General features: G+C 70.4%; 52 protein-coding genes (1 of these 52 only partly in view). 20 read left to right on the top strand and 32 right to left on the bottom strand.

The features are described 5' to 3' along the window. Positions 1 to 152: 152 nt before the first annotated feature. The 11 genes from UA74_RS17015 to UA74_RS16965 all read right to left on the bottom strand — a co-directional run bounded on the left by UA74_RS17015 (position 153) and on the right by UA74_RS16965 (position 16,749). Positions 153 to 503: a phosphopantetheine-binding protein gene (locus UA74_RS17015; protein ID WP_075764874.1), complete on the bottom strand. Its 351-nt coding sequence runs from the start codon at positions 501 to 503 to the stop codon at positions 153 to 155. Then, positions 500 to 2,848: an AMP-binding protein gene (locus UA74_RS17010; protein WP_075764872.1), complete on the bottom strand. Its 2,349-nt coding sequence runs from the start codon at positions 2,846 to 2,848 to the stop codon at positions 500 to 502. Before UA74_RS17010 ends, UA74_RS17015 begins: the two co-directional genes overlap by 4 nt. Continuing rightward, a complete protein-coding gene (locus UA74_RS17005; RefSeq protein ID WP_075764870.1) occupies positions 2,841 to 6,083 on the bottom strand; it encodes a non-ribosomal peptide synthetase in 3,243 nt (1,080 codons plus the stop codon). Before UA74_RS17005 ends, UA74_RS17010 begins: the two co-directional genes overlap by 8 nt. 1,201 nt (positions 6,084 to 7,284) lie before the next feature. Beyond that, positions 7,285 to 8,274: a twin-arginine translocation signal domain-containing protein gene (locus UA74_RS17000; protein WP_075764868.1), complete on the bottom strand. Its 990-nt coding sequence runs from the start codon at positions 8,272 to 8,274 to the stop codon at positions 7,285 to 7,287. A 30-nt stretch (positions 8,275 to 8,304) separates the two neighbouring features. Further along, positions 8,305 to 9,606: a TRAP transporter large permease subunit gene (locus tag UA74_RS16995; RefSeq protein ID WP_075741150.1), complete on the bottom strand. Its 1,302-nt coding sequence runs from the start codon at positions 9,604 to 9,606 to the stop codon at positions 8,305 to 8,307. A 9-nt stretch (positions 9,607 to 9,615) separates the two neighbouring features. Then, a complete protein-coding gene (locus UA74_RS16990) occupies positions 9,616 to 10,314 on the bottom strand; it encodes a hypothetical protein (RefSeq protein ID WP_232237296.1) in 699 nt (232 codons plus the stop codon). After that, complete coding sequence (locus UA74_RS16985) at positions 10,311 to 12,440, bottom strand: hydantoinase/oxoprolinase family protein (protein ID WP_075741149.1); 2,130 nt, start codon at positions 12,438 to 12,440, stop codon at positions 10,311 to 10,313. The genes UA74_RS16990 and UA74_RS16985 overlap by 4 nt, the downstream gene beginning before the upstream one ends. A gap of 83 nt (positions 12,441 to 12,523) precedes the next feature. Then, positions 12,524 to 14,152 (bottom strand): FAD-dependent oxidoreductase, encoded by a 1,629-nt coding sequence (locus tag UA74_RS16980; protein ID WP_075741148.1) that lies wholly within the window; start codon positions 14,150 to 14,152, stop codon positions 12,524 to 12,526. A 41-nt stretch (positions 14,153 to 14,193) separates the two neighbouring features. Beyond that, positions 14,194 to 15,261 (bottom strand): LacI family DNA-binding transcriptional regulator, encoded by a 1,068-nt coding sequence (locus tag UA74_RS16975; protein WP_075741147.1) that lies wholly within the window; start codon positions 15,259 to 15,261, stop codon positions 14,194 to 14,196. Positions 15,262 to 15,500: 239 nt separating this feature from the next. Then, complete coding sequence (locus UA74_RS16970) at positions 15,501 to 16,064, bottom strand: putative immunity protein (RefSeq protein WP_075741146.1); 564 nt, start codon at positions 16,062 to 16,064, stop codon at positions 15,501 to 15,503. A 451-nt stretch (positions 16,065 to 16,515) separates the two neighbouring features. After that, on the bottom strand, positions 16,516 to 16,749 hold the full coding sequence (locus UA74_RS16965) for a hypothetical protein (protein ID WP_075741145.1): 234 nt from the start codon (positions 16,747 to 16,749) through the stop codon (positions 16,516 to 16,518). Positions 16,750 to 16,814: 65 nt separating this feature from the next. Here UA74_RS16965 and UA74_RS16960 point away from each other — a divergent pair, with 65 nt between their 5' ends. The 3 genes from UA74_RS16960 to UA74_RS16950 all read left to right on the top strand — a co-directional run bounded on the left by UA74_RS16960 (position 16,815) and on the right by UA74_RS16950 (position 19,884). Beyond that, on the top strand, positions 16,815 to 17,231 hold the full coding sequence (locus tag UA74_RS16960) for an ArsR/SmtB family transcription factor (protein ID WP_075741144.1): 417 nt from the start codon (positions 16,815 to 16,817) through the stop codon (positions 17,229 to 17,231). After that, entirely contained in the window at positions 17,224 to 19,236 is a 2,013-nt protein-coding gene (locus UA74_RS16955) for a heavy metal translocating P-type ATPase (protein WP_083684075.1), read from the top strand. The genes UA74_RS16960 and UA74_RS16955 overlap by 8 nt, the downstream gene beginning before the upstream one ends. A 78-nt stretch (positions 19,237 to 19,314) precedes the next feature. After that, on the top strand, positions 19,315 to 19,884 hold the full coding sequence (locus UA74_RS16950) for a methyltransferase (RefSeq protein WP_198042750.1): 570 nt from the start codon (positions 19,315 to 19,317) through the stop codon (positions 19,882 to 19,884). 150 nt (positions 19,885 to 20,034) lie between these two features. On the opposite strand, the gene UA74_RS34295 is transcribed toward UA74_RS16950, so the two are convergent. The 6 genes from UA74_RS34295 to UA74_RS16920 form a co-directional block, all read right to left on the bottom strand. Beyond that, positions 20,035 to 20,265, bottom strand: a complete 231-nt coding sequence (locus UA74_RS34295; protein WP_157434261.1) for a hypothetical protein — start codon at positions 20,263 to 20,265, stop codon at positions 20,035 to 20,037. A 9-nt stretch (positions 20,266 to 20,274) separates the two neighbouring features. Beyond that, positions 20,275 to 20,838, bottom strand: coding sequence for a GbsR/MarR family transcriptional regulator (locus UA74_RS16940; protein ID WP_083683278.1), 564 nt, complete (start codon positions 20,836 to 20,838; stop codon positions 20,275 to 20,277). Then, complete coding sequence (locus UA74_RS16935; protein WP_075741142.1) at positions 20,835 to 22,451, bottom strand: hypothetical protein; 1,617 nt, start codon at positions 22,449 to 22,451, stop codon at positions 20,835 to 20,837. Before UA74_RS16935 ends, UA74_RS16940 begins: the two co-directional genes overlap by 4 nt. Then, the gene (locus UA74_RS16930; RefSeq protein WP_198042749.1) at positions 22,448 to 23,374 is read right to left on the bottom strand and encodes an ABC transporter ATP-binding protein; all 927 of its coding nucleotides are present in this window, start codon (positions 23,372 to 23,374) and stop codon (positions 22,448 to 22,450) included. The genes UA74_RS16935 and UA74_RS16930 overlap by 4 nt, the downstream gene beginning before the upstream one ends. 440 nt (positions 23,375 to 23,814) lie before the next feature. Then, on the bottom strand, positions 23,815 to 24,195 hold the full coding sequence (locus UA74_RS16925) for a YchJ family protein (protein WP_075743911.1): 381 nt from the start codon (positions 24,193 to 24,195) through the stop codon (positions 23,815 to 23,817). Positions 24,196 to 24,735: 540 nt separating this feature from the next. Continuing rightward, on the bottom strand, positions 24,736 to 25,623 hold the full coding sequence (locus tag UA74_RS16920) for a helix-turn-helix domain-containing protein (protein ID WP_075764866.1): 888 nt from the start codon (positions 25,621 to 25,623) through the stop codon (positions 24,736 to 24,738). Positions 25,624 to 25,827: 204 nt separating this feature from the next. Between UA74_RS16920 and UA74_RS16915 the strand changes: the two genes are divergently transcribed. After that, positions 25,828 to 27,279, top strand: coding sequence for an MFS transporter (locus UA74_RS16915; protein WP_083683277.1), 1,452 nt, complete (start codon positions 25,828 to 25,830; stop codon positions 27,277 to 27,279). Between the two features lie 333 nt (positions 27,280 to 27,612). Here the strand turns inward: UA74_RS16915 and UA74_RS16910 are convergent, their stop codons facing one another. Further along, positions 27,613 to 29,082 carry an amidase gene (locus tag UA74_RS16910; RefSeq protein WP_198042748.1) on the bottom strand — a complete coding sequence of 490 codons (1,470 nt, stop codon included), beginning with the start codon at positions 29,080 to 29,082 and terminating at the stop codon, positions 27,613 to 27,615. A 118-nt stretch (positions 29,083 to 29,200) separates the two neighbouring features. On the opposite strand from UA74_RS16910, the gene UA74_RS16905 reads away from it, so the two are divergent. The 5 genes from UA74_RS16905 to UA74_RS16885 all read left to right on the top strand — a co-directional run bounded on the left by UA74_RS16905 (position 29,201) and on the right by UA74_RS16885 (position 34,706). Next, positions 29,201 to 29,827 carry a TetR/AcrR family transcriptional regulator gene (locus UA74_RS16905; RefSeq protein ID WP_075764860.1) on the top strand — a complete coding sequence of 209 codons (627 nt, stop codon included), beginning with the start codon at positions 29,201 to 29,203 and terminating at the stop codon, positions 29,825 to 29,827. A gap of 1,131 nt (positions 29,828 to 30,958) precedes the next feature. Continuing rightward, on the top strand, positions 30,959 to 32,527 hold the full coding sequence (locus UA74_RS16895; protein WP_075764856.1) for a tryptophan halogenase family protein: 1,569 nt from the start codon (positions 30,959 to 30,961) through the stop codon (positions 32,525 to 32,527). Then, positions 32,524 to 32,769, top strand: a complete 246-nt coding sequence (locus UA74_RS32000) for a flavin reductase family protein (RefSeq protein ID WP_157442264.1) — start codon at positions 32,524 to 32,526, stop codon at positions 32,767 to 32,769. The genes UA74_RS16895 and UA74_RS32000 overlap by 4 nt, the downstream gene beginning before the upstream one ends. Before the next feature lie 90 nt (positions 32,770 to 32,859). Beyond that, complete coding sequence (locus UA74_RS16890; protein WP_075741136.1) at positions 32,860 to 33,615, top strand: DUF6875 domain-containing protein; 756 nt, start codon at positions 32,860 to 32,862, stop codon at positions 33,613 to 33,615. Beyond that, complete coding sequence (locus UA74_RS16885) at positions 33,615 to 34,706, top strand: methyltransferase (RefSeq protein WP_083683276.1); 1,092 nt, start codon at positions 33,615 to 33,617, stop codon at positions 34,704 to 34,706. The genes UA74_RS16890 and UA74_RS16885 overlap by 1 nt, the downstream gene beginning before the upstream one ends. Before the next feature lie 415 nt (positions 34,707 to 35,121). Here UA74_RS16885 and UA74_RS16880 read toward each other — a convergent pair whose 3' ends face one another. After that, complete coding sequence (locus UA74_RS16880; protein ID WP_075741135.1) at positions 35,122 to 35,565, bottom strand: MarR family winged helix-turn-helix transcriptional regulator; 444 nt, start codon at positions 35,563 to 35,565, stop codon at positions 35,122 to 35,124. Positions 35,566 to 35,646: 81 nt separating this feature from the next. On the opposite strand from UA74_RS16880, the gene UA74_RS16875 reads away from it, so the two are divergent. Next, positions 35,647 to 36,462 (top strand): SDR family NAD(P)-dependent oxidoreductase, encoded by an 816-nt coding sequence (locus UA74_RS16875; protein WP_075741134.1) that lies wholly within the window; start codon positions 35,647 to 35,649, stop codon positions 36,460 to 36,462. Positions 36,463 to 36,809: 347 nt separating this feature from the next. On the opposite strand, the gene UA74_RS16870 is transcribed toward UA74_RS16875, so the two are convergent. Together UA74_RS16870 and UA74_RS16865 are read right to left on the bottom strand one after the other, a co-directional pair. Beyond that, on the bottom strand, positions 36,810 to 38,303 hold the full coding sequence (locus UA74_RS16870; protein WP_075741133.1) for a carboxylesterase/lipase family protein: 1,494 nt from the start codon (positions 38,301 to 38,303) through the stop codon (positions 36,810 to 36,812). Next, the gene (locus tag UA74_RS16865) at positions 38,300 to 39,208 is read right to left on the bottom strand and encodes an oxidoreductase (RefSeq protein ID WP_075741132.1); all 909 of its coding nucleotides are present in this window, start codon (positions 39,206 to 39,208) and stop codon (positions 38,300 to 38,302) included. The genes UA74_RS16870 and UA74_RS16865 overlap by 4 nt, the downstream gene beginning before the upstream one ends. A 64-nt stretch (positions 39,209 to 39,272) precedes the next feature. Here UA74_RS16865 and UA74_RS16860 point away from each other — a divergent pair, with 64 nt between their 5' ends. The 4 genes from UA74_RS16860 (at position 39,273) to UA74_RS16845 (ending at position 42,536) form a co-directional block, all read left to right on the top strand. Continuing rightward, positions 39,273 to 39,878 carry a TetR/AcrR family transcriptional regulator gene (locus UA74_RS16860; protein WP_075741131.1) on the top strand — a complete coding sequence of 202 codons (606 nt, stop codon included), beginning with the start codon at positions 39,273 to 39,275 and terminating at the stop codon, positions 39,876 to 39,878. Positions 39,879 to 40,170: 292 nt separating this feature from the next. Further along, entirely contained in the window at positions 40,171 to 40,896 is a 726-nt protein-coding gene (locus tag UA74_RS16855) for a TetR/AcrR family transcriptional regulator (protein ID WP_083683275.1), read from the top strand. 7 nt (positions 40,897 to 40,903) lie between these two features. Next, positions 40,904 to 41,860, top strand: coding sequence for an alpha/beta hydrolase family protein (locus UA74_RS16850; protein WP_198042747.1), 957 nt, complete (start codon positions 40,904 to 40,906; stop codon positions 41,858 to 41,860). 250 nt (positions 41,861 to 42,110) lie between these two features. Next, complete coding sequence (locus tag UA74_RS16845) at positions 42,111 to 42,536, top strand: SgcJ/EcaC family oxidoreductase (RefSeq protein WP_232237295.1); 426 nt, start codon at positions 42,111 to 42,113, stop codon at positions 42,534 to 42,536. Between the two features lie 239 nt (positions 42,537 to 42,775). Here UA74_RS16845 and UA74_RS16840 read toward each other — a convergent pair whose 3' ends face one another. The 4 genes from UA74_RS16840 to UA74_RS16825 form a co-directional block, all read right to left on the bottom strand. Continuing rightward, positions 42,776 to 43,144 carry a nuclear transport factor 2 family protein gene (locus tag UA74_RS16840; protein ID WP_075741128.1) on the bottom strand — a complete coding sequence of 123 codons (369 nt, stop codon included), beginning with the start codon at positions 43,142 to 43,144 and terminating at the stop codon, positions 42,776 to 42,778. A 52-nt stretch (positions 43,145 to 43,196) separates the two neighbouring features. After that, a complete protein-coding gene (locus UA74_RS16835) occupies positions 43,197 to 44,039 on the bottom strand; it encodes a DUF1684 domain-containing protein (protein ID WP_075741127.1) in 843 nt (280 codons plus the stop codon). 221 nt (positions 44,040 to 44,260) lie between these two features. Continuing rightward, the gene (locus tag UA74_RS16830) at positions 44,261 to 45,133 is read right to left on the bottom strand and encodes a class I SAM-dependent methyltransferase (protein ID WP_075741126.1); all 873 of its coding nucleotides are present in this window, start codon (positions 45,131 to 45,133) and stop codon (positions 44,261 to 44,263) included. A 119-nt stretch (positions 45,134 to 45,252) separates the two neighbouring features. After that, the gene (locus UA74_RS16825; RefSeq protein ID WP_198042746.1) at positions 45,253 to 45,840 is read right to left on the bottom strand and encodes a helix-turn-helix domain-containing protein; all 588 of its coding nucleotides are present in this window, start codon (positions 45,838 to 45,840) and stop codon (positions 45,253 to 45,255) included. A gap of 100 nt (positions 45,841 to 45,940) precedes the next feature. On the opposite strand from UA74_RS16825, the gene UA74_RS16820 reads away from it, so the two are divergent. Continuing rightward, the gene (locus tag UA74_RS16820; protein ID WP_075764854.1) at positions 45,941 to 46,945 is read left to right on the top strand and encodes an NAD(P)/FAD-dependent oxidoreductase; all 1,005 of its coding nucleotides are present in this window, start codon (positions 45,941 to 45,943) and stop codon (positions 46,943 to 46,945) included. A 166-nt stretch (positions 46,946 to 47,111) separates the two neighbouring features. Further along, the gene (locus tag UA74_RS16815; protein WP_232237294.1) at positions 47,112 to 48,656 is read left to right on the top strand and encodes a DHA2 family efflux MFS transporter permease subunit; all 1,545 of its coding nucleotides are present in this window, start codon (positions 47,112 to 47,114) and stop codon (positions 48,654 to 48,656) included. 137 nt (positions 48,657 to 48,793) lie between these two features. On the opposite strand, the gene UA74_RS16810 is transcribed toward UA74_RS16815, so the two are convergent. Genes UA74_RS16810 through UA74_RS16790 form a run of 5 tightly spaced genes read right to left on the bottom strand, consistent with a single transcriptional unit; the run spans position 48,794 to position 51,364 of the window. After that, a complete protein-coding gene (locus UA74_RS16810) occupies positions 48,794 to 49,099 on the bottom strand; it encodes a hypothetical protein (RefSeq protein WP_075741123.1) in 306 nt (101 codons plus the stop codon). A gap of 26 nt (positions 49,100 to 49,125) precedes the next feature. Next, the gene (locus tag UA74_RS16805) at positions 49,126 to 49,884 is read right to left on the bottom strand and encodes an EndoU domain-containing protein (RefSeq protein WP_075741122.1); all 759 of its coding nucleotides are present in this window, start codon (positions 49,882 to 49,884) and stop codon (positions 49,126 to 49,128) included. Positions 49,885 to 49,890: 6 nt separating this feature from the next. Further along, positions 49,891 to 50,592: a WXG100-like domain-containing protein gene (locus UA74_RS16800; protein ID WP_075741121.1), complete on the bottom strand. Its 702-nt coding sequence runs from the start codon at positions 50,590 to 50,592 to the stop codon at positions 49,891 to 49,893. Next, entirely contained in the window at positions 50,589 to 50,909 is a 321-nt protein-coding gene (locus tag UA74_RS16795) for a type VII secretion target (RefSeq protein ID WP_075741120.1), read from the bottom strand. The genes UA74_RS16800 and UA74_RS16795 overlap by 4 nt, the downstream gene beginning before the upstream one ends. Positions 50,910 to 50,911: 2 nt before the next feature. Beyond that, complete coding sequence (locus UA74_RS16790) at positions 50,912 to 51,364, bottom strand: YbaB/EbfC family nucleoid-associated protein (RefSeq protein ID WP_075741119.1); 453 nt, start codon at positions 51,362 to 51,364, stop codon at positions 50,912 to 50,914. 524 nt (positions 51,365 to 51,888) lie between these two features. Here UA74_RS16790 and UA74_RS16785 point away from each other — a divergent pair. Continuing rightward, entirely contained in the window at positions 51,889 to 52,239 is a 351-nt protein-coding gene (locus UA74_RS16785; RefSeq protein WP_075741118.1) for a hypothetical protein, read from the top strand. 444 nt (positions 52,240 to 52,683) lie between these two features. On the opposite strand, the gene UA74_RS16780 is transcribed toward UA74_RS16785, so the two are convergent. After that, positions 52,684 to 53,748 carry an AraC family transcriptional regulator gene (locus UA74_RS16780; RefSeq protein ID WP_075741117.1) on the bottom strand — a complete coding sequence of 355 codons (1,065 nt, stop codon included), beginning with the start codon at positions 53,746 to 53,748 and terminating at the stop codon, positions 52,684 to 52,686. A 110-nt stretch (positions 53,749 to 53,858) separates the two neighbouring features. Here UA74_RS16780 and UA74_RS16775 point away from each other — a divergent pair, with 110 nt between their 5' ends. The 3 genes from UA74_RS16775 to UA74_RS16765 all read left to right on the top strand — a co-directional run bounded on the left by UA74_RS16775 (position 53,859) and on the right by UA74_RS16765 (position 56,672). Continuing rightward, entirely contained in the window at positions 53,859 to 55,205 is a 1,347-nt protein-coding gene (locus UA74_RS16775; protein WP_198042745.1) for a flavin-containing monooxygenase, read from the top strand. Beyond that, positions 55,202 to 55,990, top strand: coding sequence for an SDR family NAD(P)-dependent oxidoreductase (locus UA74_RS16770; RefSeq protein WP_075764852.1), 789 nt, complete (start codon positions 55,202 to 55,204; stop codon positions 55,988 to 55,990). The genes UA74_RS16775 and UA74_RS16770 overlap by 4 nt, the downstream gene beginning before the upstream one ends. Positions 55,991 to 56,246: 256 nt before the next feature. Next, positions 56,247 to 56,672, top strand: a complete 426-nt coding sequence (locus UA74_RS16765) for a DUF5980 family protein (RefSeq protein ID WP_075741115.1) — start codon at positions 56,247 to 56,249, stop codon at positions 56,670 to 56,672. A gap of 238 nt (positions 56,673 to 56,910) precedes the next feature. Here UA74_RS16765 and UA74_RS16760 read toward each other — a convergent pair whose 3' ends face one another. Further along, positions 56,911 to 57,057: the final stretch of a hypothetical protein gene (locus UA74_RS16760; protein WP_318533255.1), read on the bottom strand. The gene runs 192 nt beyond the window's last position; only the last 147 of its 339 coding nucleotides appear in the window; the start codon falls outside the window, past its right edge; its stop codon occupies positions 56,911 to 56,913.

The following is a 57,057-nucleotide window of genomic DNA, read 5'->3' as shown; positions in this document are numbered from 1 at the left end:
GCGTTGCGGTGCCGAACGGACGGTCATGGTTCGGCTGATGCGGTGGGCGCTCGGGTGCCGACAGTCGAGTGACCCCGCAGACCAGGATGCCCACTGGTTTCTGCCTGCCGTCGCCGTGCTTCCGAGGACGAGCAGAGCCGGGCAGAGCCAGCTCAGCTCAGCTCGAGCGAGCCGGTCCGACTCCGGACGTAGTCGGCCAACACCGTCAGATCGTCCACCAGACGGGGGGAGAGGTCCGCGTCCTCGATCTCGATGTCGAACTCCTCTTCCACGCTGAGCAGGAGACTCAGACAGGCACCGGAGTCGAGGCCGAGCGTGTCCAACAGTCCGGTACTGGGGATGTCGGCCGGCTCGATGCGCGGCTGCCGCGCATCCGCGATCACCTGGCGCAGCCTCGTCTCGATCAGGTCCATGGCGCTCTTCTCTCCTCGACTGATCATGGTCGTCTCCCGGCGGCGGTGTCCCGGCGTGGTCCGGTCGGGGCCGACCACCGGTTCGGTCATCCCGGTGCCACGGCGATCACGAAGGCCCCCGCCGAGGCCCCCGTCGAGGGATGACGGACGCTGACCTCGGCCCCCTCCGCGCGCAGCGCGGCCAGCAGCGGGGCGAGCTGCGGCCAGGAGAATCCGCGTCGTACCAGCCAGTCCAGGCCCTCGCCGCGTGCGGGCCCGCCCGATTCGGGCAGGAACCGATCGTCGACGAGGAGCACACCGCCGGGCCGCAGGCGCTGGAACAGCCGGAGCGGCTCGTCGCCGGGTCGGGGACCGTGCACGGCGTCGCTGATGACGCACAGGTCCAGGTCGGGTTCGTCCGGGGCGGGCGCGGCGTAGGTCACCCGTCCGGCGGCCTCGGTGCGCAGCGAGACGGCCGGCTCGGCGGTGGTACCGACCTGCACCAGGTGACCCCGCGCGGCGGTGTCTCGCCGCAGCAGGGCGGCCAGATAGCGGCCGTCCCGCGTGGTCACCTCCAGCACTCGGGCGCCTGACGGCGGATCGAGCAGCCGCAGCCCCTCGACGGTCCTCGTGGCGAGTGCGGGCGGTGTCGGGTCGCGTGGTGGGTCGGCGGCGGTGTCCGGCGAACCGGCGGCCGGTGTCGAGCTGCCCGCTCCGGCTCGCACGACGTCCACGACGGCGTCCCGTGCCAGCCGGGACGTTCGTGCCTCGGCGTCGATGAGCTGTAGATCCAGGGCGACGCCGTCGGCGACGAGACGCCCTGAGCCGCCGGGGACGAGCAGCCCGAGGCCCGCCGCCGTGTCCAGGAGGAACTCCAACTCGACGGGAGCCACCCCGGCGCGCCGGGCGATCTCCTCGGTGTTGAGCGATCCGGTCAGCAGCTCCGTCAGACCCAGATCCCGTAGGGCGAAGAGCGTCGCCGAGACTCGATGGGCCCTCGCGGCCTCGCTGAGCACGGCCGATTCCGCCCACCGATACCGAGGCTTCGCCACCACCTTCCCCGACGCGCCGCGCGCGAGCCGGTGGACCACGCGGACCTCATTGGGGAGCTTGTAGGCGGCCAGCCGCTCGCGCGCGAAAGACATCAGGTCAGCGGGTCCGGGCGGTGCCGCCGCGTCGCCTTCGCCTGCGCTCCCCGCCTCGATCTCGACCAGGAGCCCGTCCTCGCCTGCCGTCGCCGACCGGATCGCCGTCACCCGGGCCTCCCGGACTCCGGGATGCTCCCGGAACACCGACTCCACCTCCGAGGGGGCGATCCAGCGATCACCTCGGCGCACCGCGTTCGCCTGCCTGCCCAGCACCGTGAGCCGGCCCTGCTCGTCCTGGAACACCAGGTCTCCGGTCGCCTGCCAGGACTCGCCGGTGCCGGTTCGCACCTCCAGGAGGCCCTCGCCGCCCGCACCGATCGGGCGGCCTGCCTCGTCCAGGACGCGATGGTCGACTCCCGGCAGCGGTCTGCCGACGCAGAGCGCGGGCACGTCGGGCCCCGCCGCGCAGACGGCTCCCGTCTCGGTCGACCCGTAGACACGGGACAACCCGATCCCATAGGCCTGCCGGAACTCGGTCGCCAACGGCTCGTCGACGGCTCCGGCACCCACGACCACCGTCCGCAACGGTGCGGGGCCGCCTGCATCGGCTCGCCGCCGACGGCGGTGCAGCAGCAGCCGCGTCAGCGAGGGCACGAGCGCCGCCACCGTCGCCTCGGTTCGGAGGCCGTTCTCCAGTTCGCCCAGGGCACCCGGGGCGGGCAGTCGGGTGTCGGTTCCGGCAAGCAGTGCGCAGGACAGCCAGCTCAGCGCGTAGGCGTGCGGCAGCGGCAGCGGAATCCACAACACGTCGTCCCGACCGACCCGGAAGTGCCGCCGGTAGTGTGCCGCCTCGACCAGCAGCGACCGCTGGCTGCGGACGACGGCCTTGGGCACACCGGTGGAACCCGAGGTCATGATGACGACCGACGGCTCACTGGGAACGACCCGCTCGACGCCCGAGGCAGGCGGCGTCGCGTCGGCCGACACCTGGCGAAGCCGCCCCTGCGCGGGATCGATGCCGGTCGCCAGCAGATCACCGCCTGCCACGGTGAGCAGTCGGTGCCATTCCGGCTCGGGAGAGTCCGCCGCAAGGAGCAGGGGATGGGCGCCCGCCTCGAGCAGACCGAGCAGGGCCGCCACCCACTCGACTCCGTTCGCCATGCGCAGCCCCACGAGGCGGCCGGCGACGTCACACGCGGCGAATCGGCGGGCCGCGAGGTCTGCCAGGTCGCGCACCTGCGCGGCGGTTCTGCCGTCGAACAGGGGCACGTCCGAGGGATGCGCGTCCAGGCAGCTCCGCAGCGTCCTGGGCTGCTCGGTCGTCGACGACCGAGCCTGCCTGCTTCGGTCGGGGTGCAGATCAGTCATCGAGCGCCACCCGCCCGGTCTCGCTCTCGATCCGCCGGGCCAGTGACGCGACAGTCGGGGCATCGAACAGCGCCCGGAGGGAACAGCGGACGTCGAGGCTCTGGTTGATGCGGAAGACGAGGCGGGTCGCGCCGAGCGAATGCCCGCCCAACGCGAAGAACTCGTCGTCGACCCCGGCGGGAGCGACGCCGAGCACCTCCGTGAACAGCTCGTACAGCGTCTTCTCCAGTTCCGACGTCGGTGGACGTGCCCGTGTCGGGCCCACGCCGGGGTCGGTGATCTCGGTGCTCTCGGGAAGCGCCTGCCGATCGAGCTTTCCCCGCGAGGTGATCGGCAGGGCGTCGAGCTCGGCGAACAGGGACGGCACCAGTTGCGCAGGCAGGGTCTGCGTGAGCCTGCTGCGGAGCCCGGCCACGCCTGCGGCATCCCCGTTCCGGACGACGAAGGCGACCAGCACCGGATCACCGTGGACATCCGTCCTGGTCACGACGCCGACCTCGCGGACGTCGGGATCGCGGAGCACGGCGTGTTCGACCGCGCCCAGCTCCACTCGGACGCCGCGAATCTTCACCTGGTCGTCGAGCCTGCGCAGGAATCGCAGTCTGCCGGACACGGTCCAGGAGACGAGATCGCCGGTGCGGAACATGCGTGATCCCGGCGAGCCGAAGGGGTCGGGCAGGAACCGGCTCGCGGTCAACCTGCCGTCCCCCTGATAGCCGCGCGCGACGCCGGGGCCCGCCAGGTACAGCTCGCCGATCGAGCCGGGGCCGAGCCGTCGTTGCCGTGCGTCGAGCACATAGGCGCGGACATCGATTCCCGGTCGCCCGAGAGTGACCGCCTCGTCGTCCGTCGATCTCGCGGTGAGCGGGTCCACCGTGCACTCGGTGGGTCCGTAGAAGTTGAAACCGGTCACCCCGGTGGTGCTCCGCAGCAGCGCCCAGAGCTCCTCGTCGAGCGGTTCGCCGCCGAGGGCGACGAGACTCGGCCGGGGGAGATGCTCGTCGAGAACCCCCGCTGAGAGGAGTCTGCGGAAGTAGGACGGTGTCGTCTCGAGGAGATCACAGCGTTCGCGACGCAGGGCCTCGACGAGCGCCGCCGGGTCGCGTCGCGTCTTCTCGTCCACCAGGAACAGCTCCTGACCGGTGAACATCAGCAGCAGCGGGTCCCAGGCGGCATCGAAGACGAAGGGCGCCACGTGGGCAGCCCGTAACCGACGGCCGGACGCGCGTGCCCAGGGGTCGACGATCTCGGTGCGGTGCCGCTCGGCGAGCCGGACGAGGCCCGCATGGGCGAGCACCACCGATCTCGGCGTTCCGGTCGAGCCCGAGGTGGTGATCACATACGCGGCGTGCGCGCCCGACAGCGCCATTCCCCGGTCCTCGTCCGTCGGCTCGGCGGTCGAGCACGCCGACACCCGGTCGGTCGTCTTCGGACAGTCCAGGTCCACCACCGGTATCGAGAACTCGTCGACGTCCACCAGCGCGCGTCTGCTGATCATCAGCGTGCCGCCCGCCGCCGCCAGTGCCGAGGCGAGATGGGACGTCGGGTCCTGCGGGTCCAGCGGCAGGAGGGCACAGCCCGCTTTGAGTACCGCCAGTACGGCCACGACGTACTCGACCGAGCGGGACAACGCGATGCCGACGACCTCCTCGCGGCCGTGGCCGCTGCCGAGCAGCTGGTGTGCCAACCGGTTCGACCGGATGGACAGCTCGGCATAGGTCAGCGTGGTCTCGGCGTCGCGCACCGCGGGCAGGTTCGGCAGTCGGGCCACGCTGTCGGCCAGCAGACTCAGCACCGTCGCCGGTGTCCCGGCCGCCGAGACCGGCCCGATCAGCGCGGCGAGATCCGCCTCGGTGGCGGCGTGGATCTCGCCGAGAGGCCGATCCGGCTCGGCGACGGCGGCGGTCAGCAGTCCCAGGAGTCGGTCGCGGTGGGCGTCGGCGTCCTCGGCGTCATGGCAGGTCGGGTCGAGATCGACCGCCAGTCGCAGGCCATGGGCATCGGAGTGGATGGAGACGGCCAGGTCGTCGACCGGCCCGTTGGCCAGCGGATCGAGTTCGGCGCGGTGCGGCCCGAACTCGACGGTGTCGGCGAACGGCAGGAAGTTGACCAGGGCCCCGCTGGACCGGCCTCCCGGACGATCGGAGCCGATGTCGAGGTCTCGGCGCAGCTCCTCGATGCCGTAACGCTGATGTCGCAGCGCTCGGAGGAGTTCGGCTGCGGTCCGCTCGACGAGGACGGCGAAGCACTCGTCGCCGGTGACGGTGAGCCGGAGGGAGACCACGGTCGCCGCCATTCCGGGCACCAGCCGGGTCCTCGCGTCGGTCCGGCCGGTCATCGGCAGCCGCAGGACGACGTCGTCGGTGCCGGTCGCCCGGCCGATATAGACGGCCACGGCTGCGGTCAGCACGGCGGAGCGGTTGGCGGCCACTCGTCGGCGCAGGGCGCGCTCCGCCGCCTCGTACTCCGAGGGCGGGCGCCCGATGCTGCGGTGGGGCCGGCCGCCCGTCGTGGGGGACGTGGTCGACGGCGCTGCGGGCGCCGGGGTCGCCATGGCGCCCGCCCCCGCCGAGATCGGGGTGGGCCCGGGATGGTCTGCCAGCAGGGTCGTCCAGTACCGCCGATCTCGGTCGTGGTCCCGCGAGGCGTGGTAGTCGACCTCGGCCTCCCGCAGCACGCGTTCGCTGGGGAACTCCTCGGCGGCGGGCACCTCACCCGCGCGCAGGGCGGCATACACCGTACCGAGCCGCGCCCGAAGGATCTCGTAGCCGGTGGCGTCCAAGGCGATGTGGTGCACGCGCTGGTACCAGACGGTCAGGTCGGGGGACAGCGTCAGCAGCAGTTGCGCGAACAGCGGGCCGTGTTCCAGGTCGACCACCGTGTCGAGGTCTGCGCGCATCAGCCGTTCCGCCGCCGCGCGCGGCGCGACGTCCCCGCTCACGTCGACGCGACGCAGCTCCCACCTGCCGGGAGCGCGCCGGATTCGCCTCGGCCCGTCCTGCCGTGGGACGAAGCGGGCATGCAGCGCGTCGGCGTCGTCGACCACGATCCGCAGCGCGGCCTCGAAGGCGACGTGATCCAGTTCTCCGTGAATGTACAGTGCGGTGGCGACATTCCAGGACGGACTGTTCGGCTCGAGTTGCTGGCGGTGCCAGACTCCTTGTTGGACTTTCGTCAGGAATTCTTCCGAATCCTGCACCTCGACTGCGGCCAGGGTGACCTCTCCCGAACTCATTGCGTCAGTCCGTCGATCACGAAGAATCTCATCTCGGCTACCTCGGCATACTCGGTCGACAGCGTGGAACGAGCTAGATCGTACCCAGCCAATGGTCGGATGACGGCCTGCAATCTGCGGCGAATACTGTGTTCTCGACGCCCGATTCGTCCGGTCGATGCCGTCCCGCTCGCGAGACGCTGTCGGGCACGGTGTGCGAGCACGGATCGGGCCGCCTGCTGGTTCGACGTGACGAGCACGGCGGGGTCGACGCAGGTCGTGCCGGGTTGAAAACCGGGGCTGCGGAGTGCGGCTCTCGGCAGGCCTGCCTCTCGCCCGGCCGGTTCGACCCGGCGGCGCGCCGCCGTTCTCGGCCGACGGCAGGCGCGCTGTCCGGCCGCGCCCGCTCGATGACGTCGAGACACCGCTCGTCGTTTCCGTGCACTGCGATGTCCTGCCGACCAGCGGGCGGCGCGCGCACAGCCGACCAGCGGGAATACCGTTACTCGGCATTGACGGCGACCTGGTGGCCTGGCAGTGGGAACTCGGCCGTCAGACCCGCTGCGCGCCTCCGTCGATCGGAGATCCGATGCCGATGGCGCCGATGATTCCTCGGCCGAATGGATTATCCGCGCCACCCGAACGGACCGTTGCCGATATCGATCGAGTGTCGGCTGCCGACGTCGTCCATAGGTGATGTCGTCCAGCGTGCTGCCTTGCGACTGCTCGCACCGTCCGGACAATGCCCGATTATCACCGCTGGTGCCGAAAGCCGATTCGGACGGTGCAGATCAGACTGGCCCGGTCCCGCCGGCGAGACACCGCCGCCACCCGCCGGCTCGGGATCGGGTGCCGCCCGTCGACGTCCCTGCTCCTCCCACGTCCGAGGTACCGCAGGCGACTCGCTCCCACGGCAGCAGACGAGCCCGGCCGGACCGTGCGCCAGGGCCGCCCACCCTGGAAGACGCTCGCGTGCGCCTTCCAGGGTGGCGTCGTTCCCGGTGCCCTCCGCCAGGAATCCGATCACCCTGATCGTCGTTCGCCGGTCACCGCCCTCGGCATCGAGTGCCGACGCTCGGCCCGCCGTGTCGGCTCCAGCGTCGGCGACGCCGTGAAGGACCGTTGCGGCGTCCCCGGCGAGGCGCCGCCACCGGACCGATCTCTCCGGGGCGAGGTCTCAATCGTCGTCACGAACACGCCTGCGACGACCGGCACCGTCGGCTCAGCCCCGCGCCATGGCGATGACGCCGCCCAGCCGTTCACCCGCCTCGTAGATCATGTACGGCACGCCTCGGTCGGTGCCGAAGCACGGTGCCGCGGCTCGACCGCTCTCCGGGGCTGCCGACCGCGAGTCGTAGAAGACGCCGAGATGACGACGGCGCGAGAAGTCGGCGCCGACCTCGGTGATGAGGATGTTGCCGCCGCTGCCCTTGTCGGTGTGGTAGACGACGTACGCGTTCCCGTTCCGCTCCAGCAGATGCGGCCCGGAGAGGTTGACGGCGCCGACGGCCTGCGGCTCGACCAGCGGCGTCGGATCGAACTGCCAGTTCCGCCCGTCCGCCGACCAGCCCCAGCTGATGTTGCGGCGGTCCGCGGTGATGTTGCGCATGAAGACCATGACGTAGCGGGCGCCACGAGACGGCAGGTTGTACGGGAAGACCCTGGCGTAGGAGGCCTCGGTGGCGCCTGCGGGCAGCATCGAGGTCGACAGCACGATCTTGTCGTAGGTGAAGTGGATGCCGTCGGCGGAGCGGGCCAGTCGGGTGGTCCGGTTGTCGCCGTGGAAGTACAGCCACATCTCACGCTGTCCGGCGTGCCACATGACGTGCGGGGACGACACATGGGGCACGCTGTAGTGCGGGTCCCACCGGTTGGCGACGATCGGGTTGCCCGGGTACTCGGTGAACGGCCCTTCCAGCGAGTCGCCGTAGGCCAGGCAGATGCCGCCGGGGTCGTTGTGCGGGGCGTAGTAGAGGTAGTAGCGGCCGATCGGCGAGCTGAGCCGGTCGTACACGCCCCGCACACAGGGGAAGATGATCTCGCCGGTCGGGTCGTACCCGAGCTGGTCCGGGCGGAGCAGCGTGCGGACGTAGCGGTAGTCGGGGAAGCCGCCGGGTGCGGCCAGTGCGGGTGGGGCGCCGAGTGTGCCTGCGGCGAGCACGGTGGCCCCGGTGGTGGCGGCCTGCAGGAAGCGACGACGGTTGACGGTCATCTGCGGCTCCTCTTCTCGGACGACGATGTCCTACAGCTCGGTGACGGCAGTGACGATCAGACCGGCGAGGGCGACGCACCACACGTACGGCAGCGTGCGCAGCATCACCTGTTGCGGGCTGACGCCGGAGTACTGCGCCGCCCACACGGTCTGAGTGCTCGTCGGGTCGGCGACACCGAAGACCTGGTTGTACGAGGCGGTCAGGCCCAGCACGGCGGCGGCCGGGTAGATGCCTGCGGAGATGAGCACTCCGGCGATGCCGGCGCCGAGCCCGTAGACGTTCAGCGGGCCTCGGTAGAGGCACAGCGGAGTCAACACCGTGAAGACCACCACGAAGACGATCGGATTCGCCGGGCTGACCGCCGTGACGAGCGGGTTGAGCGCCTCGACCGCGCCGGGCAGCCGCACTGCGGAGAGCAGGATGCCGATCGCGATGAACAGCACGATGGGCGGGGCGGCGATCTCGAAGCCGCCGTACAGCGTGCGCAGGAGCCGCTTGTTCATCTCCCTCGGCCGGGTCGTGGTCACCAGCGCGTACAGCACGCCCGCGAGCATCGACGGGATGATCGCCAGCTCGAAGCCCAGCGCGAGCACCAGCGGCACGAGCGGGGCGAGCAGCGCGTACCACGGCGCGTCGCCCATCTGCCGGGCCCGGTTGCGCCGTCGGTCGCCGCCGCCTGTCGAACGCGCGGCCGGGTTCGCCAGGGACCAGGCGTGCTCGACGCCCCTGCGGCGGTTCTCGATGAGGACGAAGAGCACGGCGAACACGGCGGCGAAGGGGAACAGCCGCAGCATGAACCCGCGCACGGTCTCCACCGGCAGGTCCAGCGTCGTGGAGAAGAACTGCCAGATCGGCAGCTCGAACGGCATGCCTGCGGCGATTCCCATCAGGATGGTCCCTGCGGCGGTGGCCTTCGGGACACCGACCGCGACCATCGCGGGAATGCCGATGATGCCCGCCATCATCGCGGCGGGTGCGGAGCCGGTGACGGTGCCGATGAGCGCGGAGACCAGGAGCACGCCGAGCGCCACCACGGTGGGCCGGTCACCCCCGAACTCGACGATCTTGCGGACGAGGGTGCTGGCGATGCCGGTCTCCTGCATCAGCTTGCCCATCCAGGAGCCGATGAGCACGGCGATCATGGTGGCGGCCTGCGCCACCGCGCCCTCCTGGAGGACCGTGTCCACGATGCTGTTCTCGCCGACGATCGGAGCGCCGACCACGGCGGCCACGGCCACGGCCAGCAGGACCAGGGTGACGGCCGTGGGCAGCTTGCGCGTGAGCATCAGGCCGACGGCCGCCAGCATGAGCAGGATGATGATGATCCCCATGGCGGTTTCTCAGTCCTCTCCGAGGGCCCGTACCGCGCCTGCGAGCGCGACGGTGAGTAGAAGCGGGCTGCGGCCGAGACCGCAGCGGGCGGCGGCGTAGCCGTGCGCGACGAGTTCGTCGGCGCCTACGACGTGCCCGGCGACCCGAAGCCGACCGAGACGCAGGACGGTGTGCCCGAGCCGGTCGCGCAGCGCCCGGCGCAGACCGGCGTCCTCGTGCAGGAGCCGATGCGCCTCCTCATGCGCCAGCGCCGCCGCGCGGAGCGCCCCGGGGGCGTACCACTCGCGCCACCCGAGCATCTCGACGAGTTGTTCGCCCAGCGCGAGGGTGTCGGTGAACAGCTCGACGGCCGGGACGGGCCGCGACACGTAGCGGGCGAGCAGGAGTCGTTCGATTCCGCCCGTGCACTCGACGACGAGCGGCTCCTGGTGTCGCCTGCGGTCGCGCACCGTCTCGCCGTCGCGGTCCCCTTCGGCGAGCCCCGTGCCGAACTCCGTCGCCGTCGTCGCCCAACGGTGCAGCAGCGCCGGGTCGCGGCCCTCGTGCGTCGGGGAGTCCGCCAGCAGTCTGCGGCCGAACTCCGCGTCGTCCGTCTCCGCCGACCGCGCGCACTCGGCGCGCAGCATCTCGCGCCTGCCCTCGGTGAGCCGGTCGAGAGACGCCCCCGCTTGGGCGAGGGCAGTGCGCGCCGGTCTCGGCCCGGTCATGACCGGGCCTCCAGCACCGCGATCACCGGTTCGTCGGCCGCGCGGGAGCGCAGCTCGCTGCGGGCCAGCGCCAGCAGCGACTCCGCGTCGAGCACCCCGGACAGGTCCGCGATCCGAGAGCCGAGCAGCAGGCGCAACGCCGGAGCGCGGACGCCGCCGTCACCGTACGAGGTGGACTCGTGGATCAGACGATTCAGCAGCTCCGGCGCCTCGCCGACCGTGGTCGTCGCGACGTGCGCGTCGGCGGCGTGGAGCCGCACCACGCCGTCGGCGTCGATCACGCGGACAGGGCGGCGAGCCCTGCGGAAACGGCGACGGTGGGTGGTGCCGTAGACGGTGTGCGCGGACGTGCCAGCCAAGACCTCCACAGTGGACGGATCGACTTTGAGGCTGGTCGCCGCCGCCGAGAGCCGCTCGGCGTCATCGGCGCGGTGGGCCCGGTCCTGAGTGCGCAGCTCGGTCGCGCCGGTCGCGACCGCCCGGACCGTGTTGGTCTGCGGGTCGACCGTGACCTCGACCTCCACCGCCGCAGGCGCGGCGCCCTGCGCCACGACGGCGGCCTCCGCCTCGCCCCGTACGCCGAGGATCTGCTCCTGGGTGGCGCCGGGGATGATCCGCTCGACCTGTTCCCGTACTAAGGCGAGCGCCACGCCGATCGGGCTGATGACCTCGTTGTGCGCGGCGATCCGACCCGAGAGGCCGGTCGTGGCGGCCAGATGCGGGGTCACGGCCGCCGCCCCGCCCCCGCCGCCGACCAGGACGACGGTGTCGCGGTCGAGGCGGTAGTCGCCGATCATCTCGTCCACCACCTCGCGCACCTGCCGCACGCCCGCGTCCAGCACCCGCGTCGCGGCGCCCGCGACGTCGGTGCCGAGGGCCTGGGCGAGCGGCGCGAGTGCCGCCAGGGCTGCCGCCGGGTCGCAGGCGGCGAAGTCGCCGTCGGGGACCCGGCCCAGCGCGTTCGCCGCGCAGGTCATGGTGATGGCGAAGCGGCCGCCTGCGGCGTCGAGGACCGCGTAGTCGCCAGGATCGCCCGGCAGCGGGCTCACGGTGGTGAGCTTCGCGTCGCGCAGGTCCGCCGGGTCGGCGTAGCAGGCGTACGGCAGGCCCGCGATGTGCGCGCTGCGCGGCCCGACGCCGTGCACCCGGCCGTCGCCGAGCCGCACCAGGGAGCCGCCGCCGACGCCGACCGTGCGCACGTCCAACGCGGAGAGGTACGAGGTCTTGCCGAGGATGGTGGCGTGCTTGACGGCGACCTTGCCCCGGCGGATCACGCTGATGTCGGTGGACGTGCCGCCGGTCTCCAGGAACACGCCCTCGCTGACCCGTTCCTGCATCAATGCCCCGGCCACCCCGGCCGCGGGCCCGGACAGCACGGTCAGCAGCGGTCGTCGCCGCATCTCGGTGAGCGACATGACGCCGCCGTCGCACCGCATCACCATCAGCGGCGCCTGCACCCCGGCCGCCGTGATGCCCGCGTCCACCAGTTCGGCGGTGGCCAGCATCTTCGGCATGATCGCGGCGTTGACCACGGCGGTGCGGGTGCGCTTGCGCAGCCCGTACAGCGAGGTGATCTCGTGCGCCGCGGTCATCGGAAGCCCATAGGGACGGGCCGTCTCCAACACCGCGGCCTCGCCGTCCGGCAGGTCGACGCTGAACGGCTCGCTGGCCACGAGCACCTCGACGCCCGCCGCGACGAGCTGCTCGACGGCGGTGCGCACGTTCGCGGCCTCGCCGGGATCGGCCACGTGCGCGTAGTGCAGCGGGAACCGTCTGCCGGGCGTGAGGTCGAGCTTCGCGAGCCCGGCGAGGCGTCTGGTCGGCACGGCGCCGAGTCCGGTGCCGATGCCGATCAGGCCGACCGGCGCCACATCGCCCTCCAACAGGGCGTTGGTGGCCTGCGTGGTGCCGTGGGCGAGGAACGCGACGTCGTCCGGCGTGCGGCCGACGTCGGTCAACAGCCGGTTCAGCGCCTCCACGATGCCGTGCGCGACGCCGTCGGCGTGATGGTGACTGGTCGGGACCTTCACCTGGGCGACGAGCTCCAGCGTGGCGGAGTCGATCGCGACGGCGTCGGTGAAGGTTCCGCCCACGTCGATGCCGACGCGGATGCGGTGCGGAGCCACGTTATGGACACCTCCTTGTGTCGTACGCGGGTCGAGCGGATGGTGCGGGTCGGGGGACTACGGGTGCGGTGGGGCCGTCCTGCCTAGTAGCCGCGAACGTCGGGCCAGTGCCGCTGCACCCCGGCCCGGTCGAGCACGCGGGCGAACTCGTCGAACCTCTTGTCCTGCTCCTGCACCTGGTGCGGCTGCACGTTCTCGGTGACGCAGTGCGCGGCGAGCGCCCCGGCGACCTCGCCGACGTTCCACTCGACCGGGTGCAGGCGGTAGCAGCCGTTGGTGATGTGCGTGGTGCCGATGTTCTTGCCTGCGGGCAGCAGGTTGCGGACCCGGCGTGGCACGAGCGCGCCGAGCGGGATCTCGAACGGAACGGAGCCGACGTCGATGTAGTCGTCGCCGCCCGTGGAGGGATGCAGGTCGATGCGGTAACCGCCGACGCCCACGGAGTCGCGGTACCGGGTGCCGCCGTACGGGCCGACGATGTCGATGGCCACGTCATGCTCGGTGACGGTGGTGACGGCCTTGATGCGGCGGGCCTCGCGGACGTACGCGGACTTGGCCAGGCCGTCGGCGGTGCCCGTGATGTCGGGACGCAGCCGGAGCCCGGGGAAGCCGGTGCCGCCGTCGGTGCGCGGCGCCTCGGTCTGCAGCCAGTACAGGACCGACAGCGACAACTCCCTCGCCCCGGCCAGCGCCTGCCGGGAGGTCTCCTCGCCCGCACCGACGAGCGGCTTGAGCCAGTAGTCGTTGAGCGGCCAGTTGACGAGCGTGACGTCCGAGTCGACGGCGCCGGGGCGGTGCATCCCCCTGGCGATGATGCGGCGGAAGCCCCACAGCTCCTTGTCACCCGCGTCGGCGCTCTGATCGGCCGTGACGGCGAGCGGATCGACGTCCGGGTTCGGCACGAAAGTGCGTTCGACCGGCGCGAGCGTGCGCGGGTCGGGGGCCAGGAAGCCGAGCAGCGGACCGGGCCAGAAGTCGGGGCGGTACGAACGCCAGAAGTCGTAGCCCGCAGGCCGGTCGATGGTGTGGTCGGCGCCCTCGTGATGGGAGAGGGCGAAGCAGACGGTGATGCCCTGCTGGTTGAGCGGGTCCGCGACCTCGGGGGCGTGCGGCTCGTCGTACTCGGCGCGGGACTCGGCGCCCAGGGCGTGCTCGACGCCTGCCAGTTCGAGCAGTTCGCCGGTCTCGGTGGCGTCGATGACGTAGGCGGCCGTGATGGTGTGCCGGGCGCCGTCGCGGACGTCGGCGACGGTGACGGCGCGGACGGCGTCGTGGTCGGTCTCGGCGGCGACGGGCCGCTGCTCGGTGAGGACGGTGAGCCTGCCTGCGGCGCGGTGCGGTGCCAGCATCGCCTCCAGCACGGCGAGCGCCACCTTCGGCTCGTGGCAGAGCTTGCTGACCCGCCCCGCACCCGGATTGAGGTACGGCAGGTCGAGGGCCTCGGCGCGCAGCGGATACCAGCGGCGGTAGTGCTCGCGGATCGACTCGCGCAGCGCCCGATAGGTGGCGGTGACGCCGAACTGCTCCACCCAGGGGTGCTCGTCCGGGGGCACGGCCTGCGCGGTGAGCTGGCCGCCGATCCAGTCGGTCTCCTCGGTCAGGACGGCGGTGCGCCCGGCCCGACAGACGGCGAGGGCGGCGGCCACGCCGCCTAGTCCGCCGCCCACGATGAGGACGTCGGTCTCGGTCGGAGTGCCGATGGGGGTGGGCATGTGGTGCGTACTCCTCTGCTCGTTCTGGTGAAGGCTGCTGGTCACTGGACGGCCGCAGGGCCCGCCGTGCTCCCCGGCCGGAAGGCGCAGGCCACCAGGGGAGACTCGGTCTCGCCGGTGGTGAGCAGGGCGGTGAGCGCCCGCACGGCGGCCGCGCCGAGTTCGGCACGGGGAACGTCGAATCCGGTGGGAAGGGGACGGCCTGCGAAGTCGGCGGGCGGGGAGCCGAGCAGCGCGAGCGAGACGTCGGCGGGGACGTCGAGTCCCGCGCCCTCGACGGCCGCCAGCAGCGCCCGCCAGGCCGCCCCGGTGTCGGTCTCCTCCGCGACGAAGGCGGTGACGCCCTCGGCGTGCCGGTCCCGGAGCCAGTCCGGCGTGATCTCCGCGACCGGATCGGCGGCACGTGCCACGGGAACGGCGTCGGGGAGTCCGGCGGCGGCCAGCGCCTCGCGGAAGCCGCGCTCGCGGTCGGTGGACGCGGGGGCGTCGTCGTCCTCGCGGACGAGCACGATGCGGCGGTGGCCGAGCCCGGCGAGGTGTCGGACCACCTCGGCGCTGGCGTCCACGTAGTCGGCGCCGACCCAGGCCAGGCCGTCGAGTTCGTCGCGGCGGCCGATGTGCACGGCCGGATAGCCGTCCTCGACCAGCCTGCGCAGCTCGTCGGCGGGGATGTGGCGGCCGAGGAACAGACATCCGTCGGCGAGTCGTACCCGTTCCAGCGCGCCGGACGCGCCTGCCTGTGCGCCGCCGGAACTGGAGCCGGTGAACAGCACCATGTCGTAGCCGCGCGCGGCCGCCTCCTGCTCGATGCCGACGAGGAACGGGTAGTACGAGTGCTCCACGGCGGTCGGGAACGTGGCGGTGAAGCTGAAGACCCCCAACAGGTTGTTGCGGGCGGCGGCCAGTCGCCGAGCCGCCGGGTCGGGCACGTAGCCCAACGCCCTGGCCGCCTCCAGCACGCGGGCGCGGGTGTCGGGATGCAGCACGATGCCCTGCTTGTTGCCGCCGATCACCAGCGACACCGTCGTCTGCGACACCCCGGCGAGCCGGGCGACCTCCGCCTGCCTCGGCCGCCCCCGGCGAGCTTTCACCGGTCGTTTCTCGGCCATACGCGACTCCTCGACTAATACGCATTAGTCGCGGGCTGCGAGCCGCTTTCTCACGTAACTAATGCGGATTAGCCAGCAGTTTGTCGCCGGGGCGCCGGCACCGTCAAGAGAATCAACTGACTAATATCCGACTAATATCCCGGAAGCGGATCGGGTGCCCGATCACGGTTCGAGATCGCTGCCGAGTGGCCGAAGCGGGAACTCGATCCAGCCGGTTCATGGTGCGGCGGGGCGGCCTCTCAGGCCCCGGCCGCCTGCTGTCGCAGCGCCGCGTCCAGACTCCGCAGCAGTTCTCCGGTCCGGCCACGACCACCGGGGGCGTTCGGATACCGGAGCAGGACGCGCACCACGACGGGACGGGCCAGCACCCGCGCCTGTTCCAGGTGCGCGGCGCCGACGGCGGGGTCGTCGCAGGCCGCCAGTTCGAATGCCCGAGCCGCGTGGGCGGCCGATCCGAGGAGGTGCCAGACCTGGGTCGCCCTCGCCAGGGGGTGCAGGAACGCCGCACCGGCCGAGGCGACGGCGGCGCGCGCAGCTTCGGCAGCCGCGGCCTGCCCGGCATCACGGGCAGCCCCGAACGCCCGCTGCGCCGCCCACGCCGCCTCCCGGATTCCCTTCGTGCGGGCCGCCCCGGCGGCGAACGCCTGCGCAGCGTCGACGGCGGCCCGTGAGCGCCGATCCGACGGGCGTGCGCGATCGAAGATCGCCATCGCGGGTTCGGCACAGGCCACGGCATAACCGGCGATCTCGCGCAGTTCCGCCAGGCTGAGTTCGATCGTCGGGTGCTCTCCTGCCGTCGTCATGGTGTTCGACCGTATCGTTGAAGCTTCGGTGGAGACTTCTCGGCGATCTGACCAGTTCCCGAGGGCGAGACCTTCACGGCGATGTCTGCCCTGCCGTCTTGCGGGCGCGAGGACGACCTGCCCTGGCGGGGCGGGGATCGTCACGGTGCCGACGTCCGCACCCGCCCCGCCGGACACCCGCGAGGAGCCGCCGCAGTCCGCCGCCGCTGCTCACGCGGGCGGCAGGGTGCGTAGGGCGCTCGCCGTGTCCGGGACGCGCTCGCCAGACGAACCGGAGGATCATGCGGCTCCTTGTCCGACCTCCCGTGGACCGCCCGCGCGGCCGAACCAGGCCGATTCGGCCGCGCACGTCGAGGCGGCGGCGCCCTCGGCCGCCTCGACGTGCCGGGCGCGCCCCGTATCCACGCCGCACACTCGGGCCGAGGCGCAGTGTCAAGCCCGACGCTGGTGGTCAGAACAGCGTCAGCCAGTAGAGCGCGGAGATGACGGTGTACTCGGCCGCGAAGCCCGGCGTGGTCGTGGCATAGCCGCAGACCGAGCCCTGGAGGAGAGCGATGTTCGCGACGAGGGCAACCCGGCGACGGGTCGCGCGAGGCCTGCTCGCCGCCGGAGCAGGCGGCGGTCGCCCGCGCCCTCCGCATCGCCTCGACGTCCGGTCATCGGCCCGCCGATGACCGCCAGACACTCACGCACGGTGAGACGAGCACCGCTACTACTGGTTAACACATCAACGAGTGTTAGTTTATTGATGTGACCGTTGATCGTGACGACGCCTGTGACCTGTTGTGCCTTGATCTGCCGCATGCGGAGGAGATCAGGGCGGGCCTGCCCGCGCTGTCTGCGGTGGAGCCCGCTGCGGCGGCCGCGCGGGCGTTGAGCGACCCGACCCGGCTGACCATCGCCGTGGCCCTGGCCGCCGGCGGCGAGTTGTGCGTCTGCGACGTGGCCTGGATCGTGGGGCACGCGCAGAACCTGGTCTCCCACCACCTGCGGCAGCTCAAGATCGCCGCCCTGGTGTCCTCCCGGCGGGACGGCAAGCTGGTGATGTACTCCCTGACCGGGCGAGGTCGCCGCCTCCTCACCGCGGTCCTGGGGGAGCACGTCGCCCCGATCGTCGGCGCCGCGATCGGGACCGGGACGTCGACCGAGGGTGGACGGCGTGGCTGACGAGTGCTGCGGCTCGGGGGAACACCGGCCGGGCGGCACGACCTCCGAGACGGAACCGGGTCGACCGCACGCGGTGGAGCGGTTATGGCAGGTCCGCGAACTGCGATTCGCGGCCGTGGCCGCGCTGCTGCTCGCCGGAGCCTGGCCTGCGACCGCCGCAGGCGCGGAGGCGATCGGCACCGGTCTGACGCTGGCCTCGGCGATAGCGGGTGCCGCGACGTTCGTGCCCGGCGCCCTGCGCAACCTGCTGCGTCGCCGAGTCGGAGTCGGCACGCTGATGTCCATCGCCGCCGTCGGCGCCGTCGCCCTGGGACAGCTCACCGAGGCCGCCATGCTCGGCGTGCTCTTCTCCGTCGCCGAAGGGCTGGAGCACTACGCGATCGCTCGCACCCGTCGCAGCCTGCGCGCCCTGCTCGGCCTGGTGCCCCCGACGGCGTCGGTGCTCCGGGACGGTGCCGAGAGCCGGGTGGCGCCGGGAGACCTCGTCGTCGGGGATCGGCTGCTGCTGCGGCCCGGCGAGCGAGCGGCCACCGACGGCGTGGTCCGCACCGGCCGCACCACCCTGGACCTCTCGGCGATCACCGGCGAGTCGATGCCGGTCGAAGCGGGTCCCGGCGCCGTCGTGCATGCCGGGGCGATCAACGGCGGCGGCGCGATCGAGGTCGACGTCACCGCGCGGACCTCGGACTCCTCGCTGGCCCGCATCGTGCACATCGTCGAGGAGGCCCAGGAGCGCAAGGGCAGCGGCCAACGCCTGGCCGACCGCATCGCCCGGCCGCTAGTCCCGGCGATCATGGTCTTGGCGCTGCTCATCGCCGCGGGCGGTGCGCTGCTCGGCGACCCCCTGGTCTGGTTGGAACGCGCCCTCGTCGTGCTCGTCGCCGCCTCGCCCTGCGCGCTGGCGATCTCCGTGCCGCTGACTGTGGTCGCCGCCGTCGGCGCGGCAGGAAGACACGGTGTGCTGATCAAGGGCGGCATGGCGCTGGAGGAACTCGGCCGCGTCGACACCGTGGCACTGGACAAGACCGGCACCTTGACCCGCAACACCCCCGAGGTCGTGGCCGTGATCTCGACCGAGCAGGACACCAGCAGGGCGGATGTCCTCGCCGCGGCGGCGGCGCTGGAGATCCGCAGCGAACACCCCCTGTCCCGCGCGATCCTCGCCGCCGCCGGGGACGTCTCCGCCGCCGACGACGTCACGGCGATCCCCGGCCACGGCCTGCGGGGACGCCGTCACGGGCGACTACTGCGGCTTGGCAGACCCGGCTGGATCGACGCGGGCTCCTCGGCCGAGGAGGTCGAGCGACTTCAGGCCCTCGGCGCCACCGTGGTGCTTCTGGAACGGGACGGCACCCTGGCCGGGGTGATCGCCGTCCGCGACGAACTGCGCGCCGAGGTCCCCGTGGTCGTCGACCGGCTGCGCCGGATGAACATCGACACCGCGATGCTCAGCGGCGACAACTCCCGCACCGCCGCAGCGCTGGCCGCCCAGGCAGGCATCCACACCGTGCACGCCGAACTGCTCCCCGAGGACAAGGCCCGTCTCCTGGCTGACCTGCGGGGCGGCGGCCGGATCGCCATGGTCGGCGACGGCGTCAACGACGCACCGGCGCTGGCGACCGCCGACGTCGGCATCGCCATGGGCGCTATGGGCACCGACGTCGCCATCGAGACCGCCGACGTCGCCCTGATGGGCGAGGACCTCCGGCACCTGCCCCAGACACTCGCCCATGCCCGCCACGCCCGAGCCGTCATGCTGCAGAACGTCGCACTCTCCCTGGCGATCATCGCCGTACTCATCCCGCTCGGCGCCGTCGGCGTCCTCGGGCTGGCGAGTGTCGTGTTCATCCATGAACTGGCCGAGGTCCTGGTCATCCTCAACGCCGTCCGAGCGGCGCGCATCGTCGCCCTGCCCGGCGTCGCGACACCGGCTGGGACGTCGCCACCGTCCTCGTCCGACGGCGGGCGCCCCCAACCGGCAGCGCCGTGCTGCGACGTCTGTTGACCCGACCGACCCCCGGCTCGGAGTAGAGCATGACCGCAGGGGTGTCTCTTCGTCCGGTACCTGCTCGGAATCACCACGGTGTTCGGACTCCGTGCGTGGTGGCATCGCCGAGCCACCGGCGACACCGGCCGTCGCCTCTCCCGACCGCTGTCGCCTCCGCCGGTTGGTGGGCCCCGGCTGCCGATGGCGGCGGCGCTGCTCCTCGCCCCGCTGCCGGCCGCGGGCGGCGCCGTCTGGCCGCCAGAAGCTCGACCGGGCAGACCATTCCCGGCCTGGTTCCTGGCGGTCACGGGCTTCGTCGGCGTCCGCGCCGCGCAGGCGGCGATGAGGCGCTTCCGGCGAGTCGGCGCCGACCCGTCCGAGACCACCGACCTGGTCACTGACGGCGTCGTCCTGTCGGCCCGCACCCCGGCCTTCACCGGCATGATCGTCGCCTCGGTCGGCCTGACCGCGATGGTGCCCACCTCGCCACGGCTGCTCGCCCTGCTCTGCCTCCTCGTCGGAGGCCAGGTGCAGGTACGGGTGGTCGAGAAGCCCTGCCTCCACCGCGTCCACGGGGCCGACTACCCGGCCTACGCCACCCGGACCGGCCGATTACTGCCCGCTGTCGGACGTCGATCCGACACCGCAGCCCTCGGCTGCGCGTGAGGACGGACGAGGACCGCCCCGCGCCTGCGGGCACTCGGCCCGTCGCCGACGCTCCCGGTGATCCTCGGCCGCACCGTGCCGCCGAGCCCGGGCGCTCGCCGCGTCGATTCCGCCGATGGCGATCACCGGCGACGCCTCGCCGCCGTCGACCTACCGTGACGGGATGCACTCACCGATCACCGGCACCGCCGCCTGCGTGCCGTTCACCGCCCTGCCGCCTGCCGCCGACGGCCCCGCCCCGCTGGTCGTCACCTGGCACCTGCTGGACGCGCCGAGGTCGAACGTGGCATTCGTCTCGGCATTGCCGCCGAACGAGCTGCCTGCGTGGCGAGTGCACCTCGGCATGTCGAGGTGCGGGGCGCGGATGGTCGACGGCAGCATGCGGGAGTGCTACGCCTCCGGCGGTTCCCGGTGCGTGCCGCCCTGTGCCCGAAGCTCGTTCCACTCGGTGAGGAGTTCGGGGAACTTGCGGTTGAGGAAGGCGTAGAAGTCGGCCATCTCCTCGACGCGCTGCCCGGCGGCGGTGTCGGGACGCAGCGACGGCGGGCTCGCGCGGGCGAGTTCGCGCAGTTCCCCGTACATGGAGGATCGAGTCAGCGTGGCCGTGTACCAGTTCGGGGCGAGGCTGTAGACCCGGCGACGGGTCCCGCGCAGCGACCCGGTGTGCACGAGGTGCGTCGACTGGAGATAGCGGATCGCACCGGACACGGCCGCCGGGCTGACGTCGAGGGTCTTGCTGATCTGCTCGGCGGTCAGCTCGCCGCTCGGGCTGGTCAACAGCGCCATCAGGGTCCGCGCGGGCATTCGCGGGAAGCCTGCCGCGTCCAGCAGACCGGCGAGCCGGTCGGCGTGGCGTCGGGCGGCCTCGTCCGGCAGCTCCTCGTTCCCGCGATCCGCCACGACGTCCCCGTCGAGGCGAGCAGCGCCGTGGTCGGCTGCGCGGCGTCGGGTCATGGGCTGAGGTCCCTCCTGCGGTAGGCGACGACGGCGAGCGCGATGGTCACCACCGCGACGACGGTCATCCAGACCGCGCCGCTCCAGTCGGGATCTGCCGTGGTGACCAGTGGGGTGTGCACGAATGGGGAGATCGCGATCGCCCAGTCCGGAAGGCCGAGTCGCCCGCCGAGTTCGGCGAGGACGACGCCCAGCACGAGGATAGTCCAGGCGATCCCGCTGGTGAGGCGGGGCACGACGGCGAACGTGATGGCGATGACGCCGAGGTAGAGGGCGGTGGCGGGCAGCTGTGCCACGGTCGCGGCGAGCACCTGCCAGATCGCCTCGGCGTTCCTGCCCTGCGCGACGTAGACGGTCGTCGCCCCGAGCCAGGCGGTCGTCAGGACGAGCAGGATCGAGCCCGCTCCCACGGCGAGCACGGACGAGAACCAGCGGCCGGGTCCTGCGGCGGTGCCTCGGACCAGTTCGACGTTCCCGGCCGCCTCCTCACGCCGGGCGCGGAGGATGACCAGGGCACCCGCGATGGCGGCGCATTCGCCGACCAGGACCATGACGTAACTGAGCAGCAGGTCGTACAGCGGACCGTCCCGGCCGACGAGTTCGCGGATCGTCTGACCGACGGCGTCGTTCTGTTCGTCGCCTGCGACGGCGAACACGGTCAGGACGGCGGCGAACGCTCCGACTCCGGCGCCTGCGCACATCATCGCGAGCAGTGTTCCTCGGTGGAGACGCAGGGTGAGCCGCAGCGGGGTGCGCAGGCTGGGCGCGGCGTGCACGGGGCCGGGCCGGGCGGGCAGGAGCGACGCCCCGAACTCCCGGCCGCGTTCGACCGCGACGGCACCCGCTGCACCGAGAGTCGCGGCGCAGGCGAGGAGGAGCAACGGCCGAGGGTCGACGGATCCGTAGGGATCGGCGATCCCTGCCAGGCTGAACGGCGAGAGCCAGCCGAGGACGACGGGCGTGCCGACGAAGGTCAGCGCGTCGATGTCGGCCGCGACATCGGCGACGACTCGGAGGACGAAGAACAGCAGGATGAGTGCAGTGCCCAGACCGATGGCGCCGCGCGAGGTCGGCGCGAACTGGCTGCACAGCGTCCCGGCGGCCAGGAACACCACCCCGACCAGCGTGCAGGTCAGGCCTGCCCACACCGATCCGACCGGATCGCCGCCCCCGACGACGAGCCCCACGACCATCGCGGCGGCCAGGCCCGCGGTCGCGATCGCTCCGGCGGCGAAGACGGCGATCACGTTCGCCAGTCGGCCGGTGACGGCGGCACGCATTAGCTCCCGAGTGCCGTCCTCCTCCTCGGTCCGCCCATGGCGTACGGCGAAGACCGTGGCGAACAGCGCGAAGACCGTCGCGAACACGACGCCGTAGGTGTAGAACAGGAAGGCGCCCTCGGAGGTGCCCATCGGAAGCCCTCGCCCGATGAGCAGCGCGGGGCTGTCGACCGCCACCGCCAGGGCGGCGAGACGCTGCGACTCCTCGCCGAATCCCCCCGCGATGTTGACTGCGCAGATCAGCGCTGCGACCAGCAGACCGAGCGCCCACAGCAGCAGCTGACCTCGATCTCGGCGCAGCGCGACCAGGGTCAGTGCGAACGATCCGGTCACCGCCGACCTGCCCCGGAGTTCCCGTCGGCACGGTGGTCGTCGCTGTAGTGACGCAGGAACAGCTCTTCCAGAGACGGCGGCTGAGCCGTCAGACCGGGCACCCCCGCCTCGGCGAGGAGCGCAAGGACGTGTCCCGTGTCGGCGGGTTCGACGGCGAAGGTGGTTCGGCCGTCGCTCGCCGCCCAGTCGTGGGTGAACGGTTCGAGCCGCTCGGCGTGCTCTGGCGCCAGCGTGGCGGGGATCGAGTACTCGGTGCGGGTCAGGTGCCGCAGCTCCCGCAACGTCCCGGTCTCCACCCGCCTGCCGTTGCGGATGATCGAGATGCGGTCGGCGACCTCCTCGACCTCGGCCAGGATGTGACTGGACAACAGGACTGAGGAGCCCTCGGCGGCGACTCTGGCGACCTCCCGCTGGAAGCGTCGCGCCATCAGCGGGTCCAGGCCCGAGGTCGGTTCGTCCAGGATGTACAGCTCGGCAGGCAGTGCGAACGCCGCGATCAGCGCGACCTTCTGCCGGTTGCCCTTGGAGTAGGTCCGGATGCGTTTGGTCGGATCGAACTCGAACGCCTCGATCAGCCGCTCGCGCTGCGACCCCTGTGGCGAGGCGCCGCGCAGCCGGATGAGCAGGTCGATCGCCTCGCCGCCGGTCAACGACGGCCACAGGTTCACGTCGCCGGGCACGTACGCCAGTCGGCGGTGCAGATCCGCCGGGCGCTGCCACGGACTCTCGCCGAACAGCAGCACCTCGCCGCCGTTGGGCCGGTACAGGCCTAAGAGCACCCGGATCGTCGTCGACTTCCCCGCACCGTTCGGCCCGAGGAAACCGTGGACCTCACCTTCGGACACCGCCAGATCCAGCCCGTCGAGCGCGGCGAACGCGCCGAACGACTTCCGCAGGCCCTCGGCCCGCACCACTGTGGTCATGCCGCACAATCTACATTAGATTCACTAATTCGTGAAACTAGTGCAGAAAGATCCGCAGGTGCACCATCTGGTGCGGTGCGGTGCGGTGCGGTGCGATCCGCTCGCGACTCCCTGCCCCGAACCCTCATTAGAGATCATTATTTCAGTGTTGATTGAAAGTAAATCAAGATCCGCCGGCTGGTCAAGTCAAGACAGCCTCACCGTGGCAGCAGAGACAAGAGCAGGCGCTCGTCACGAGGGGTGATCGCCTGCTCTCCCGTCGGGCGTGCCATCAATCGGATCCCCGGTCGGATTCGCCGAAGGAGTGTGCTGTTCCGCGATGAGGGGGCCATCGTCGCGAACAAGCGAGTGGCGGCGACGCGATCGGGCCGGGTGCCTACGATGCGATCAGGCGCCCGGGGGATGCGCAGGCTGCGTCCGTGTCGCGGCTGAGCGAGTGATCAGTCGTGATCGCCGTCGACGTAGAACCAGGAGCCGTCGGTGCGCCGGAAGCGGCTGTTCTCGGTGAGCGACCCCGCGTGCCCGGGCAGCCGGTAGTGCGCCCGGAAACGTACGGTCCCTTCGCTGTCGAACGGTCCGCCGCCGGTGCGGCCGAGGATGTCGAGGCGAATCCAGCGTTGCTCGGGATCGAGACTGAGCTCGGTCGGACGGCGCGAGGAATGCCAGGTCCGCAGCAGGTAGGCGGTGTCGCCGACGGCGAAGGCCGAGTATCGCGAGCGCATGAGCTGCTCGGCCGTGGCCGCTCGACGGCTGCCCGCGTGCAGCAGCGCGCAACAGTCGGCGAACGGCTCGCCGAGCCCGCACGGGCATGCCCGAATCACACTCACCGCCGCAGTCTCTCAACCGCGCCGCCACCCGAGACGCTCGCCCCGCTCACCGTGCCACGTGTTCGGAGGAACTCCGGTGTCTCGGGATCGGTGGAAGAAGGGCAGACCCCCGCTCATTCCTCGAGTGAGGAGAACCCCGAAGGTGTCGCGGTGCTTTGAACGGCGGTCGACCTACGCCGAAGACCGAGATCGCCTTTCCCGATCCGGGGCTCCGGGGTGCCGCGACGGCACGGTATCTGCTGGGAGCACATCCGTCGTGCGAGGCGCCCCGGCCCGTCCACCGCCGACTGAAAGGGGGCGGGAAGCCCGCCGCGCGGTACCGACTCGCCGCCGATTCCACATCGGGCACCCGGTGCAGTAGATGATCGAAACCGGGATTCTCGGCGGAGGGGCACCGTCCATGGGCGCCATGCCACGGCGCAGCGTGGTGGCTGCCCGCCCTGCGACGAGCAGACCGACGCTCCGGCGCAGGCGCCGACAGGTCGGGCCGTCGATCTGTCGACGACTCCTCGGTCTGCGGCCGGTGACACCCGATCACCGGTGGTCGGCCTCCTGCGGTGGCAGTCGCTCGACTCCCTTCATCGAGAGCTCCGCGAGCAGAGTCAGCGCGGCTGCCGAGGAGGAACCGGGCCGGGCGTGGAACAGGATGAGGCGCTGACCGTCGTCGTCGGGCAGCGTCATCAGCTCGTCGGTGAGGGTCAGTTCTCCGACGACCGGATGGTGGAAGCGCCGGTCGTGAAATGCGCACCGTTGTACCGAGTGCGCCGACCAGAGAGCGCGGAACTCGCTGCTCTTCCTCGACAGCTCGCCGACGAGTTCGGCGAGCCTCGCGGCATCGGCATGGCTGCCCGCGATCATTCTCAGATCCGCGACGGTGTCGCGCGACTTCGCCTCCCAGTCGCAGAACAGCTCCCGGACCTGCGGGTCGAGGAAGAGCATCCGAGGCCAGTTCGGTCGATCGGCTGCGCGGCGGACCGAATCGAAGGGGAGATGCCCGGCGAGGAGCGAGTGGGCGAGCCGATTCCAGACGAGCACGTCACCGAACCGACCGAGGACCAGCGCGGGCAGGTGCTCCAGGGAGTCGACGACGACTCTGATGCTCTCGCGCACCCGTTCCGGCGTGGCCCGAGCACGGGGGCGCGGTTCGGCACGGGTGAGGCTGTACAGGTGAGTGTGCTCCTCCGGAGTGAGTCGCAGTGCGCTCGCCAGCGCGTCCAGCACCGAGTCGGAGGCGTTGACGTCGTGCCCCTGCTCCAACCGGATGTAGTAGCTGACGCTGATACCGGCGAGCTGGGCCAGTTCTTCTCGGCGCAGGCCCGGGACCCGGCGACGGCCACCGTAGTCCACCAGGTCGAGCTGCTCGGGTCGCAACTGTGCGCGTCTGGTGCGGAGGAAGTCACCGAGGTCGCTGAGCCGGTTCATATCAGGAATTTTCGCGCACCGAACCGAATCGAGACTGACACTCCGGGTGGTACCAACAGGGTTCCTACCTCAACCAGAGGGCTGGGTAACCGGTTCGCCGCCGATCAGGATTGCCGTGAGAACGAAGCGGCTCGGCGGAAGGCGACGGCAGGCATGGCCAGGACGACGGTCTCTGGAACTCCACCTTCGGGGAGTGCGATCCCGATGGGATTCGGTATCCGAGGCGCGCTCACGTTGATTACCGTGTGCGCCGCCCAGTTCATGATCGCGCTCGACTTCTCCATCGTCACGGTCGCACTGCCCGCCATCGACCGTAGCCTGAACTTCGGCGGACCCGGCGCACTGCAGTGGGTCGTGACCGCGTTCATCCTGCCCACCGCAGGACTGCTGCTGTTGTTCGGCAGGCTCTCCGACCTGTTCGGCCGTAGGCGGTTGTTCATCGTGGGCATGGTGATCGTGACCGTGTTCTCGCTGGTCGCGGGGCTGGCCTCGGTGCCGTGGGTGCTGATCGCGGCCAGGGCGGGGCAGGGCGTCGGCTCGGCGATGGTCGGCGCCACCGCGCTCGCGCTGCTCACCTCGCTGTTCCCGGAGGGGCCTCGCCGGGACAAGGCCCTCGGCGTCAGCGGTGCGCTGCTCTCATTCGGCTTCGTCGCGGGCACCATCGGCGGCGGGGTCGTCACCAGCGGGCTGAGCTGGCGTTGGACGATGTTGATCCTGGTCATCATGGGCGCCGTCGTGCTCCTCGGCGCGGTGACCCTCCTGCCCCGACACGAGGAACGACGTTCCGCCCGGCTCGACGTCCCCGGCGCGCTGCTGGCCACCAGCGGTCTGCTCGCGTTGGTCTACGGGATCTCCACGGTCGGCACCACCGGTTGGACGGACCCGCTCGCCCTGTCGTTGCTGCTCGCCGCGGTGCTCCTGTTGGGCGCGTTCCGCTACGTCGAGGGCAGGACCAAGGCTCCGCTCGCACCCTTGTCGATCCTCCGGCGTCGTTCGGTGACATGGGGCGGCCTGACCGGCTTCGTCACCTTCGGCATGTGCGGCGGCACCACGGTCCTGTTGAGCCTCTACATGCAGGATGTGCTCTTGTGGAGTCCGCTGGCGACCGGCGCGGGCTTCCTCGCCGAGGGTGTCGCCGCCATCGTGGCGGGGGCGCTGGCCGCGAGGTTCATCGCCGCGATCGGCACGCCGAGGACTCTCGTCATCGGCCTGCTGGTGCAGGGGATCGGCACTGCGGCGATGCTGCTGCTGCCGCAGGAGGGCAACCTGACCCTGCTGTTGCTCACGACCTCGGCGCTCGGCTTCGGGCACGTGCTCGCGGTGGTGTCGTTCATCGGCACCATGACCTCGGGCGTGTCCAACGCGGATCAGGGCCTCGCAGGCGGGCTCGCCCAGACGGCACAGCATGTCGGCAGCGCGGTCGGCGTCGCCGTGCTGGCCGCGGTGGTCGCGTCGGCGACCATCACCGAGGGCGTGACGGCGGAGGCAGGCTCCCTGGTCGGCCTGCGGGCAGGCCTGCTCGTCGGGGCGCTGGTGACCTTCGCCGGAGCGGCCGTGGCGGCGCTGTTCCTGCGTAAGCCGGAGCCGAGGGCCCGCGAGGAACACCGGAACCAGCCGAGGGACGACAACTCGTCGGAGGCGGTCGCCGCCACCTGATCCCGGGCGATGCTGCCGATGGCACGACAGCCGGACAACTCCCGTGCCGGCCTGAAGCGCGCTGGCGGCAGCACCGGCCTCGGCCGAGTTCTGCCGGTTCGATGACGAGCCTCGCTCCTTGGTTCAGGACCGCGACCTGCACGAGATGGTGATCAGAGGCAGTAGCTGATCGGGCCGGACGCCCGCCTGCGGCGGAGTGACGCAGGCTCCGGGGGAGTTCGGTCCCGCAGGGAAGCGGGCCGGGATCGTGCCGCGAGGCGCGTCGCCGACGTGCTCGGCGCCGTGGCCGTCCGGCAGGGTCCGCGACGCGGCGATGCCTGCACGAGCCGCTGCTCAGCCCCCGGTACGGTTCCCGGGCCACACCGGGGGAACGCGGTCCGACCACGGGGCGGCACGTTCGAGTTGGCCTGCCAGGCGGAAGAGACTGTCCTCGCGGCCGTACCCGGCCGCGAACTGCACACCGATCGGGAGTCCCGTCTCGACGTCGTTCGTCGCGGGCACGGACATGGCGGGCGTGCCCGCCATGTTGAACGCCGTGGTGAACGGCGAGCGGTCGTTGAGCCGGTCGATCCAGCCGAGGCCGTCCAGCGCCGCCTCCCCGTCGGCATAGGCGTCGACCGGCAGGGGAAGCTCGGGCAGGGTCGGGGTGAGCAGCATGTCGTAGGCGTCGAAGTACCGGGCCAGACTCCGCGCGACTCGGTTCCGGAGCGCGAGCGCGCCGACGAGCTGGGCGCCGCTGACCTGCCGTCCGTAGTGGTAGCCCGCCAGGCTCGCGGGCTCGAGCGTCGAGGAGTCGACCGGGCGATCGAAGGCGGCGGCCAGCGTGTCGATCAAGGCCGTGAGATTCGCCGTCGACAGGCGGGCATTGGCCAGGACGAACTCCTCCCAGCCGACTCCGAGGTCGACCGCGACCTCCTCGACCTGGTGGCCGAGGGAGTCGAGCAGGCGCACCGTGTGGGCGAGTGCGTCGACCACTGGTGCGGTGGTGCGCCGTCCGCCCCAGGCCTGCGCGAGGACGCCGATCCGCAGTGTGCCGGGCGGCCGGGTGACCTCCGCCGCGTACGGCCGGAGCGGCTGCTGGGCGAAGTAGGGGTCACCCGGCTCCGGGCCTCGGATCAGGTCGAGCAGTACCGCACTGTCGCGGACGGTGCGGCTGACGCTGCCATGCACGCCCAGGCCGTTGAAGACCTCGTCGGCGTCCGGACCCATCGAGACCCGGCCACGAGTGGGCTTCAACCCGAACAGTCCGTTGTAGGCGGCGGGGATGCGAAGCGAACCTGCGGCGTCGGTGGCGTGGGCGATCGGGACCACCCCGGCAGCGACGGCCGCCCCCGCGCCGCCGCTCGATCCGCCTGCGCTCCGCGCCAGATCCCACGGGTTGCGGGTCACGCCGGACAGCACCGGCTCCGTCGTGATGCTGTAGGCCAGCTCCGGGGTCGCGGTGCGCCCGAACGTCACCAGGCCTGCGCGACGGAATCGCTGCATCAGGGCGGAGTCGGCGGCCGCGACGTTGCCCGCCGCGAGCCTGCTGCCCAGCTCCATCCGCCGCCCGGCCATGGCGACTCCGATGTCCTTGATCAGGAAGGGGACCCCGGCCAGCGGCGTGCTGCCGGGGTCGGGGTCCTGGGCTGGGGCGTCGTCGGCAGACCAGGTCTCCACAATGGCGTTGATCTGCGGACCGACGGCCTGCGCGGCCTCGCGGGCGGCCGCCGCCAGCTCGGCGGGGGTCACCTCACCTGCGGCCACCAGCTCGGCGAGCCCGACTGCGTCGTGGCTCACGTACTCGGCAACTCTCACTGTCACTCCCGGAACGAACGATACCTTCGAGTATCTGACGATACCGAACGGTATCGCATGGAACGGGATGGTACCGTCACCAGGGGTACGAGCCGCACGGCCGACCGGACGTCACGGAGCAGTCATGACATCGACCGCAGGCAGGCCGAGCAGGGTGGCGAGGCTGCCGCCGCGTGAGCGCATCCTCGACGCGGCGGAGGAGCTCTTCCACGGTGAGGGGATTCGGCGGGTCGGGGTCCAGGCGATCGCCGAGAAGGCCGAGACCACCAAGGCGGCGATCTACCGGCACTTCGAGACCAAGGACGCGCTGGTCGCGGAGTGGCTGCGGATCGTCGCCGCCGACTACCAGGCGGCCTTCGACCGCGTCGAGACGCAGTATGCCGACAGGCCGAGGGAGCAGATCCTGGCCATGGCCCGCTTCATCGCCGAGGGGCTGCCCGCGATCTCACACCGGGGCTGCCCGTTCATCAACTCCATCGCCGAGCTGCCCGACCGTGCCCACCCGGCACGGCAGGTGATCGAGGAGCACAAGGCCAGGCAGACCCGCAGGCTGACCGCCATGTGCGCCGAGGCCGGGCTGCCCGACCCCGAGCAGGCTGCGGCCGAGATCACCTTCGTCCTCGAAGGCGCACAGGTCAGCACGCAGAACGGCAGCATCGATCGCGCGGGGGAGCGGCTGATGAGATTCGTCGCGGGAATCCTCGATCAGCACAGCTCGCCCCCCGGTGCGTCCGGGACGAACGCCGGCTGACCGTCCGGTACTGGCACGCACGTTCTCGATCTCGTCGATGCCGGACTGGACGGAATCGGCGACTGCCTCGTACTGGGAGACGGCGCCATCGCGGCCCTGTCCGCTCTCGGCCTGACGAATCTGCTCGGTTCGATCGTGGGCCCGCTCGTCGCGGGAGTGCTCGTCCAACGTCTGGACGGGACCAAGCCCGTCATTCACGGGCATCGGCGCTGATCGTCATCGCACTACTGATCTGGCCGCCACGCCCGCCATGCTCTTCTGGCCGTCGTCGTCGCGTGATCACGCAGGCCGAAGGAGTCAACGGCAGAACGGAGTTCGGATCACTTCCTCGAGTCGCGAACCTGCTCGACCATCGTCGGCAGATCACGCGCGGGTCGTCGAGGCGTCCGGTGATCTCGGCCCCTCGATGTTCTCCCGTCGCACGCGCGGCCCTACGGCGACGAAGGCTGGCGGGTCCTCGGCGGCCGATGGCAGTAGCCACGATCGTGCCCTTTCGTGAACCGGTCTCGGGTCCCTCGGGCAGCCTTGATGTCGACTTAGTTACATATTCAACCTGCTGTGTTTGAATTCTGGTGATTGTTCGACCGCAATCGTCTCCCGTGCGTTACGCGATTGCGTGTCGTGTCTACCGTGGAACCTCGTCGTAGCGTCGCTGGCAGTAAGGCGGATCGCAGAATGAAGACTGAATCCTCCCTTCTTCTTCGAGTGCTCTCCGGCGTGGTCCTCTCGGGCGATGAATAACGCGGACTACTTCGAGATTCCGCGAAGCCGATGGCGGTGAGGCAGCGAGGTCATCGGCTTCGACGCGCGGTCCGCCCGGTGCCCTGCGGCTGTGGCGTCCGGCTTCCCCGATGCCGTGTCCTGATCGCCGACGCCGTCCGCCAGAACCGGGCGGCGCACCGGGTGCGCTCGACCTCCTCCCTTGCCTGCGAACTCGTCCACGCCGTCATGGACACCCCGGATTGCGGGGCGGGAGGTCTACGAGAAGGCGTTCGTCGAGGCGGGACTGGAGGTCACTCGCCGAGGACCGTCGGGGTCCCCCTCGACCTGGCGGTACCTGCTCACCGCGACCTGACCGGGTGGTCGTGCCGTCCCAATGACATGGACCAGAGCGTTCTCTAGGAGGTCGACATGCCGAGAAGCGTAGTGATCGTGGGTGGCGGCACCGCCGGATGGATGACCGCGTCCTATCTGAAGGCCGCGTTCGCCGATCGCATCGAGGTGACTCTCGTCGAATCGGCGCGGGTCGGGACGATCGGCGTCGGCGAGGCCACCTTCAGCACCGTCCGGCACTTCTTCGACTACCTCGGGCTGGACGAGCGAGAATGGATGCCTGCCTGCCAGGCGACCTACAAGCTCGCCATCAGGTTCGAGGACTGGCGACACAAGGGGCATCACTTCTACCACCCGTTCGAGCGGCAGCGCATGGTCGACGGCTTCCCGATCACCGACTGGTGGCTCCAGCAGGGCGTCACGGACCGTTTCGACCGAGACTGCTTCCTCATCGCCGCCCTCTGCGACGCGAAGCGGTCACCACGTCACCATGACGGTCGGCTGTTCGAACAGGACTTCGTCGAGAGCGGACCGGAACGCGTCCACCGCACCACCCTGTCCGAACAGGACACCCAGTTCCCCTACGCCTACCACTTCGACGCGAGCCTGCTCGCCGACTATCTGAGCGGCTACGCCGTCCGGCGGGGCGTGCGGCACGTCGTGGACGACGTCCTCGACGTCTCCCTCGACGAACGCGGTTGGATCGACCACGTCCTCACTCGGGAACACGGCGAACTGCGCGGCGACCTGTTCGTCGACTGCACCGGATTCCGCGGTCTGCTGCTGAACAAGGCGCTGGAGGAGCCGTTCCAGTCCTATCAGGACACGCTGCCCAACGACCGCGCGGTCGCGCTGCGAGTGCCGGTCGACATGGCGGCCAAGGGCATTCGTCCCTGCACCACGGCCAGCGCGCGCGACGCGGGCTGGATCTGGACCATCCCGCTCTTCGGACGGATCGGCACCGGCTACGTCTATGCGAGCGAGTACATCACGCCGGAGGAGGCGGAGCGGGACCTGCGGGCCTTCGTCGGACCGGCCGCCGACGATCTGGAGGCCAACCACATCAGGATGCGCATCGGCCGCAGCCGGGACTCCTGGGTGCGCAACTGCGTCGCGGTCGGGCTGTCCAGCGGCTTCGTCGAGCCCCTGGAGTCCACGGGGATCTTCTTCATCCAGCACGGCATCGAGCAGCTCGTGAAGCACTTTCCCGGCGACGACTGGAATCCGGCCCTACGCGACGCCTACAACCGGTCGATCGCGAACTGCATGGACGGTGTCCGCGAGTTCCTGGTTCTGCACTATCGGGGCGCGGCGCGGACCGACAACCAGTATTGGCGTGACGCCAAGACCCGCCCCGTTCCTGACGCCCTCGCCGAACGCATGGAGGCGTGGCAGACCCGGCTGCCCGACACTGAGACGGTGTTTCCCTACTATCACGGGTTCGAGCCCTACTCCTATGCCTGCATGCTGCTCGGACTTGGGGGTGTGCCCCTGCGGTCGTCACCGGCGCTCGCGCTGCTCTCCGACGCCTCGGCGCACAAGGATTTCCAGATAGTGCGCGATCAGGCCGACGAACTGGTGCGGACGCTGCCCTCGCAGCACGAGTACTTCGCCCGGCTCCACCAAGCGTCGAACGGACAGGGTTGACGGCCGAGGAACGGGCTCCGGCGCCGGAGCAGGCCTGCGGGGCCCGCAGGCGCCCCCGAGTCCCCGCTCCCCGCGCGGGCGACGGCTTCGGCACCGTCATGGCGGGCTTCCCGACCGGAGTCGGGGTGATGACGGCCATGGCCACGGGCGACCGACCAGTGGGCATGGCCTGCTTCGCGCTGTGCTGCGGCGGTCTGGAGCCCTTCGACCCTGCTGCTCCGACGCGCCGTCCCAGCGCCTGACCTTCTTCGGGTGGCGAACGTCGCCGTACGAGACCACGACACGGAAACGATGGCACGGAGACGACAACCGAATCGAGGAGGGCGAAGGTCATGACGACGGAGACCGGTACGACGCTCCCGACGGACCCCGAGGCTCGGGTGGCGTTGGCCCGCCGATGGGTCGGCGAGTACCCGCCGAAGCCCCATCCGGAACTGGGCAGGTCCGGGGTGGTCTGCCCCTACATGGTTCGTGCATTGGCACGTGACTACGTCCACGTCGAGGGTTTCGCGGCCGCGCAGGGCGACGACGCGCTCGCCGACCGAGCCCGAACCCTGCGCGACGGGATGCTGGCCCGATCCACCGAATTGGGATCGGACCGGATCTATCTCGTCTCCGTCGTGGTGCCCCACGGTCTGCCGGAACCGGAACTGAAGGCCATGGTCGACCGAGTGCACGGAAGGCTGCGCGCCGAGTTCGTCACCAGGGGCTACATGGCAGGAGACTTCTGGCCAAACCATGACACGCCAGGGCTCCACCATTCGGACTTCCGCCCCTTCGCCAGCCCGCTGCCGATGCTGGGGATGCGCCCGATGGTCCCGGCGGACCTGATGTTCTTCGTCACCCATGAACGCGACTCCGCCCGCCGTCTCACCTATCTCGGATACTTCAGGGAGGTCTTCGCCGACCGGCTCAACGACTACTGGGCGGGCCGACTCGACGAGGAGGCGAGCCTCGCCGCCGAGGCCGTGCGGCGGGGAGATCCGGCGATGGGTCCTTCCAGGGGAACCGGCGAGGAACGGGTTCCCGAACCGGATGAGGCCGTCGCGCTCGCGGGCCTGCGGCCGAGTTCCGAGACGACGCAGTGATGGTCGGTGATCCGCAGGGCCACGAGCGGAACGGAGCGGCGGCCGAGACCGCCGTCGCCGTCTCGCAGGCCGAACACCTCGCGTCCGCCGCCGAGATGCGCGCCATGATCTTCGGTCGCCTGCTGTCCGCCGCGCTGTGCACGGCAGCCGCGCTGCGTCTTCCCGACCTGCTCCACGAGGGCCCGCAGACAGCGGAGCAGCTGGCCCGGCGGTGCGGGGCACTCCCCGGTCCGCTCGCCAGGCTGCTCCGCGTGCTGGCCAACTTCGACACCGTGACCGTCGGCGCCGACGGCGCGTTCGCCCTCACCTCGCTCGGGGAGACGCTCCGCAGCGACGTGCCAGGGTCCGCCTGGCCCACGGCGATGCTCGCGGCCGAGTTCGGACCGGGCTGGGACCGGCTCCTGGACACCGTGCGTACGGGGACCCCGTCCTTCGAACGGGTTCACGGCGTCGACGTCTTCGGCCTGCTCGCCGGAGACCCGGAACTGAGTTCGTTGTTCTACGCCTCCCAGGCCGCCGATCTCGATCTCACCCTCGATCGGCTGAGCCGGGTCGACTTCACGAGATTCCCGACGATCGTGGACGTCGGCGGCGGAGACGGCGCGCTGTTGCGGCGAGTGCTGACCGACCATCCGGCGGGCAGGGGAGTGCTCCTCGACCTGCCCGGAGCGGCAGCGCAGGCGCGGGAGCGGCTTGCCGCCGCCGGGCTGGGCGATCGGTGTGCGGTCTCGGCGGGGGACTTCTTCACCGCAGTGCCGGCAGGCGGTGATCTGTACCTGTTACGCGACATCCTGCACGACTGGCCGGATGCGCGATGTCTCGAACTCCTGACGGTGTGCCGCCGTGCCATGGCGCCCACCGCCACACTGATGATCATCGAGCGGGTCTCGGACCCGGTCCTGTCCTCGGACCCGGCGGCGCGACTGACCGGGCTGATGGACCTGTACATGCTGTCGGTCCTGGACGGACGTGAACGCACCCTCGAGGAGTTCGCCGTCCTGCTGACCTCCGCCGGGTTCGTCCCGAGCCCCGCCGTGCGGCTGACCGGCGGCGCCGCAGTGATCGAGGCCGCTCCGGGACCCTCCGAGTGAGATGATCAGGCGGCGCCGTGTTGGTGGCGACGATGGCGGCGCCAGACACCGGGCCGCCGTGTCCCGCCGCGCCGAGGCGGCGGTAGCGACGCGGCGCGCGCGGAAACCGCCCGCCCCGACGTCGGGCTGCCCGCCGAAGCCGAGGAACGCCGTCACGTCTCCCCTCGTCATCGTGCTCGGCGGCCTGCTCGTCGTGACGACTGCGACGCTGCGGCGAGATGCGCGTCGGTGCGGCGCGGTGCACGGGGTGCTTCCCGGCAGTATGCCGGCGACCAGACCGGCAACCGCAACGCACGACGTTCGAGTCCCGCCTCGACGTCGATCCGGCCGTTCTCGTCCAGACTGTCTTGTCATGCCGGTCCTGACTGGTCAGCGGGGTGTGGCGTCGGAGTGACCCGGCCCCGGCGCTCCCCGCTCATGATTGGCGAGACAGCACCCCGTCAGACCCGTCGACGACCCGGTACAGCAGGGTCGCGAGCTGCCCCAGCTCCTCGTGGGTCAGCCCCGCGAACGGCGTCTTCTCCATGGCCGTCTGGACCAGTTCGTCGCGAACCCGGCGGCCCTTGGCGGTCAGCACCAGGAGGCGGGAGCGGCGGTTGGCCGGGTCCACCGCGCGTTCCACCAGGCCTCGGTCCACGAGTTGGTCGGTGATGAAGGTGAGGTTCGGTGCGTTGCAGTACAGGCGTGCGGCCATCACCTTCATCGAGGGTGGCGGCTCGGCCGGGTCGATGGCCCACAGCGCCTGGAACGTCGCCGGTGTCAGCCGGTGCCCGGCCAGCGCGTGCGCGATCAGATCGTTGGTCCGCATCCAGATGTCGTGGGTCGCGGCGACCACCGCGGAGAGCTCGGGCGTGGTCATGCCGCCATCATATCGATGTTTCGAGACTCGAAAGGACCCTGTTAGGCTCAATGCTTCGAGACTCGAAGCAATGGAGATCTGATGAGAGATGACTACCGTGGTGTCACTGCGCTCGTCACGGGTGCGTCCAAGGGACTGGGGCGGGAGTACGCGCTGGAGCTGGCACGCCGGGGAGCGCGGGTGATCCTGCTGGCCCGTTCGGATGCGGACCTGCGGGAGGTCGCCGCACAGATCCGGGAACGGCACGGCGGCCCGGAGGCCGAGGTGATCGTCGGCGACCTCGCCGTTCCGGACGGCCCGGAGCGCATCCTCCAGGAGCTGCGCGATCGCGGTCTGACGGTCGACCTGCTGCTCAACAACGCGGGCGCGGGCAGCGTGGGCCCGTTCCTCACCCGCCCGCTCGAGCCGCAGCTGCGCTCCGTCGGGCTCAACATCAGCGGCCTGCTCACGCTGACCCACGCGATCGGGGCCGAGCTGGTCGCCCGCGGCTCCGGAGGCATCATCAACGTCTCGTCCACCGCAGCCTTCCAGCCCATGCCCTACCAGGCGGGCTATGCCGCGACCAAGGCCTTCGTGCTCTCCTTCACCGAGGCGCTGGCCGAGGAGCTTCGGGGCACCGGCGTCCACATCATGGCCGCGCACCCCGGCGCGATCGCGACCGGTTTCTTCGACGGAACCTCGGCCGAGATCGACCCCCGCGCGGCGGACTCGCCCGCCCCGCTCGCGGCCCAGACGCTGGACGACTACACCCGACGACGCGCGGTGTCCTACCCGGGCCGGAAGGTGAATCGGGTCATGACCTGGCTTGCGCGGCTGCTGCCGCGCACCGTCGTCGCGCGGATCGCGGGCGGATTCAACCGCAGACTGCGCCTGCACGAGGTGGTCGACGTCGCCTGATCGCCGTCGTCACGGCAGCGGACCCGTCGGTGAGGTAGGCGTGGGCCGAGGCGGGCCGCCGCATGGTCCGCCACGGTGGCCGCCTTCGCCGACGGAGGTCTCCGACGGGGAGACGCCACCGTGCGCACGCCGAACCGGCACGGGCCGGGTGCGTGGTCACCAGCTGGTGGCGCCGGAGGTCGTTCTCCCCGCGCGGAAAGCATCGGCTTCTCGCTCGCCCGCCCTGGCCGAGCGGGGGTCCGGGCGATACGTCGACCTTCCTCGGAACAGCCGTGCTCGACCCGCTCGACGAGTGGACCGGCGCAGTGTCGGCCACCCGTCTATCGGGCCGGTCGCCGGGACGCGATTCACAGTCCGTGCAGCGCACGCCCCTCCCACACCCGACGCTCTGCGCCTGCCGCGTCCGCCACGACGTGGGAGGAGGTGTCGAACACCATCGTCGCCCGCTCCCGGGATTCGTAGCGGGGCCAGCCGGGATCGCCGGACCTGACGAACCGCACCCACGCGTCGTGCATGGCGGTCGCCAGGCCGTGCGGTCGCCGTGCCCCGAGCAGTTCCCGCCCTGCCTTGCCTGCCGTCGCCACGAGATCGACGTCGTCGCGCACGAAACAGAGGTCGATGCCGTGCGACGCACCGAGCAGGGGCGGGCGGGCTTCGGACTGCCAGCGGAACTCGTAGATCCAGGTGGGTGCGGCTCGGGCCACCGCGAAGCGGAGGGTGGGCATGCGGAATGCCCAGTCCGTCCAGGCCGCCTCGATCAGCGCGGAGGGATCGGTGATGCGACGCGGTCCGTCCCGGTAGGCGTCGCGCAGTGTGCGATCGATGCCGAGCGCCGATCGGAGCCCTCGGCGGATCAGCGGGGCAGAGAAGGGACTGCTCGCCATCGCGGTGATGATGTCGACGGCCTCGTTGCGCACGGTGCCGGTCAGCACCGGCACGTCGGACGCGGTGCCGGTGCCTGCGATCCGGCCGGGAGGGGTGGGCAGGGTCTCGGTGTCGTGGATCGCCCGAAAAGGACTGAGAAGAAGGGAACGCCGGTCGCCCACGATGATGTTCCGGCCGAAGCCTGCCAACGCCGCTTCCGTGGCGGCCACGGTCCGTGCGATCGGGACGTCGCGCAGCCCCTCGACGGTCGCTGCGACGCCGAGGCGGCGCGCGACGTGCCGCGTGATCCGCATCGCCTCGTCCGGCCCCACCGTCGCCGCAGGGTGTCCGCTCTGCGCGATCGCGCGGGTGAACAGCCCGCGCGAGGCAGGCATCGCCAGGTGAGTGAACACGCTGACCGCTCCGCCGGACTGACCGAAGATCGTCACCTGCCCTGGGTCACCGCCGAAGGCGGCGATGTTGCGGTGCACCCACTCCAGCGCGGCAGTCTGGTCGCGTAACCCGAGGTTGTCCGCACCGGCACCCAGGTAGAGGAAGCCGTCGACACCCAGCCGGTAGTTGACACCGACGTGCACGATCCCGTGCCGGGCGAAGGTGTGCCCGCGAAAGCCCGGCGCCGAACCCGCGCCGTAGACATAGGCGCCACCGTGAACGTGCACCATCACCGGCAGACCAGTGGTCCCCGGATCGGGCGTGCACACCTCCAGGGTGAGGCAGTCCGCACCGGTGCGCTGCGGCGCGTACACACTGCCGAGCAGGCCCTGCCCTGCGGGCTGCGGAGCAGCCGGTCCCGACCGGGTCCCGTCGCGCACCCCGTCCCACGGCTCGGGCGGCACGGGCGGGCGGAACCGACGGCGGCCGAACGGCGGCGCGGCGAAAGGGATGTTCCGGAAGAGGTGCAGCCCGCCGCTCTCGACTCCTTCGACGACGCCGTGGTCGGTCCGGACTCGGCTCATGCGTCCACCCCGGCCTGGAGAGACCGGCGAGGAAAGGCGACTCCGGTCAGCTCTTCAGAGGCCTCCCACAGCCGGCGGCCCGCTTCCGTGTCCCGCGCTCGCGCCGAGCGGCCGACCAGCTTCGGCGCTCCGCGCCCCTCCAGGAAGCCGCTCGGGCCCGCATAACCGTCGCCAGGGACGTCCGCCACCGCCGCGTACAACGTCGGCAGGGCGCCGTCGTCCTCGCTCTGCGCTAACAGACCGGCAATCACCTTCTCCGCGAGGTGGCGCACCCGTGGCCGCCCGTCGGACTTCAGCAGGCTCGTGGCCGCCATGCCCGGATGGGCGGCGGTCGAGATCACCGGTGAGCCGACCTCGGCGAGTCGTCGCTGGAGCTCCGAGGTGAACAACAGATTGGCGAGCTTGGACTGCGCGTAGGCACGCATCGCCCGGTACGGCCTGCGTTCCCAGTTGAGGTCGTCGAAGTCGATCGAGCCCACCTTGTGGCCGTTGGAGGACACGGTGACGACCCGTTGTCTGATCTGAGGCAGGAGGAGGTTCGTCAACGCGAAATGCCCCAGGTGGTTGGTGCCGAACTGCAGCTCGAAACCGTCGGCGGTGCGGGAGTGCGGCGGGATCATCACGCCTGCGTTGTTGATCAGGATGTCGACGGGCCCGCCGAGACCCTCGGCGAACGCGCGGACCGAGGCCAGGTCGGCGAGGTCGAGCCGTCGGGCCTCGACGTGGCCGGTCATCGCGGCGGCGGCCGTACGGCCCTTGGCGAGATCGCGCACGGCGAGCACGACGTGCGCGCCCCTGGCCGCGAGTGCGCGGGCGGCGACGCGGCCGATTCCGCTGTTCCCGCCGGTGACGACGACGGTGCGTCCCGCCTGAGAGGGGATGCCTGAAGCCGAGAATGTTGTCATAGTCTACAAAGTAGACGACGACAACAATGTTGGCAACGGCAACTAGGTTGCTACGATCGGCTCCATGTCAGACGCCATCGACGAGCGGCCCTACCACCACGGCAACCTCCGCACCGCACTGCTCGATGCGGCCGAGCGCGGTCTGCGGGAACACGGGGCGGACCGGCTGGCGCTGCGCGATCTGGCCAGGGAGATCGGCGTCAGCCACGCCGCACCGCGCCGACACTTCCCGAACCGCCAGGCACTGCTCGACGCACTCGCCGAAGCCGGGTTCGCCCGGCTGGACACGACCCTGCGCGCCGCGTTGACCGGCGCGGACGACGACTTCCCCTCGCGCGTGCTCGCCACGATGACGGCCTACACCCGCTTCGCCACCGAGAACGCCGCGCTCGTCGAACTGATGTATGCGGGCAAGCACCGGCCGGACGCGGCGCGGATCGTCAAGGCGGCCGAGGCGCCCTTCGGGCTGATGAACGACCTGATCATCCAGGGGCAGGCGCAGGGCGCACTGCAGACGGGGAACTCAGAGCGGATCGGGATCGTCCTGTTCGCGACTCTGCAGGGCATCGCCTCGATCATCAACGGCAACATCGTCAAGCCGGAACTGCTGGACGGGCTCGTGGCCACCGCAGCCGAACAGTTCCTGCGCGGCGCCCGCCCGCTCGCCTAGCACGGCGGCGGCGATCCGACTCACCGCTGGATTCACCGTGCCGTGGCCGGTGAGGGGTATCAGGCCGCGCGGGAACGCCCGCATGGCGGAGGCGCCGTCCGTGGAGTCCGCGACGGGGCCGTCGCACCTCGGTGATGGTCCGATCAGGACTCCCCACCCCGGCGAGACGCGCGGCCGACCTGCGGGGTGTGCAGGACAGGGCACCTTCCACCCGCTCCCCGGCGTGACGCCAGGGCGGCCCTGTATATCGCCACTACCCTGAAAGTCGCTAGATCGTGTACCGTTGCTACCCGTGGGCGAGAACGGATCTGCACGAGCGATCGACGGCGATGTCCGTACCAGGCTGATGCGTGCTGCGGAGCAGCTTCTCGCCTCGTCTGCCGACGGTCAGATCTCCACGCGCGAGATCTGCTCGGGAGCGCAGGTCACGGCCCCGACCCTCTACCACCACTTCAAAGACAAACACGCACTGCTGGATGCGGTGGTGCTGGAGGGGTTCAACACGTATCTCGACGGAAAGCGTGCCATCGCGTGGAGCGGCGATGTGCTCGAAGACTTCCGCACCGGTTGGGATGTGCACGTGTCCTTCGGCTGCGAGCATCCTGCCCACTACCGGCTGATGTTCGGCAACCCTCAGGCTGATCAGACAGCTCCTGCTGCGTTGGTGGCGCGGGACGAACTCGCTCGCACGGTCGCTGAGTGGGGGGCCAAGGGCCAACTGATGGTCTCCGTCGACGCGGCAACGGAGACGATGTCCGCCGCCGCGGTCGGTGTGACGCTGCAGCTGATCGCCGCGCAGGCTGACAGCACGCACCCAATCTCAACGAACGTTCGCGACACCATCGCCCACGCACTGTTTCACCCTCTGAACCCGGGCGACACCTTCGCAGACGGTGTCACGCGCCCGGCGCGACAACTTCTGGACGCGTTGCCGCGTGGCCCCCTGGAGCGCTTGCGCCCGACTGAGGTCGCGCTGCTGCGTGAATGGCTCGCGTCCCTCGCGGACAGCTCCATATGACAGAGCAATGGAGAGACACATGACCGATATATCCGAACGCGCCCTCACCCATGATGTGGTGACGGAGACCATCAAGGCCCTCGCCGCCGGATACGGAACGCTCGTGCGGTCACCGCTCCTGAAGAATCCCGGTGACTACGGCCTCGGCTACGAGAACATCACGTTCCCGTCCCTCGACGGCACGCCGCTCGAGGCCTGGTGGATCCCCCGCGAAGGGTCCAAGAAGCTCATCATCGCCAACCACCCGCTGTGGTTCAGCCGCTATGGCTTACCCGCCCACCTCGAGCCGTGGAAGTCGATCGGCGCCGCGACCGGCAATGACTTCGAGGTCGACTACGTGCCCGACTACCGCATCCTTCACGATGCCGGCTACAACGTCCTGACTTACGACTTTCGGAATCTGGGACAGAGCGGCAGCGCCAACTCGGGCGGCGGAAGCGGGGGTCGTTTCGAGGCCCGCGACGTCGTCGGCTCGCTGAAGTTCGCGCGAGCCGACGCCCGAACCAGCGGAATGACCATCGGACTCTTCAGCCGCTGTCAGGGCATGAACGCCACGATGTTCGCGATGCAAGAGCACCCCGGCGAGTTCGTGGACGTCCGATGCGTGTTGGCCCCCCAGCCGCTGTCGGTCGGCGTCACCATGAGGCGGAGCCTCGAGATGCTCGGCTTCCCTGACCGCATCGACGAACTTGAGCGAGAGATCCAACTGCGGGTCAGCTTCACCTTCGAGGAGATGACGCCGGTGACCTGGGCCAAGTGCGTCCGAACGCCCACCTACCTGTATCAGGTGAAGGACGATCTGATGACGGAACCGAGTGACGTGCAGAGCATGTACGACAACATCCCCATCGAGGAGAAGGAGCTGCACTGGATCGAGGGCACGACCGCCCGCTGGGACGGCTACCTCGACTTCCAACGCGACCCGCAGCCCAAGCTTGAGTTCCTGGCACGCCACATGAATTGACAGCTACTGCACAAAGTGCGGGTGGATCAAAACCGACTTGATCCACCCGAACCAGGTTCGAGGATGTCCAGCTCCACGTCCACCGTCACGCCGACGCGATCCAGCGGGCGATCCTGTTCCACACCCTGCCGATGATCCCGCATCGGGGGTCCCCGCTGGTCCCGGCTCACCGTGGCGGCCGCGGATGGAGGCCTGAGGCGACCGAGCGCGCCTTGACCTCACGTCGACTTCGGGTTGCACGCTGATGCGCGTGGATACGAAGGAGACCGACAGACCGACCCGTGAATCCGAGATGGACGCGATCAGGCGGGTGGTCGCCGCCGTCCAGCACGCCGTTCAGAACGAACTCGTCGAGGAGTTCCTCAGCCTGTTCCGGGCCGATGCGGTGTGGACGACGGGCGGCGGGAGGCGGCTTCTCGGTCGCGATGAGATCGCGGTGTTCGCTCGGGAGGTGCTTCCTGGCGGGATGGCGGGCCTCACGATGACACTCGAGGTGGTCCACGTGCTGTTCATCCGGGCCGACGTGGCCGCCGTCAAGGTACGCCAGCTGTACGTGAGTCATGACGGGCGGCAGACGGAGGCTGAGGGCGAAGGCACTCCGTTGTTCGTCATGTCCACCGAGGACGGAGAGTGGCGGCTGGTGGCCTGCCGGAACACGGGGGTGCTGAACGGGTGAGGTGTCCGGCTCGGACGCCGCCGAGGTATTCCCGCCTGCGGCGCACCGACACCCGACCGCACGGCACGAGCCCGCCGGGACGACGACGCCGGCACACCGCCGGGGCCTGCCGAACAGGGCGTCGGCCACGCAGCGGAGTCGGTCGGGAGCGGAGTCGGTCGGGAGCGGCCGGGTCGCACCAGCTCGAACCAGCTGGTGCGACCCGGCGCGACCGTGACGCCCAGGGGGATGCCGCTCGATCAGGCGGCGTCCTCGCCCGGCAGGCCTGCGTATTCCTCAATGCGAGTGATGCGGCCGCCTTCGAAGCGGAAGTACACGGCGGCGTCGACCCGGAATCGGGCTCCTGCCTTCATGACCACGTTCACGACGTGCTGCTGGAGGACCTCGTCCGGCTGGGAGAACTGCCGGGTGATGTCGTAGCGCATCGACTCGATGGGCTCGATCTGGGCCGCCATGCCCGCGATGTTCTCCTGGATCGTCGAATCGCCCTTGCCGTCGTTGTGCCAGACGGTGGTCTCCTCGGTGCACATCGCCTGCGCCTCGGCCCATTCCCTGTTCTCCAGGTGGCGGAGGTAGGCGATCGCCTTGTCTTTGAGGTCCTGGCTCATGGTGTCGCTTCCTTCTGTACGGGAGGTGCTCTGTCGGGAACTGCGGGGCGCTTCAGTCGTCGGCGTAGACGAGAGCGCGTTCTCCTGCCTCGACTCGCATGGGCACGTGATTGCCGGGAGGCGAGAGCGGGCAGGTGAAGACGGCGGGGACCAGGTGGTGGTGGGAGAGCGTGGCCTGGTTGAAGTCGACCGTCAGGGTGCTGCCGGGCTCCAGGAGGGGCAGGACCAGCCAGCGGCCGATGTCGGGTGTCTCGGTTCCGTTGGTCTCGTCGGTGAAGACCACGAGTCGCTGGCCCGGCATGTCCTCGAGCACGGACAGCACGTGTTCCGTGCCCTTGACGGTGACGACGAGGTCGACGGGCGCCAGGATGGCCTCCGTGCTGCGGGGAGTCGTCAGGCGTTCCACGTCGATGCGGCGGCCCTCGGGAGCCGCTCGATATTCCCCTTCGAAGACCCAGGCGGGGTCGTAGGGGTAGGTGTCGATCCCGCTGAGTCCCGATCGGGCGAGAGCCTCGTGGTCCATGACGACCAGGCCGTAGGCGCCGTCCGCGCCGCCCGCGAAGCCCACGCGCCCCCCGGAGAACCCGAGTGAGCTGCCGGACGGCACCTCGGCTGTTCCGGTCACCGCTTCGCCGTTGACGGTCACGCTGTCCTCGGCAGCGACCGACACCGTCAAGGCGCCATTCTCGGTGGTGCTCCACTGCCCGGGAACGCCCGCAATGATGTGGGCGTCGCGGCCGGTCACCCTGCCGTTGGCGACGACCCTCGCCTTGCCGTTCGGGCCTGCGATCTCGTCCCACCTGGCCTCGCGCCACGCCTCGTAGTCGGCGGGCCCGCTGTCGGCTGCGTCGTTCGCTGTCCGCTGGTGCGCGGGAACGTGATCTGTATTCGTCACAGGTGTCGTCCTTTCTCCTCTGTCGGCGTCGTGGTGCTGCCCCGCGTCGGGAGGTCACGTGACCGGCGGGGCGCCCGCGTGTCGGACCGGTGCGCCTGAGATCAACGTACGACTTCCATGCGCTAAAAGCACAAGGGATTGCTTATGAAGCAAGGAGTCGGGCCTGGCGCTGCCGGTCGGGCAAACGCGACGATGTCGTGGTGTGACCTGGAGCGTGGTGTTCAGGTGCGGCGTGCGGCCCACACGACGCGTTCGGTGCGGACCGCGAGATCGTCGCGGCGCAGGATGCTGTGGGGGCCGTCGGTGTCGAGCAGCTGGTCCAGCGCGGTGAGGTCGTCGGCCGAGAGCACATCGGCGACGGCGTCGCGCATGCGTCGCAGGCCGGTGAGCGCGTAGCGGGCGACCGCCTCGGAACGGGAGCGCTCGACGTCGACGGTGATGGTGCGTTCGCCGACGAGGGTGAAGCCGGCGGCGGTCAGCTTGTGGCCCCAGTCGGCGCCTCGGTGGGGCAGGTGCTCGGCGTGGCGGCGGTCGCTTGCGGCGTGGCAGCGTGCCTCCAGGCCGGGACGATGCTCGGGAGCATCGTCGGGCAGGAACCGAGGGAAGCCTGCGAGCTCGACGACGACGAACAGCCCGCCGGGCGCAAGCGTGTCACGCACCTGACGCAGGGTGCGGTCGGGATCGGCCAGGTGGTGCAGCGAAGCCGACGCCCACACCAGCTCGGGCCTGCCGAGTTCCGGCCATGTCGAGTCGAGGTCGGTCTGGACGGTGCGCACGCGGTCGGCCACCCCTTGCTTGCAGGCCTTCTCCTGCAGGCGCTGCAGGTGGTCGACCGACGAGTCGACGGCGGTGACGTGTGCATCGGGAAAGCGGGCGAGCAGGGCGGCGGTGCCTGCGCCGGTCCCGCAGCCCAGGTCCACGATCTGACGGGGACTCGCCTCGACGGGCAGCCACGCGGTGATCGACGCGGTGTGCTCGGCGAGGACCTCCGCATCGAGATCGAGGATCTCAGTCTGGCCGTGCACGTCGCTCCGGTGTCCGTGGCCGTGTCCGTGACCGTGTGACCCGCCAGGGTCCTGCGCAGTGGGCTTCATGACGCCACGGTAAGGCGATTGTGCGTCAGATGCATGACTTCTTGCTTAGAGAGCAAGGCGATCGGTGTTAGGGCAGCTCACCACGCAAGTGACGGCCAGGAACGAGCGTCGGCCGATCATCATGACGGCTCCGTCTCCGGTCGAGCCTTCTCGGTGTTGTGCCCGCGGCGGGCCTCGCGGTCGAAGATGCCCAGGATCTCGCACGGTCCGCCCGCGGTGCCGATCGCGTGCGGGAGCATGGTGGGAAACTCGGCGGCCTGGTTGGCCTCCACGCGGAAGCGTCGGTTGCCCAGCAGGAGGACGGCGGTGCCGGAGAGCACGACGAGCCACTCGCGGCCCGGGTGCGCGCGCAGGCGGGCGGGACTGTCCGGCGGCGGATCGGTCATGCGCTGACGCATGACCGTCATCCCGGGATCTGCCTTGATCGGCCACCGCATCACGCTATGGGCGCCGTCGATCATCGGATTGGAGATCACGTCGTCGGTGTCCGTCTCGACCAGCTGATCGAGAGAGGTGTCCAGGGCTCGGGCGAGGGTCACGAGCTGGTCCAGGGCGAGGCGGCGCTGGCCGTTCTCGATCCGGCTGAGCGACGACGGACTCAGCCGAGCACGGGTGGCCAGTTCCTCCAGCGACCAGCCCTGCGCCACGCGCAGGGCGCGAATGCGTTTGCGTACCAGGCTGTCCAACTCGCCATCATCTTGCGTCATAGGCACGATCTTATGCCCAATCCGCAAGCTGTGCCTACTCTTGCGGCGTAGCGCCCCACGACCAGGGCCGCCCACCCACCCGAAGAACGGAGGCACCGCCATGCCTGAGACGAACGGGACGAGCCCGCTACCAGACGAGACCGTCGACGCCGTGGTGATCGGCGGTGGTGCCGCAGGCTTGAACGGCGCACTGATGCTGGCCCGCTCCCGCCGGTCGGTCGTCGTGATCGACAGCGGCACTCCCCGCAACGCGCAGGCCGAGGGCGTGCACGGCCTGCTCGGCTTGGACGGCACGCCGCCCGCGGAGCTGTTGCGCCTCGGCCGGGAGGAGGTGCGCCGCTACGGCGGGCAGGTCACGACCGGTGAGGTGACCTCCGCCGCGCCCGCCGCGCCCTCGGCCGACGGCGACCCGCGTTTCGCCGTCACCCTGACCGACGGCAGCCTGGTGACGGCGCGTCGGGTGCTGGTCGCCACCGGACTACGCGACGTGCTCCCCGACATCCCCGGCCTGGCCCGGCACTGGGGCCGCGGCGTGGTGCACTGCCCGTACTGCCATGGCTGGGAGGTCCGCGACAAGTCCATCGGCATCCTGGCCGTGGGCCCGGCCTCGGTCCACCACGTGCTGTTGTTCCGTCAGCTGACCGAGGACCTGGTGTACTTCACCCGAGGAACCGACCTGGACGAGGACGCGCGCGCCCGATTCGCCGCCCGAGGCGTCCGCGTCGTCGACACCCCGGTGACCGGGGTCGACAGCGGCGAGAGCGGCATCACGGGCGTGCGGCTGGCCGATGGACAGGTCGTGCCGCGCCGGGTGCTCGCCGTCGCCACCACGACGCTGGCCCGCACGGACGGACTCGACGGCCTGCGGCTGCCGATGGAGGATCTGCCGGGCGGCATGGGTCGCCGCTTCGTCACCGGGATGGCAGGCACCACCGAGGTGCCGGGCGTGTGGGTGGCGGGCAACGCCACCGACTTGACCGCACAGGTCGGCGCCTCCGCCGCGGCCGGAGCCCTCGCAGGCGCTCACATGAACGCCCACCTCGCCGCCGCCGACACCGACGCGGCCCTCCTCGCCGCCGGCGAGTCCGGCACCACGCACGCCTGAGCATCCGCGCCGCACGACGACTCCGTGCGCGCCACGACGCGTCAACAGCCACCGCACCGCGCCTGCGCACTCGCTCCGGCGTGGCTCTTCCCTGCCTTCTCGAGAGGACATCATGAACCCGAACCGGCCTGTGAAGGGGCCTGCTGATCCGAGTGGCGCCCTCGGCGTGACGGTCTCAGACGCCCGACAGCGTCGCTCGATCCTCATCGCGGTCTCGGTCGCGCTGATGGCCGTCATCTCCTCGGTGACCGGCCTGAACGTCGCCCAGCCGGACCTCGCCGTCGACTTCGACGCCTCCCAGAGCACGGTCCTGTGGATCATCAACATCTACATCCTCACGCTGGCCGCGCTCCTGCTGCCGCTCGGCGCGGTCGGCGACCGCTGGGGTCGCAGGCCCGTGCTCCTCGCGGGACTGGCCGCCTTCGGCGTCGCGAACGCGGTCGCGGGTCTTGCCCCGTCGGCCGAGGTCATGCTCGTGGCACGCTCCCTCAGCGGGATCGGGGCCGCGATGATCATGCCCGTCACGCTCGCCGTCATCACCTCGACCTTCCCGGAGAAGGAGCGCGGCCGGGCGATCGGTGTATGGACCGCCGTCGCAGGCGGCGGCGGTCTGCTGGGCATGTTCCTGTCGGCCATCCTCGTCGATGTGGCGAACTGGCGCTTCCTGTTCGTTCTTCCCATCGCACTCGTCCTCGTCGCGGTCATCATGGTGCGGCGCTCGGTCCCCGACTCGCGCGAGGCGTCGCAGCATTCCTTCGACACGGTCGGCTCGCTGGCGTCGCTCCTCGCCGTGGTCGGGCTCATCTACTTCCTCCACGAAGGCCCAGAGAAGGGCTGGACCGCACCCGGCACGGTCATCAGCCTGCTCATCGGTGTCGTCGGCACCGTCGGCTTCGTGGCCTGGGAGCTGCGCCACCGCGCTCCGCTGCTGGACGTCCGCCTCTTCCGTGAGCGCGGCCTGGCAACCGGCTCCGTGGCACTCCTGGCGGTCTTCGGGGTCCAGGCGGGCGTCTCCGTCGTCCTCTACCCGTTCTTTCAGACCGTCTTCGGCTGGTCGGGCCTGCTGTCCACCGCGGCGATCCTGCCCATGGCCGGGTTGATGATGGTCGCCTCCGGCCTCGCCCCCCGCCTGGCCGAGCGGGTCGGAGCCCGCGCGACGATGACGACGGGAGTCTTCCTGGCAGGCGCGGGCCTGGCCCTCCTGGCCACGCTCGTCTCCGTCGACGGCGGATACCTCACCGTCCTGCCCGGCATGATCGTCATGGGAACGGGCATGGGCCTGTCGATGCCGCCCGCCACCGAGGCCATCACCAGTGCGCTGCCTCGGGAACGCCAAGGCGTCGCCTCCGCGCTCAACGACGTCACCAGGGAGTTCGGCACCGCGATCGGCGTCGCGCTACTCGGAGCGCTGCTGTCGGCCTCCTACCGCAGTGCCATCACGCCCACACTCGACGGCGTTCCCCCGGACCTCGCCGACACCGCACGCGAAGGCATCGCCAACGCCCTCGAAGCCGCCGACGGCGCAGGCGTCCACGCGCAGACACTGGTCCGAGCCGCCCAGGACTCCTTCGTCAGCGGGTGGCAGACCGCGATGTGGGCGGGAGTCGCCCTCATGGCAGTCCTCTTCCTGTACATCCTCGCCCGCAGGCCCCGGCGTTCGGCACCCGCCGCCGGATCGGACACCGGGACCCCCGAGACCGTCGTCTCGTGACACCTCGCAGGCAGGCAGGCACTCCACCCGCCGCAGACCCGACGATCAACCGAGGCGGCCGCTGATTCCGCCGCGCCTGCCCAGCGGAGACGGTGAGCAGGCGCGGCGGACCGGCTGCGGCGGGCTAGGCGCCGTGGTCACGACGCGGACGTGACGTTGAGCTTCGCGAGCACCCCCTCCGGGTCCTTGACGTAGGTGTGGCGCGCGTCGGGGTTGTCGTACATGGCCAGGATCCCGGCGAGGATGTCCCGCTCCTCCCCGGTGACCGGGACCTGTCGCTTCACCAGCGTCGCGCACAGTGCGTCGAGCAGTTCGGTGCGCTCCCCGGCGTCGAGATAGGACCAGTAGGACCTGAGCTGTCGCGGCGAGATCCGCTCCGCAAGACGGCTGTCGAGCCGCTCCAACAGGTTGCGCAGCGCCTTGCCCAGCTTGACGACGTCCAACAGTGTGTCTCCTTGCTCTGTCTGCCCTAATCGATCGGGTTGCCGTGCTCGTCGTATTCGATCGGGTCGCCCCGTTCATCTTCTCCGAACCATCGGCCGTTCTCGTCCGGCTGAATCAACGTGCCGTCCTCGGTGTACACCCCAGGATCGCCGTTCTCGTCGTTCTTGAACACGCCGTGCCCGCCTGCCTCGGGGAACGCGGTCACGATGTTGCCGTCGGAATCGACGATGATCTCGACCGTGACGCCGTCGCGGGTGCCTTGAACGTTCCAGTTCCCGTTGTCCTGCAAGAACGGCGGTTCGTCCGGGTTCCTGGCTATGTCGAGGATCTGCTGGGTGATCAGGTCGCCGGGGCGGTTCTCATCCTCGGGCGCCCACCTCTCGGGGAACTCGGTCTTGTCCGGCTTGCCGGTACCCGGAAAGTGACCACCGCCGTCGTCCTCGCCATGGCCGTCCATGATGTGGTTGCGGCGCTCGTCGCTGAGGGAGAGGTCCTCGGGGCGGGGCGGGCTTGTCCCCTCTTCGGTGTTGTCCCACTGGGTGCCGGTCTCGTCCTGACCCGGGGAGGTGGGCTGGTGGCCGGTCTCCGTCCGGCGGCCTCGCTGTGCGAGGTCCATGGTGGTGTCCTGCGCACTGCTCACCCCGGCGCCCGCATCGATCGAGCCGTGGTGCTGGTCCCGGGTTCCGTCGCCGTCCGAGGTTCCGTCGCCGTCACCGCCGTCTGATCTCCTCTGGTGCAAGAGGAACCGGACGGTCAGCAGGAGTAACACGAGCAGTCTCAACATGGCCGCCTACCCGTCGAGGAGCTTGGTGAGGTTGGTGAGGCTGTCGATCAGGCCCAGGGTGTAGGTGAGGATGCGGCCGGTCCATTTGACTACTGCGGCCGCGATCTGGCTCGCGATCACCGGAATGGTGACCACGAAGATCGCCTCGACCGCCCAGACGATCACCCTGGCCACCAGGTCCGCGATCAGATCGCGGACGAGCTCGCGGGTCGACTGCACCAGACCGCCCGCGCCCTCGGTGGCCGCAGCCATCGCCGCCGAGATCGCGGACAGGCCCCCGATGGCCGTGACGTTGTTGGACATCATGCTCCGGTAGGCGTCCGCCGCGTCGCCGTTCCAACCCGGGAGGTCCGCGTCGAGCCGAGCGCCGAGTTCGGTGGACATCCCGCTCAGCTCGGACGCCATGTTGTCCCAGGTAGCGGCATGGGACGCGACCACGTCCGGTATCCCCGTCAGCTCGTCGAGCATCTCCCGCAGCGGCTCGAAGTGCTCGATCGCCCAGCCGAGCCCGTTGGCCAGCAATGCGCTGATCGGGTCCATCGCGGTCGCCGCGGCCTCGACGGCCAGTGTGGTGCCCGCCAGTGCGTCGTCGACCCAGCCCTCGCTCTTGATCGCATCGACCAGCCCTTCGATACTCTCCGCGAGACCAGATCCCGTCCACGCCTCGCGGGAGGACTCGACCGGGGCGATCAGCGAGTCGTCGGTCATGGCGTCAGTTCACCGCCCGCCGAGCCGATCAGCCCCGAGGCCGTGTCCTCCATGGCCTCGTAGTCGGACGCGGTGGTGCGCAGGGCCTCGGCGGCGAGCGCGAGGTTCTCCGCCACATAGGCGATCAGTTCGTCCTGTCTGGTGTGCCTGCCCTCCAACACGGCGGCGATCCATCCGCACAGCAGCCCGTACGCCTCGTCGTTCTGCGCGATATGCGAACTGGCGGAGATCACCGCCTCGAACCGGGCACCGACGGAGTCCACATTGCCCGCATGGGTGCGTAACTGCTCGACGTCGACCTCGTATCCCTCGCTCACGCTCACCGCCCCCCGAGATAGGACCGCGTGTCGTAGTCACCGTCGTCCTCGTCCGGTGCCGAGGGGCGTTTCGGTGGGGGATCGCCGCGCAGGTGCCTGCCGACGCTGTCCGAGACGGCCCTCGCCGTGGCTGACTCGGTGCCCACCGTCTCCGCGATGATCTCCTGCGACCGCTCGGCAAGCCTGGTCCGTGCCTCGCCGAGCGTGGCCATGATCGTCTGAGCGACGACGGCAGGCGCCACCCGCTGAATCCGGTCGGTCAACTTGAGGTCCACCAGCGCACCGGTCGAATCGATGGTGACCTCGGTCAAGCCGGTCGAGTCGTTCGCGGTGATCCGCACCGCCTGAAACCGGTCGCTCATCGCCTGAGTGTCGGCGGCCAGCTTGTCGATCCGGCCCTTCCAGGCGGCCAGCCGCGCACGGGCGCCGCCGGGATCGAGGATGCTCTCGTCCATGTCCCCTCCGATTCACGTAGCGGAGTGACGCATCAGGTGCGGAGCGTAGTGATCGCCATGCCTGCGTGGGGGCGGAACGAGTCAATAGGTCCGGCGGCTGCGCTGGTGAGCGGCTTGCTACCGGGCAAACCCGACAGACCGGGAGCGGTGCCCGCCGTCGGGAGGCGGGTGCAGGGGCGAGGAGACCCGGCCGGTGCCCGTGACCGCAACCTCGGTTACGTGCGATCCGCAGGCCGGCCCTGCTCCGCGGGTCGTCGGCTTCGGTGCCGATCACCACACCGCGCGATCGGGCCGACGTACTACGCGGCCACCGTGCCTGCCCCGGCCGCCCTGTTGATCACGATGGGTAGATCGGAGATCGCTACGGGCGTCGTCACGTGCTGCCTGCCGGGCCGCCCGCTCCGCACCGATCGCCCGTCGCGGCTCTGGGCGCGCTGCGCCCGGGCTCACGACAGCGATCGAGCGCTGCCGGTCTCGCGGCCAAGTAGGGTCGGGGGAGCGACATTCGACGGAGGAGGCAGTTGATGAGCGGGCCCCAGAGCGACGACCCCAACGTGGTGGACGCCGAGATCGTCGGCGAACCCGCGGTCGGCTCCCCGTCCGCGTCGGTCCCCACCACATCGCCTGCGTCTGCCGCGTCGGTGCCGCCCGTCGCGGTGCCGCCGGCGGACTACTCGGAGGGTGGCGTTCCCAGCTTCGACTACGTGCGGGACAAGATCGAGAACCGGTCCAACACGGCCGTGGGGTCGATCGAACTGGCCGGAATCGGCGGCTCGGGGCCCGATGTGAAGTCCCTCGACGAGCAGTGGGCGAAACGCGAGGAGGCGGGTCGGGCGAAACTCGACGAGATTCGCCGGTCCCTGGGCCGCGACTGAGCGACGGCTGATCGGGTTCCCCTGGCAGGCTTCTCGCTCCCGGATGGGCTGATCCCCGTCCGCCCGGCGTCGCCGAAGACGACGTGCACTGCAGGCCCGGACGGCGCCCCATCGCGTCCGGCGGGAGCGGGTAAGCACCGGCCACGCGCTGCACACGCCGCGCGACCGGGTCGACGTCATACGGTTTCAGGATTTCGTCCGCGAGGGCAGTCGATCAGGAGCCTCGCAAGGGATCTTCGGTCTGCCGGTCGCGGCGGCCGACCTTCCCATCTGACGGCGCAGGGACTCGAGGTCGCCGCCTCAGAAGTAGGCCCGCCCGAGGGGCCGTGGTCAATCCCGGCCCTGGTGAACTGCTTTCGTGTCTTTCCGCGAGGACTGCTGCGGCAACGGAATTCGTGACCGAGGTCGCGCATTCGACATCGTCGCGGACCCGCTGGGGCGCGGTTAGTCGAGCTCGGCAGCCTCAGCCTGGTGGGCTTGGCCCTGCCGACGGCGGGTCGTGCTGGGTGTTTCTCCGGTCCAGCGGAGGTAGGCGCGGCGGAACTCGCGGGCGTCGCTGAAACCGATCTCGTGCGCGACGGCTTCGATCGTGAGCGTGGAATCGCGGAGCAGGGTGATCGCACGGTGTCTGCGCACGCGGTCGCGGATGGTGCTGAAATGCTCGCCTGCGGCGGTGAGTCGGCGACGCAGGGTTCGCTCGGTGATCCGCAGGTGCCGTGCGGTCTCGGTCATGGTGAGGCGAGACCGGAGATTCCGCCTGAGCAGGCTCTCGACCGAGGCGACGACGTCCGGGCGGCTGTCGTCGAGGTCGAGCAGGCGGCGGCAGGTCTCCACGGCGACCGCGCGGGTCGGTTCGTGGTGGGTGGGGAGCGGGCGTGCCAACACCTCGGTGGGGAAGACCAGGCGGTTGGCCTCGGCGTCGAATCGCAGCGGGCATCGGAAGAGGCGGTGATACTCCTGGACGTACTGCGGGGCCGGATAGGCGAGTTCGACTCGGGTGGGAGACCAGGCCGCGCCGAGCATCGCACGGATGACGACCAGGGTGCTGCACAGCGCCTCCTCACAGAGGAAGGCGACCAGTTCGGGGTCGGGGCGTAGTTCGTGCAGCCGCAGCGCCATCTCGTCGCCGAAGGTCTCGACGTCCAGGTCCATCAGGCTGCCCGCGGCCTGATGCAGTTCGCGGGCGAGGGTCAGGGCGTCCGCCGCGGTGGCGCACGATCGCATCGCGATGCCGAGCATGCCGAACGACAGCAGCGTGTCCCGGCAGCCGACCCGCATGCCGAGCGGCCTGCCTGGCATCGCGTGTACCGCGCGGCGCAGCACGACGGCGGCCTGGCGGTAGGACACCCGGACCGAGCCCGAGGTGACGAGGTCGGTCGGATCCAGTCCGGTGCCTGCGAACCAGGGGACGATCGGGCGGCCCTCGCGCCTGCCGACCTCGACGGTGCCGGACAACACGGACGGCGGGATGACGGCCTGGGTCAGGCTCGGAACTCTTCGTTCGGCCACCCGGCACCTCCTGGTCCGGTCTGCCCCCCATGTTAGCCGAATCCGCCCTGTCGGAATCGTGGTCGAGACCGTTTCACTGGGCTGATGTCACGTCCACGGCGGGAGGAACCATGACGGCGGATCGCGGGCGGGTGTGCATCATCGGTGCCGGGCCAGCCGGCTTGTCGGCGGCCAGGGCCTTTCGGCGGCTCGGTATTCCCTACGACCAGTACGAACGGCATTCCGACGTCGGCGGCATCTGGGATCTGGACAATCCCGGAACACCGATGTACGAGTCCGCGCATTTCATCTCCTCACGGAAGACCTCCGGCTTCTTCGACTTCCCGATGCCCGACTCGTTCCCCGACTACCCGAGCAACCGGCTGATCCTCCGGTACACGCGGGATTTCGCGACCACCCACGGTCTACTCGAGTCGATCCGGTTCCGCACGGTCGTCGACGCGGTCGAGCGCGTCGACGACGCCTGGCGGGTGACCCTCGACGACGGCTCCCGCCAGGACTATCGCGCGGTAGTGTGCGCGACGGGAACCACATGGGCGCCGCGCATGCCTGCGCCTGCCGGCGAGTTCGCCGGGGAGATCCGGCATTCCTCGACCTATCGTGACCCGCTGGAGTTCCGGGGCAGGCGCGTCCTGGTGGTCGGTCTTGGCAATTCCGGCGCCGACATCGCCTGCGATGCCGCGGCCCATGCCGCCGCCGCTTTCGTCAGCGTCCGGCGGGGCTACCACGTGATCCCGAAGCATGTCTTCGGCATTCCGAGCGACGAGTTCAGCGAACGCGGTCCGAGGCTGCCGCCGCGAATCGAGCAGCGGCTGTTCCGGGCGCTGCTGCGTCTGATCCAGGGCGATCTCACCAGGTACGGGCTGCCGAAACCGGATCACCAGTTGTTCGAGACGCATCCGCTGCTCAACAGTCAGCTCATCCACCACCTGCAACACGGCGACGTCGCGATCCGTCCCGACGTCGCCCGGCTGGCAGGCTCTCGGGTCCGGTTCGCCGACGGCAGCACCGAGGAGATCGACCTCGTGCTGTACGCCACCGGCTACGACTGGAACATCCCCTACGCGGAGAAGTACTTCGACTGGCGGGACGGCAGGCCGGACCTCTACCTGACGGCGTTCAACCGGCGACACCACAACCTGTTCGGGCTCGGCTACATCGAGATCAACTCCAGCGCGTACACCGTCTTCGACCACATCAGCAACATCATCGCCCAGTATCTGCACGACCAGGCCCACGCGCCCGACCGCGCCGAGCGGTTCGACCGGATGATCGCCGCCGACCGCCCGGACCTCAGCGGCGGCATCCGGTTCGTGAACTCGCCACGACATCGCTCCTATGTGGACGCGCACGCCTACCGTCGACATCTGGCCGAGGTGCGCGACCGCGTCGGCTGGACTGACCTGACCTCGGGCATGTTCGACCGGCCTGCGGCGCCGCAGGGGGTGCGAGGATGAAGACGGCGGTCGTCACCGGAGCGGCAGGCGCCATCGGCACCGCCGTCTGCAGGAGACTGAACCTACGCGGCTTCCATGTCATCGCCGTGGACCTGGACACCGAGGGGCTGGACCGACTCCCGGAGCCGGTGACCCGGCTCGCGATCGACCTCACGGCCCCCGACTTCCATCCGGCCGTCGTGGCCGAGATCGCGGCACGGGGCGCGCGGTGCGATCTGCTCGTCAACAACGCGGGCATCGTGGTGACCAGGCCGTTCGAGGAGGTCACCGTCGCGGAGAGCCGTCGCGAACAGTCGGTCAACCTCCAGGCACCCATGCAGCTCAGCCGCGCGCTGTACCCCGCATTGCGGGCCGCCCGAGGCCACATCGTGTCCGTCGTGTCGATGGGCGCGCTGCTACCGCTGGCGGAGAGCGCGGGCTACAGCGCCTCGAAGGCGGGACTACGAGCCTTCATGCTCGCTCTGGCGATGCTCGAACGCGAGACCGGGGTGCGCGTCGGCATGGTGCATCCCGCCTCGGTGGACACCGCGATGCTGCGGCACGAGGTCACCGACGGCGGGTCCGCACTCAACTTCCTCGGCGACCCGATGAGCGCGGACACCGTCGCCGCGGCCGTCGTGGCCAATCTCGACCGCCCCCGGCTCGAGACCTACCTGCCCCGATACGACGGATGGCTGCTCAAGACCGTCGGCCTGACGCCGGGTCTGCTGCCGCGCCTCCGCCCCCTGCTCGAACGCCTGGCACAGCCGGGACTGCGGAGATACCGGCGCAGGCACGGCCTCTGATGATCGGTCGGGGCGCGGTGGGGCGTCGGTGCCGAGGAGAAGGAACACCGGCTGCGGGCTCCATCGTCGATGACCTGATGGCCCGTCTCGAGTCGTCGGCCGCACGGCGCGGGGCCGTGACAGTTGTCGGAGCATCGATGCTTGACAAGCAGTTACTGCTCCGAGAAGGCGAATCGGGTGCACGGGAGGCTGACACCGGTGTCGCCGGTTCGTAGCGTCGTTCCCGACGACGCCGTTCGAGCCCAGGAGATGCGAAATGAGAACAAGGCTCGATGTCATGGGTGTGGCGGTCGGCCTGGTCGGGATGCTGCTGGCGGGTGCACCCGCCGCCGCGAGCTCGGGAGGGACGACGGAGTCGGGAACGTGGTATCTGGACGACTTCGAGCAGCGGTTGTGCGTCGTGGCCGAGCGAGGGTGGCGGGACACTTACGTCTGGGCGCCCATATTCGGAGAGTGGTCCACCCCGATCATCATCGGGGTGCGGAACATGCCTGCCGGCTCGACCAGCCCGGAGGGAACCATCGCGCCCGGATCGCACCCTGGCCCGGGGATCAGGTACTTCGCCGAGCTCTCGCTTGCGCCCGCTCCCGTCGGCGTCTACCACGCCGAGGTGTGGGCCGACGACGGCACCGTGACTCAGACCGCACCAGTGCGGCTCAACTACCAGGAGCGCTGCCCCTGACACCGGGCCGCCGATCCGACCGAGGCGCGCTCCAGGAGTGGACTTCCTTCCGGGATGAGGCCGTGGAGGAAGTCCACTCCGCTGCTGAAGTGCGGCCCGTCAGCCGCTGACGGCACCACCGATACGACACCGCCACCATGCCCAGGCCTTCGCTGACCAACTCAAACCTGGAAAGGGAAGTGATCACGGACACGCTCGCCTGCGTCTCGGGCAGGCGGCCTCATGCCGAATCGTCATGTCAGCGGAGTAAGCGCATGGCGAGCACGGTTCCATCCGGGTGAACCGACACCGGCCCACCCCACGAGCGGTCTGCGGACTTGCCGGGCCAGGTGGAGCGGCGCTGGTAGATCTCGCGACGATACTGGTTCACTTGTCCGCGAGTGAG

This window comes from Actinoalloteichus fjordicus (genome assembly GCF_001941625.1).
Lineage (GTDB): Bacteria > Actinomycetota > Actinomycetes > Mycobacteriales > Pseudonocardiaceae > Actinoalloteichus_A > Actinoalloteichus_A fjordicus.
Note: the sequence above shows the minus strand (reverse complement) of the source record. Positions and strands in the feature narration are given on the sequence as shown.

Coding starts and splice junctions, on each gene's coding strand:
- UA74_RS17015 (WP_075764874.1), bottom strand. CDS start 503: ATGACCGAACCGGTGGTCGGCCCCGACCGGACCACGCCGGGACACCGC.
- UA74_RS17010 (WP_075764872.1), bottom strand. CDS start 2,848: ATGACTGATCTGCACCCCGACCGAAGCAGGCAGGCTCGGTCGTCGACG.
- UA74_RS17005 (WP_075764870.1), bottom strand. CDS start 6,083: ATGAGTTCGGGAGAGGTCACCCTGGCCGCAGTCGAGGTGCAGGATTCG.
- UA74_RS17000 (WP_075764868.1), bottom strand. CDS start 8,274: ATGACCGTCAACCGTCGTCGCTTCCTGCAGGCCGCCACCACCGGGGCC.
- UA74_RS16995 (WP_075741150.1), bottom strand. CDS start 9,606: ATGGGGATCATCATCATCCTGCTCATGCTGGCGGCCGTCGGCCTGATG.
- UA74_RS16990 (WP_232237296.1), bottom strand. CDS start 10,314: ATGACCGGGCCGAGACCGGCGCGCACTGCCCTCGCCCAAGCGGGGGCG.
- UA74_RS16980 (WP_075741148.1), bottom strand. CDS start 14,152: ATGCCCACCCCCATCGGCACTCCGACCGAGACCGACGTCCTCATCGTG.
- UA74_RS16975 (WP_075741147.1), bottom strand. CDS start 15,261: ATGGCCGAGAAACGACCGGTGAAAGCTCGCCGGGGGCGGCCGAGGCAG.
- UA74_RS16970 (WP_075741146.1), bottom strand. CDS start 16,064: ATGACGACGGCAGGAGAGCACCCGACGATCGAACTCAGCCTGGCGGAA.
- UA74_RS34295 (WP_157434261.1), bottom strand. CDS start 20,265: ATGCTGCCGTCGACCATCCGCGCCCCGCACCTCGACATGCCGAGGTGC.
- UA74_RS16940 (WP_083683278.1), bottom strand. CDS start 20,838: ATGACCCGACGCCGCGCAGCCGACCACGGCGCTGCTCGCCTCGACGGG.
- UA74_RS16930 (WP_198042749.1), bottom strand. CDS start 23,374: ATGACCACAGTGGTGCGGGCCGAGGGCCTGCGGAAGTCGTTCGGCGCG.
- UA74_RS16920 (WP_075764866.1), bottom strand. CDS start 25,623: ATGAACCGGCTCAGCGACCTCGGTGACTTCCTCCGCACCAGACGCGCA.
- UA74_RS16915 (WP_083683277.1), top strand. CDS start 25,828: ATGGGATTCGGTATCCGAGGCGCGCTCACGTTGATTACCGTGTGCGCC.
- UA74_RS16905 (WP_075764860.1), top strand. CDS start 29,201: ATGACATCGACCGCAGGCAGGCCGAGCAGGGTGGCGAGGCTGCCGCCG.
- UA74_RS16895 (WP_075764856.1), top strand. CDS start 30,959: ATGCCGAGAAGCGTAGTGATCGTGGGTGGCGGCACCGCCGGATGGATG.
- UA74_RS16890 (WP_075741136.1), top strand. CDS start 32,860: ATGACGACGGAGACCGGTACGACGCTCCCGACGGACCCCGAGGCTCGG.
- UA74_RS16885 (WP_083683276.1), top strand. CDS start 33,615: ATGGTCGGTGATCCGCAGGGCCACGAGCGGAACGGAGCGGCGGCCGAG.
- UA74_RS16880 (WP_075741135.1), bottom strand. CDS start 35,565: ATGACCACGCCCGAGCTCTCCGCGGTGGTCGCCGCGACCCACGACATC.
- UA74_RS16875 (WP_075741134.1), top strand. CDS start 35,647: ATGAGAGATGACTACCGTGGTGTCACTGCGCTCGTCACGGGTGCGTCC.
- UA74_RS16870 (WP_075741133.1), bottom strand. CDS start 38,303: ATGAGCCGAGTCCGGACCGACCACGGCGTCGTCGAAGGAGTCGAGAGC.
- UA74_RS16865 (WP_075741132.1), bottom strand. CDS start 39,208: ATGACAACATTCTCGGCTTCAGGCATCCCCTCTCAGGCGGGACGCACC.
- UA74_RS16860 (WP_075741131.1), top strand. CDS start 39,273: ATGTCAGACGCCATCGACGAGCGGCCCTACCACCACGGCAACCTCCGC.
- UA74_RS16850 (WP_198042747.1), top strand. CDS start 40,904: ATGGAGAGACACATGACCGATATATCCGAACGCGCCCTCACCCATGAT.
- UA74_RS16840 (WP_075741128.1), bottom strand. CDS start 43,144: ATGAGCCAGGACCTCAAAGACAAGGCGATCGCCTACCTCCGCCACCTG.
- UA74_RS16830 (WP_075741126.1), bottom strand. CDS start 45,133: ATGAAGCCCACTGCGCAGGACCCTGGCGGGTCACACGGTCACGGACAC.
- UA74_RS16825 (WP_198042746.1), bottom strand. CDS start 45,840: ATGACGCAAGATGATGGCGAGTTGGACAGCCTGGTACGCAAACGCATT.
- UA74_RS16820 (WP_075764854.1), top strand. CDS start 45,941: ATGCCTGAGACGAACGGGACGAGCCCGCTACCAGACGAGACCGTCGAC.
- UA74_RS16805 (WP_075741122.1), bottom strand. CDS start 49,884: ATGTTGAGACTGCTCGTGTTACTCCTGCTGACCGTCCGGTTCCTCTTG.
- UA74_RS16800 (WP_075741121.1), bottom strand. CDS start 50,592: ATGACCGACGACTCGCTGATCGCCCCGGTCGAGTCCTCCCGCGAGGCG.
- UA74_RS16790 (WP_075741119.1), bottom strand. CDS start 51,364: ATGGACGAGAGCATCCTCGATCCCGGCGGCGCCCGTGCGCGGCTGGCC.
- UA74_RS16785 (WP_075741118.1), top strand. CDS start 51,889: ATGAGCGGGCCCCAGAGCGACGACCCCAACGTGGTGGACGCCGAGATC.
- UA74_RS16775 (WP_198042745.1), top strand. CDS start 53,859: ATGACGGCGGATCGCGGGCGGGTGTGCATCATCGGTGCCGGGCCAGCC.
- UA74_RS16770 (WP_075764852.1), top strand. CDS start 55,202: ATGAAGACGGCGGTCGTCACCGGAGCGGCAGGCGCCATCGGCACCGCC.
- UA74_RS16765 (WP_075741115.1), top strand. CDS start 56,247: ATGAGAACAAGGCTCGATGTCATGGGTGTGGCGGTCGGCCTGGTCGGG.